Genomic DNA, 54,458 nt, shown 5'->3' with positions numbered 1-54,458 from the left:
TCAGTATTATTTTCATGGTGCGTAGCATGATCCTGATTTCATTGAAAATCAAGCATCTTCAATGATCACGGGTATAAGTGCATATTTATAGGCTGGACCTTAAGCATCAAGTTTTTTCATAGATGCCATCTAAGGTCCTGTCTTTCTTCGATTTTCTCTGTGGTGATTTTCGAGCGTTCCTTGGTATATACCTCAGCGCCCAAACCAGCTTCTCATCTATTTCCAACCAAGATTGATGCAGATAAGCCTCCAGTATCGGTAGCAACCAGACATCAACATTCTTCTCGGCTTTATACAATGAGACTTATGGCAAGCATTGGCATGCCAAGCTTCGACCGACTCGCCAAATTTCGTCGTATGTCGGAACTTTTTGTCCGAGTCGGATTCTGTTCTCCCAAAATAGATCCCAAACTTCAGCGCAGTCGAACCCTGAATACTGACTCATGGTTTAGTCTTTACTTCAACACTGCACAAAATGACGATGTGCCCGTTCCTATCACATAATCATCCAGTTCTAACGAAGTAGCTGACTCGATGGGGAATTTCTCCAACAAAAATCCTCGCGAACTGACAGCCCGATCTTCGTATCTAGTATCAAATTCCAACTCAAACTTCTGAATATCATCAGTTTAATATACATCAGATTACTTATTTTGGAATTTGGATTGTCTATGCGAAAGTACAGCCCATAGTCAGTGCAAGCGATGAGCTCAATTACTGACCAACAGTGATCTTTCCATTTGACAGCTCATCTAATGGCTCGTAGGGCTCGAGTTCGAACTCCGCTCTTAATAAGACGATTTTATCGTAATAGGCTTTTACCAGTTCCTGATCCACCTGAAGCTTTTCAAACTCTATCGTTTTTTCCCTGTAGTCAGGCGATGTTTTCTCAGGCAAATATTCAAGGTAGTAACGGTCACAGTCTTTCATGTCGCTATAACTTTCTAAGTCCACCGCTGACATACAAGCAGCAAAAACATTTTGTGCTTCGCGGTCGGCTACACCTTGAATTGCTGATGTACCCGTTTTTTTCAGATAGCTTTGGTATAGCTTAGCTCCAAAGAATCCCCCAGTAGGAATGGTAATTGCTCCAATTAGTACCCACGTAATTTTCTCTTTAAAAATGTCTAACACTCATTTTCCCTTTTTGATTTTTGATTTTTGATTTTTGATTTTTGATAAAATGTCATTACTTGCAGTAATTCTCATAAATTCAATTTAAAGATGGGGTCAATATTTGAATATTCAATAACTCATTCTAAATATAGGGTTTTCGTGCTTTCTAAAGATAGGCCACGTTGCTCTGTATCCATTTCTTGAACAATCATCTGAGACACTATGTCAGCTTCCTGTGTTAAGATTTCTTGTTCAGTGACACATAATTACGCTCTAACACTTGCAGTAGGAAACACTCAGTGTGGCTCGGTAAGCCATCATTCTCACCATTTCAAAGCTACTTCTAACTCATTTGCGCTCTTCAATATTCATGTACGTTTTTCCTTCACATTACTAAGTTAAAAAATGACTGGTTTATGAACAGAGAGTAATTGCAGTGTTTTCTGTCTGGTTAATTTTTTGCGAAAAGTCTCTCGACCTGATAAATCGTGGCCGACAAGATGAAAAACATGTTTTGCTAAGTCGATACCGATAATATGTGTGTTAAGCATGATGGTCACCTTTTCCCTTTCCTCAATACTATCGAGTTTAGTGGATAGGAGGGGCGTACCATCCAATTAATGAGTCAGAAGAGATGCCACTGACTTGTGATTACTGTTGCGCGACTTATTAGGAGGAAGATTGCCCTTTGGTTATGTTTACAAATTGTAAACTGGTACGCATACATATACTATATTCTGTATGTGCTCATCTAAAGGGTGAATGGATTGTGGATATTAAGTCGCTTAAAGAATTATCTATTGAGATTAACTCGAAAATGCCGTGGTTGGCTGGGATTAGATCTGAACAACAATATCATGAATTGATAGAGTTAATGGATGAACTGGTAACGGATTACGATGCCAACAAAACGCTGATTGATTTATTGTTTCCTGTTATTGAACGCTACGAAGATAAGTCGGCGTTATTTCAAAAATTTAATGACCACATAGACTCGCTAGATAAAGGCAGAGCTATGTTGTCAGTAATAATTGATCAATATGGTTTAAAACTGAGCGATTTGCCGGAGATTGGCGGTAAATCCTTAGTGTCGCTAATTTTAAAAGGTGAAAGAAAATTGACAGTTAGTCATATACAAGCATTGTCTAGGCGTTTTGACATCCCCAAGTACATGTTTATCTAATGTTCTTGTTCTAGAGCAGTTTTACTGTAGCTAAACACATTTCGAGAAAAAAGTGTTTTCAGTACATTTATGCAAGAGACCCTTGTACAAGTTTGTCCCAATAGCTTGTTACACACTTTGCTAAATTAGAAAATAGAGGATTACCATAGGGGCTCTTAGGCAAAGTGGTGACCGGAGGTATTTGACCACTAAGAATTCTATGAATAATCCCCATCTTTAATTTTATTCAGTGTCATTAAAACTAATTTCAAATCGCCTTTTTGAACAACTTCTACTGGGGTTAAGCCTCCTAAAGCAGGAATGTGTGATGCTAACCACTTAATCCCCAACTCTTCTGAGCAAAAAACATCTCTGAGTTCAGATTTTAGATAGAAAAATTTCGTAAGAACTTTTTCTATCTCATCAGCTTGCATATCATCAACCAACAATTCTATTGGAAACTGTTTTTACTCACAATCCACTTCTCGCTAAAAGTGGTACTAGATATTTATAGCACAACACGTTGCTCAACTATACATCTGGTTTACTCTGAAGTCAGCGATGGGGCTGCTGAGGAAGAAGCTTCACAGAACAACGCTTCATACGACTTCAGGTCGCACGGGTATAAACGCTTTTGAAAAGGCAGTTTACCGATGAGATCTCAGCCATTTTAGTATGAGACTTTATTACTCTCCCACAGTAACGTTACCAATTCGACAACTTTCTTGAAAAATAGCCGGAATGGGTGTCCAGGGATTCCCGGAATCGGTGGCTGATTGCTCCGAAATACGTAGCAGTGGATTCACATTGTTGCTCCATCGTTTTATTAATATTTGCGGCAAAAATTAAACTTTATGCTTTTCTAACCATGACAAAAGTAAAAAATAAAATATATACAAGTAGATGTGATGAATATTTACTCAGCTCGTTGTTAGCGGTCATTGTTTCTTCATCAGGACTAATAAGCTCAAGCCTGACCGAACCATGGCCTGTTCGCCCCGTTGTTGTCCCCGCTTCTCCCACGATGGTCTTTATTCCTGCGTAGGCTGCTTTCCATTCTTTCTGTAATCGACTAGATCGCATGTACAGAGTCACCACCCGCCAATGCGCTTTGGGGATCGCAAAGGAAAACGCATCAATAAAACTCGAAAGTAGTTCAGGTTGATTAAAGGTCACACCCGATTGACTGGCGGTACAATGAGTTAAGAAGTATTGCATCTGTTCGGTGAACTGTTGTTGATGATGCTTGTAGTGATTACGCAGCTTAGCATTGAATTTACGCACATACTCTTTTTCTTTGTTGGTTTTCAATCTCCCAGGTACCAGACTATGTTGCCGAATAGTAGAGAACAGACGGCTTTGCCCCACGTTATTCCCCGTGGGGTTGGCTGATAGGGATTTTAGGTATTCCGCGTTATCAACCCACTGCTCAACAATGCTTGATGAGATACGATATTCAAGCGCCAATCTATCAACCGATTGACCACTGGCAATAGCATCAAGTACTTGATAGCACAACTCAATTGAAAAACTCTCCGCTTTGTGATCCAAGAGACTTGGATAGCATTGCTCATTTTGGTCAGGTGACGCTGATACCAGCTGAACATTGAGCTTTTTGTATAGCGGGGCTGCCGCGTGAGCCAACAACACTTGTTCATTGTTACGCTTGCGCATTTTCCAGTAGCGGTCGTGAGATAGCAAACCGCACTGGGTTGCTTCGTGCAGCGATAGTGATCGTAGATAATCGGCTTTATGGGGTGAAGCGAGTAAATCACTGAAATGAAAATAATGGCTGAACGTCATCTCCGGATCTTCGTGGCCAGCAAAGGCTGCAATTTCCCAATATCCCTTTAATGAGGTTCCTTTAAATAGCAACTGTTGGATATCGGCACTTTGCTTTTGATCATATGGGTATGCATAGGGCAAAATTTCATATGCATTTTCAAGCTCTAACATCAGTTGTAAGCGGCTTAAACATGAGTGTCTCAAGTGGTGGAACACCCAATGCTCCTGCCCCGATGCGATCTTCAGAAAGCTTCCCACGTAATTCGACACCGCTTTAAGATTAAAGGGGGCATTGGGATCCTCTCCAAGAGTGAAAAGTGGGGAAGACTGAGATTTTGATAAGGTTCTTTTTTGTCGTAAGTATTGATTAAAAATTTCTTTCTCTTGCTCCAGTAAAAGAGGAAGCACAGGCACTCTACGCAAACTGCTCGCGGTTTTGTTATTGGCGAATTGGTTCGGACGCACTTCTACCCAAATCTGATCACAATGGCTAATATTGCCCATTTGCAATTTGTATAACTCAGCAATTCTTAACCCACACCGATAGGACATAATGCAGATACACTGCAACGCTAATCGATCGAGCACATTGATATCGTCAAGTGTTTGAATATGCTTGATCAGCGCACCAAAAACGTGTTCATCAATAAAACCTGCACGTGTGTGCTTTTGAGTACTGTCGCAGTGAAAGAAATCGTCACTGAGTCTTGGAAGGTTTAGGAATGAAAAGGTGTAACGATGAAAATCTTTTAACCGAGCCGCAAAGTTCTTGCGTGACTTTGGACTCTTATGCCGATTAATTTGTTCTTCATAGATTTCTTCTAAAGCTCCCTCGTTCAACGTATTGTCTATGGTGAATTCAGTATTCATAAACACCCAATCTTTGATAAGCGTTGTCCGGTAACTATTGACGGTTGAGGACGTGCAAGTCTCAAGCTTGAACCTAAGCCAATTGACAAAGCAGGCTTGCCAATCAGACATAGAATAGGAGTCAACCAGTACAGACAAGTCTTCAGCAAGTTTTTGCGCGCTGATTTTCTGTCCTTGCGTTGTCTTAAACGGTATCGACACCAATTCATAGAATTCCGAATCTTTAATACGGGGAGCGTTTGTTATTTTTGTTGATGTTTCCCTGCCTTTCGGTAAGGAAATAGGATCATTAAAATCATAGAATGAAGATGACTGAGGCATATTGAGAGTAGGCGACAGTACTTGCTTTAAGTTGGACAGTGGAAGTGAATAAGATCGCGTTCGCCCCATTCGGAACTCAATAAGTGCTTGGCTGATTGTGACATTGTAATGACGTTCATACCAACTCGCCGCCGCTCGACAAAATGTTGCCAAATTTGATGGTAACTTATCTACCTGACTGAAATGGCTAGTGAGTATTGCGTATATTCCTCGCGCTGTTTCTGGCGCAGACCATTCCGAAAGATCCGTCGTTTGCCAAAGGTTGAGTTGGGCCAGTGTATGTAGTGACAGGTAGCAGTGATATTGAGTGACACGTTCACCATCAATTTCTGCGTTGGTATTAAGGTTCTCATTGTCCAGAAGCAGAGTTAGGTAGGTGTAACAACTGACCCTTTGCAGAGACAGAGGCTGCTGGCTGATAATTGCATGATGAAAAGCATTGACCACATCAATACTCATTTGACCTGACTCAAAGATCAACGAGAGCATCAAGCTTTGGTAGCGAAGTGAAGCATCCTGTAGATCGACATTAAGGTGCGTATCCCTCCATGTCGCATATTGGTCATATATAGCCCAGGAAGATACTAACCATTTTTTATCACGTGTTTGGGTTGGTGGACGATTGGTGATAATCGTTGATGGTGGAGAGTATGGCCAGCCATGCTTTTTTTTGTTGGCATTAACACGATACTCACCATATTTAAATCCTTGTCGGAAGTCTTTCTGCGGGCCGAACACGTTTAATAGTGACTGTTCAAACTGCTCCCAACCTTGAATAAACACCTCTTCACTGATTATGCTTTCTGGAGAAGGAAACGCCTCGTCAAATAGCTTGTCCGCTTTTTGCTTTACCTTTTCGATATGCTCAAGGCGACTTTTTTCTCTCCGTAATTCACCGGTCAGGAATGTCATACTTCCTCCTCGCCTAACAGCATACAAAGGTGCGATTGCAAGTCGTTGGAGATGGTTGTGAGCTGGTGCCGATTGAGTTGGCTGAACTGGCTAAAAGGCAGTATTTCTGCGTATTGATGCCCCAGCCATGCGGCGATCAGTTCATCATGAACACCGATTGAATACAGATATGATCGTAGGTAGTGTCGTGTCCAGTTGGGAGGAAGCGGAAGAATACTGTCGATGTGCTCCGCATAAGACGACGGGGTGGTTTCTTCTACCCCATTTCTGCCAATATAAAAACAAAACGCTCGCTCACCACCACGGGCTTCCATATAAGCCTGAGCGAGTTTAGGTTTAAAACGACTGTGATACAGCTCGGCTTCTTCACAAAACTGGAGATATTGCTTTAACTTTGTAAGCGCAATGGGCGGCAGAATAACCACTCGACCACCAGAACTTTTTCCACGCTCTTTGTCCGCTATTCGATATTCACCTGTAGATATATGAATATCGTTCAATGATCCGAACCAATCGTTCACGGGGCGGTATCCACTGGCAAGACCTAAAATGATCTGAAGCTCTAAAACGCGCATATTGTGGTAAGTGGCACTAAAGCAGTCTTCTTTATCATTGTCCATTGAGCTGAAAAAATCGGTTAGTTTTTCGAACAACCACTGCAGATATTCAGTTTGCAGAAAAAACGGGGAACCAAGCACACCTTGTGACGTGAACTTCTCCAAATCAACTAAATAGTTTGACTGGCTGAGCTCTGACAGGTAATCACAATACTGATAGTAACACTTCAAAAATTCGTTAGTGTTAATGGCGGTATAATACCGGGCGGGTTCATTTTGCGGATCGTGCGCACTGATGAGCTCCGCAATACAAACATCAGTTTTTTGCGCAATCATGGTTTGCTTCATAAAGTTCGCTAACGATGATGAAGTAACCGATAAGTGATACTTTTTCTTTATATTCGATAATACCGTTTTGACGTCCAAACCAGTAGAGGCATAAAAATTGAAATTATTGAGTGAAGAGACGAGGTTAAATGGCAGTGGGAGCACATAACTGACTTCAAAGTCCTTGGCTAGAAACCTTAATTGTTTGTCCAGCTTCTTAGCGGAAGGCAAATTGAAGCGGCGCTTAATACCAATGATATGGCGAGAACCATCAGAACGAGCACTTTTCCATTGGTTTATCTCATCCAAAGTGTTGCCAGTATAAATCATCAGCAACATGACCGTTGCTGCCGCCACCTGCTTGTAATCACTATTGTCACGTAAAATAGAGATACACTCACTCATGACACAGCGAATATCATATTCACTTACTTGGTTAATACTACACGTCAGCGACATCTTATTTTTTACAATCCGGCTATTAATCGCTCGGGCTCGCATCGCATTTTGATACTTATCCCGCTGCACAAAGTTTTTCGATGAAATTAGTGATAAAGAACGCTCTGGCTGCCCTTGATCCTCACTTTGCCAACCGGAGCCATTTATTTTTGAAGACAGTTCAATCACGGTTGCGTGATGCTCGTTTTCACTCTCATCAAATGGTTGCGCTTTTGAGATTGTCAGATTACGGCCTTGTTTGAATTCACGCGCACCGATCTTACGGTTAATCCCTACTCTGTTATTGTAACTATCTCGAAAGGGATTACGATAATAGCCAAGTCGCCTAACTTGCTGTTTATCAATGTTGGTATCTGATTCGATTTGCTGATCAAAATACTCAATCAATGATTGAAAATCATGCTGTTCCGGTGCTGGTAAAAGAGGAACCAGTCGTTGACGATTTCCGGTCGCATACTGTCTGATCTCATTGCATAACCTCTTTATTTTATCACGGTGGTCGCCAGGTACAGCTATGCTTAACTTCATAACGACAATCAATGTTAGAGCTTTATAGAAATCAAACTTGTTTTGATCATACGAGAGAAGCGTGAGGGTTGACGAAATAAATGCTGCGATATCAAGTTTGCTGATTAGCTTGCGATTATGCAGAGTTTGATGAATGGTTGAGAGTGATACTGTGCTATGCACTTTTCGAAAGTGTTTGGCTTGGGAAATTAACCACTGGATTTCAATAAATTCTTCTCGGAAAGAGTGTGGTAATATATCAATCAACCTTAGCACTTCGGTCGCAATGGTACTCTGATTTTCAGGTGACCCATAAAATAATTCGTCGATTAAACTGCGACGATTTTGTTCACTTTTTTCGCCGTTGTTATTCATTCCCAAAACGCTCCTTCATTTGTTCAAATAACGCAGGTTTAGCTTGAAATTTTTGCGGCGGTTTGGGGTTGTACTTCGATTGTTTTTTTAATCCAGACACGCTCATATTGGTTAACTCAGCGAATTGTTTTTGAGTAAGGTGATCAGTCCCAAAGTAATCACTTAACAAATGAGATGGCGTGTGAATATTGATATGTTGTCGCATGATTTCGAGCGACTGATTTTCTACAGATGAGAGTAAAACTCGTAGCACACTTCTCCAAGCTAAATCCGAAATCTGCCTGGATTGAAGATCACTTTCAATCAAGATCACGGCATCATCAAGATTAAAATGTTGCAACGAAAAACTGAAAAATTCGAAGCCAGAAATCAGTTCAAGTTGGTCTGGTTTTGATAAAACAGCGCGGTAAATTTGATCACATTGAATCGCATTAATTGCTTCCAAACCTACCTGAACTTTATCGAACTTAAACACCATTGAATGAAAAAAATTGAAGGCATCGAGAGCCTCTGGGTGAACTCGAGTGGATAAGTTTTTCTTCTTAGATTTTGCTAATAACGTTGCCACTTCATACCTAATATCTAAAATAAAGGTACCAAAAGTGTCTTGTTCACAACTATGAATTGGTACCATAGTTAACTTTAATATGGCATTAAATGGTGTAAATGTAAATTGAAAAATCCGACTCAAGACATTATTTAATAAGGCTTTTATTGTTAAACCACGATATATTTTTCACTAGTGTTACATCCTTCCAAGCTGATGATGCGGGTTCGATTCCCGCTGCCCGCTCCAATCTCTTTATCTCAATTTACTCATAAAAATCCGATGGCGGAGCGAACAAACGGCGGCAGCGTTGTTTCCATGATAAGTTTGGTCGAGTTACGTCATAAAACATGTCTTTCCATTCTGCAAACGTCACGCGGATGGGATTAAAGCTGTTTACAGGTTTAGAAACCCCATACCGAACCGTTTCCACCTCTGGTTCAAACGTTCCGAACATTCGATCCCAAATAATTAATACACCCGCATAATTTTTGTCGATGTACTGACGGTTCACACCATGATGAACGCGATGGTGAGACGGCGTGTTAAATACCCACTCTAGTGGCCCGAGCGAACGAATTGATTGGGTGTGAACAAAAAACTGTAAGCCCAGATTAAACAACACAACGAAGACAACCCATTTTGGCTCAAAACCAATAATCACCAAGGGCAACCAAAAAATCCACATCCCCGCTAGCGGATACATTAAACTTTGACGAAAGGCGGTACTGAAGTTCATTCTTTCCGAACTGTGATGAACAACGTGCGCGGCCCACATCCAACGAATACGATGGCTAGCCCGATGAAACCAGTAATAGAAAAAATCTTGCAGGACAACAAGTAAAAGAAAAGCTGAGACGCTCATTTCGATATCAAACAAACGCCAATCAAACCACCACAAATACAACTGAGCAATCAGTAAACCCGTGAGTATGTCTGTCGCTTGGTGTAAGCCCGCAAGAACAAAATTACACGCTACTTCAGGGAAGTAATACGTCGCGCTTTCAGGCAAGCGTCCTCTTCTTTGTCCGAACCAATATTCGGCAAGCATGCAGAAAAAGAAAACTGGAGCCAGAATCATCAGAAGTAATTCTGGGCGGTCCATCAACTGCGTCCAATCCATTGTGTTTCTACCATTTTGCATAGTGATCTTCAGTAAGACCCATAACTTCTTCTAACTGATGTTTGATGCCATTTCCATCGATAATATAGCCAGAGAAATAACCGATGTACTGACGAAAGTTACTTTTGAGAAGCCAAAAATTTTTCTTCTCTGAGCGTCGATTCAAAGGCGTGAACTGTAAGTTAACTCGTTTATCTTCAGACGTAATATGCCACTTTTGCCCTTCATCACTTCGTGAAAACTGAAACTGCACAGGTTGCAAAAAGTGACGCTGACCATTAATCCACAATACATTTTCGCAATAGCCAGTTTCATTAACGCCAGCTGCCAAGTTCAACCCCAGACGCCTGTCATCCTCAAAGCAATTGATACTCGCCCAGCGCCAACTTGTTTCTCGCCGCATGTACCCAGCGGAAAAATCGTAACCAGCAGCCACCTCTGAAAGATCTTGCTCTTTTCCTAATATGAACAAGTTACCGTCTACTGCTAACGCATTGTGCTTCTGAGTATATGTCCAACCCGCATATCCTGTTGGCGTACACAACATTAATGGCAAACTCATATTTTCTGGACGTAAATAGAGATCCGCATTGACTGACTCTGTCACAAAGTGGACGTGCCAAATACCATCCTTAATAGAAAACTGAACTCTTTTGTTAGCAAGATGGGCAAGACTGCACCAACTGGAAGGCTGAGTTTGATAACCTATATTAAAAGGTTTCAACCATTGTTGCTCAATCAACTTATTCTTTTTAATATCAAACAGGTAGCAAAAGCCGGATGCTAAATACCGTATATCAGCAATCGCTACTCCAATGACGTAATTAGGTGTGACCAAATTGACGAACTGAAACTGCTTATAATCGCGGTAACGGCGCCACTTAGATACCGGCTTATCCATCTCATCGAGGTAGGTAAATTTATCTAGCTGTAACGATGTTGGAATTCCATCAAGGTGGCCAAACGCTGGTAGGCCATTCTGCTGAATAAACGAGTTCAGAACCTTAAGCTCATCCATATAGTTGTCTTTTCACAAGTTATCACACACACAAACTTTAACATGACGTTAACATAAACAATTTGCGTAACTGCACAACAACATCGACTAAAGTGATTTCTGCTTGTTATATGTGAAACTGATCACTCAACCACCCGCTTACTTAGCTAGCCCTACCTATCTCAACCAACACAGCCTGGGTTAGAAGCTGCACATTCTCATCCGCAGGAAAGACCACTACAACCATTGAATCTTGGTCAAAATCACTATTTAATGGAAATACATTCATATAGACTGATTGCTTATTCACATCAAGGAAGAAATCTATGTCATACATACACGATACTATTGTTGCGTTGCAACACAGTAGCCCTGCGCAAAAAGAATTTTACCAAGCGGTAGAAGAAGTATTAACTTCTCTCGCGCCGGTAATAGAAGGCAATAATAAATATAAGGAACAAGCGATTATCCAGAGGATCGTCGAGCCAGAACGTCAAATCATGTTTCGAGTTCCTTGGGTTGATGATGCTGGAAATGTACAAGTAAACAAAGGTTATCGAGTTGAATTCAACTCTGCTTTGGGGCCGTACAAAGGAGGATTGAGATTCCATCACTCAGTCAATGCGAGCATCATAAAATTTCTCGGCTTTGAGCAAATTTTTAAAAACGCACTGACTGGCCTTCCTATCGGTGGCGGCAAAGGCGGTTCAAACTTCGATCCTAAAGGAAAATCCGACGGCGAGATCATGCGATTTTGCCAATCATTTATGAACGAGTTGTACCGTCACATCGGTCCTACCACCGATGTGCCCGCAGGCGATATCGGTGTCGGGGCGCGCGAAATTGGCTATATGTTTGGTCAATACAAACGATTGACGGGCCGCTACGAAGGTGTGCTTACAGGCAAGAGTCTGCTTTGGGGTGGCTCACTCGCCAGAAAAGAAGCGACAGGATATGGCGCCGTCTATTTTGCAGAGTGCATGCTCAACGACCGCAACGATTCATTGAAAGGGAAAACTTGTCTCGTTTCTGGTGCTGGCAACGTGGCTATCTACGCCATTGAAAAACTGTACCATATGGGAGCAACGCCAGTTACATGCAGCGACTCTCGAGGTACGATCTATCATGAGCACGGTATTGATCTTAAGCTCCTAAAACAACTGAAAGAAGTGAAAAGAGCAAGCTTAGAAGAATATTTAGAAACTTACCCTGAAGCAGAATACACACCAGAGGGCGACTATCCTAATGAAGGACATGCTGTTTGGCGATATCAGGCTGATGCTGCCTTCCCTTGTGCGACTCAAAATGAATTAACGTCAGACGACGCACTGGCTCTTATCGAAAACGGATGTATTTTGATTAGTGAAGGGGCGAACATGCCAACCACCCGTGATGCTGCCAATATTATCGTGGACTCGGACATAGCTTATGGGCCTGCAAAAGCAGCCAATGCAGGCGGCGTTGCAACCAGTCAACTTGAAATGGCGCAAAACGCCAGCATGCAAAACTGGACGTTTGAACAAGTGGATAGTCAGTTGCAAACCATCATGAAAAATATTTTCATCAATGCAAACGAAACCAGTAAAGAGTTTGGCCAACCTGGAAATTTAGTTTTAGGCGCCAACATTGCAGGCTTTAGAAAAGTCGCTGATGCAATGATTGAGCAAGGTGTCGTCTAGATGAACGAGCCAGCAGGATGACTGCTGGCTTAATATAACTCCGCAATAGGCCGCGCTTTTTGATAAAGAGCTCCACTTAATTCGCAATAAGCGTTGTCACTTCTGTTTTAACGGAGTTGGCGATAAAGCAATTCTCATGGGCCATGTGGTGCAGTTTTTCTAATTGAGATGGTGTCGGTTGTTTTTCACCTGAAAATGTTATCTTAGGGTTTAACGTTACCTTTGATACCCACTCTTTTCCGTTTTCGCCTTTTTCAAGCTCCCCTACCGCTTCATCGAAGTAACTGTCCACAACATAACGTCGCTTTGCTGCAATAGACAGGAAAACGAGCATATGACAACTAGAAAGTGCCGCGACAAACGCTTCTTCTGGATCAACATTTTCTTCTACGGATAGTGGTAATGGTACTACGTGGGGAGATGGAGATGCTGGGACTTGCAACCCTCCATCAAATTGCCAAATGTGTGCCCTACTATACTTATTATCACTAAACTCTTCGCCAGCTTTACGATGCCATTTGATTAAAGCGGAATGCTTACTCATTCTAACTCCCTGATTTTCCGACGACGAATCAACACTATCCGTCCTTGCCACAGTAAACCACAACAAAATGAGTTAAGGAAAGCATCGCACTCACAGGGACTATAAAATCTGTTGAGGATCGGCATTGTTCTTCTGGATATCATCCAAAAGTCTATGAGACTGATGGATGTTGACCTGTAACCGATTGATCAGCATCTGCAACTGCTCAATCTCGGGACTTTGGTTGGCTTTAAGTTGAGTTTCCAGGGCCTCCGTTTGGCTCGCCAAAATAGGTAAACTTAGGTTCAGTGCCATCCCTTTCGTTTTGTGCAACGTCAGCTCTAATGAAGCAAAGTCTTCAGCCATAAAGTATTCAATAAGCTCATCAACAGATGTCTCAAAATCGACAATAATGCTTTTTAGCAGCTCGTCGAGCGCTTCTGGCTCATCTCGTAAAGAAGCAAACATGCCTGAGTGGGAGAGTTCTTCCTCTGTTAACCTTAAGTTCTCAATTGGCTTACGTTGCAACTGAAGCACATTGCTGTCATTCGTTAGTGGCGGATTCCGTTTCGGTTCGAGTCTGGCTGCAAACTGTTTGAGAGCGTCTGAAAAGCTCTCATGCTGTAGCGGTTTTGTAAGCACATGGTCTGCTCCTGCTTCAATAAAGCTATCGTGAGCTTCACGAAATACGTCTGCCGTGTACGCAAAGAGTAATGTCTTGATACCTAACTCTTGTCGGATAACGCGTGTCGCCTCAACACCATTCATCTCGGGCATGTGGTTGTCCATCAAGATCAGGTCGTACTCGTTCTCTTTCGCCTTTTTAACCGCGATTAATCCATTTTCTGCAACATCCACTTCATGCCCAAGCTTTTCGCAAAACCCTTTTGCCACAATGGCATTCACACGGTTATCATCAGCAAGTAGTATCTTTAAATGGTGTGATTTTGCGCGAGGTTTCGGTGCTTCTTGCTGCTTTTTCGGAGCAGATTCTACCCAAGGAATCGGCAACTCAACGATAAATTGACTTCCAACGCCTTCTATACTCTTCAGAGTAATATGGCCACCCATCAAATCGGTTAGTTTTTTGACGATGGCTAACCCAAGCCCTGTTCCGCCGAACCTTCGAGTCGTTGATGAGTCTGCTTGCTCAAACGAGTTAAAAATATGCTCGTGCTTGTCTGGCGCAATACCAATACCGGTGTCGCTCACGCACATGACCAACAACTGATTCGATTCATCTAACTCGGTTCTAACCAGCACATGCCCTTCATTGGTAAACTTCACCGCGTTACCGGCGAGATTAAATAAGATCTGTCGTAAACGCGCACAATCCCCAGTAAATTCAGTATATTCAGAAACCTCGTTTTCCAAGATTAGCTCGATATTTTTTTCATCAACAAGTGGTTTTATTGCGCTACACACCGGAGAAAGCACTTGATCGAGCTTAAACTTAGCTTGCTCAAATTCCAGTTTGTTTTCTTCAACTTTAGAAAAATCCAAAATATCGTTGAGGATAGTCATCAGATGCTGGCCAGAGTCAAGAATAACCCTAATGTGCTCTTTCGTCGTCGGCTCTTTGGTCTCTTCTGCAATCATTTGAGAAAGCCCTAGTACGCCATTCATCGGCGTTCTTAGTTCGTGACTCATTGCAGCAAGAAAATTTGATTTCGCTTTTGCCGCTCGCTCGGCTTTGTTTCTCGCCTCTTCAATTTCAAGATTCAACTGTTTTAAGTTATGCATTCGGTGATGTGACTGATAAACAAACGCGCTAACTAGAAACATCACCGCGATAAATACAAACAACCACGTAAAACGCGCCTCACTTTGAGCAATATTGAGTAACCGATGCTCTGAGCTTTCGACAAACTCAATATAAGTGTGATCAAGCAGTTCATTCGTCAGCAATTCAATTCTTTTATCACTCGTTTGAAGCCGTTTAAGGAAGTTCGCTTCTTTTTCACTCTCAACTTCAGTTTGTGTTAGAAGCAACTGGTTGAGAAATTCAAAATAACGACTGCCACCCAATGATTGACCGCTCTCGGTAGAAACCTCTTGCTGATATAAATTGAACAACATGAGTAATGCATACCGATTTTCTACCTGAACACCAATTAACATATCAAGCTTCAACGTTGTTTGAAGCACTCGCTCCTTAAACTGTTCAAGCGTATCCCTAACTTTTATACGATTGGGTGTCACGGGAAACCAAACTGATGCCTTTGATGATTCCAACAGTGCCTGTGCTGCGATTTCTATCTCTACTAAAGATGTTGTTAACTCATAGTTTTTCCTATCTTCAACGGCATATCGGTTCACGATAACATCACGCTCTTCAATCAACTCATGTCCGATATTCATTAGCCCTGCATGAAATTCTTGAGCGTTTTTTGAATTCATATACGACATATACGCCAGTGTGCAGCACGTCAGTATCCCAATAAAAAAGCAAAAGTTGATCAGTTTGAATTTATTCATTTTCCAACACCTCTAAAATTATGGGTCTAGGTGCTGTCAACGACTGCAAGAATGCTTCAATGTCCGCGACATTCTCATCGTTCATCGTTATACCGAGCTGGGTTTTAGCCATGATTTGTATCGCGTCGGATAACTTATCGACTTGCCCATTATGAAAATAAGGACTCGTTAGCGCGACATTGCGTAAACTGGCTACTCTAAAATAGAATCGCTCTTCATCTTCTATCGTAACGAGTTGCCTGCCCGAGTCCTCTACTACTGGCTTATCCTTGAAATAGGCGAACCTTTGGATCATCGCTCCGCCGATATTTTTGCCCTGATGACACTGCACACAACCTGAAGTCTGAAATGTTTTCCAACCTCTGATTTGCTGTTCACTCAGTACATGCGTGTAACCCAATAAGTAAGCATCGAATGGTGCGCCAGGCGTCTGCAGCCCTTCAACAAACTCCACAATAGCGGACTTGATATTATGAACGTTAATCGGCAATTCACCGTCACGATTAAATAGAGCTTGATAATGTTCACTCTCTTTTACATATTGCTCTATTGTTTGCCAGTTTGAGTCCATTTCCATTGGATTATGGATTGGACCATCAATCTGAGCCATCAAGGTGTTTTCCGTACCATCCCATAAAAAACGATAATTTAACGCTGCATTAAACACTGTTATAGAATTTCTAATTCCATCACCTTTCACCCCCGTAGAGACAGGTGTATTTTCAGCGCCATTGGTTTGCAGATTGTGGCATGTCGCACAGCTGACATTACCATTTGACGATAATTGAGGATCGCGGAAGAGATGCCAGCCAATTCTCGCTAGCTTAATATCCACATTAGGATCACCCTGTATGGGCTGAACTAGGGAGATATCACCTAACATCTTCGCGTTTCTTGCGGTTGTTGTTTGGCTCAAAATGAGTGTTACAACAGCTAGTGCGATTGCGCTGAATTGCCTCATCAACTACATACCTTAAACTTGTCATTGATATGAATTTAGTTGCATTTTGGCGTTTTTTCCACCGACAGGAAGTTGAAAAAACGAGTTAAGTATTGCTTTGTTTAAGGCTTTGGTTGAAGAGGGAGTAATAAGGCGAATAGGAAGAAACCTATCGCCTTATGAGTAGCTAACGTATTGAAATCTGAGTTTAGTGTAGAAAAGCCAAAAACCGTTGAAACCAAGTCACCTCTCCATAGGAGATCAGATCGAAAATAGTAAAGAAAACGGCACAGATAACGGCCAACTTAATCAAACGCTGAACAATAAACATAAACATCACAATTACCAATAATTTGCTTTAGTTTACTATCTCACACAGCGTTTATATATAAAAAAGTAGTCTCCTAATTAGCCTCGGCAACTTATTCATTAGAACCTATACTCAAGCATCTCTAAGTTATTTGGATATACTTGAATTAGGATTTCAAAAAGTCCCTGTGACCACACAAGGAGGACTGCATGAAACGACTATGGATATGGTTCTTACCTTTACTCTTGATTGCCAGTCAAGCACTGGCGAATACCGTTTGGATTGTTCCTGTCAAAGGCGCTATAGGGCCTGCTACTAGCGACTATTTATCTCGTGAAATAGAAGAAGCTCAACTAAACGGTGTCAGTTTAGTGATCTTAGAGATGGACACACCAGGCGGCTTAGATAGCGCAATGCGAGATATTATTCACGCGATTACCACCTCCTCGACTCCCATTGCGACTTGGGTCGGCCCATCTGGTTCTAGAGCCGCCAGTGCCGGAACATACATCTTGCTCGCTAGTCACGTAGCCGCCATGGCTGAAGCGACAAACCTCGGAGCTGCAACGCCCGTCGCGTTAGGTGGTGCGCCTCAACCTCCTTCATCGGATGATGGCAAAGATCAAAACGCGGAAGAAACGCCAGAAGGAACCAACGAAAGCTCAGAAAAAGTTCCCGCTAAAACCGCAATGGAGAAAAAGGTAATTAACGACGCCAAAGCCTACATTAAAGGCTTAGCAAAACTTCATGGACGAAATGCAGAATGGGCAGAGAAAGCAGTAAGCGAGGCGGCGAGCTTGGATGCAACAGAAGCATTAGAATTAAACGTGATCGATTACATCGCCAATTCGCCAGAGGACTTAGTCAAAGCCATAGATGGGCAAACTGTTAAAGTAAACAATCGCACTGTGACATTGTCACTTGAAAATCCAACATGGGTTGAAAGAACGCCAGATTGGCGAGCAGAAATGTTAGCCGTTATCACCAATCCAAACGTTGCCTACATTCTAATGCTCATCGGCATCTACGGTTTACTTCTTGAATTTTACAACCCAGGAATTGGCTTACCCGGTGTGCTAGGTGGGATTTGTCTGCTTCTTGCCATGTACGCACTACAAATGATGCCTGTCAACTACGCAGGTCTTGGTCTGCTGTTACTCGGTATTGCACTAATGATAGCGGAAGCATTCAGTCCGAGCTTTGGTATTTTGGGGTTAGGCGGCGTTGTCGCCTTTGTACTCGGTTCGATATTTCTCATGGACAGTGAGTTACCAGGGTTCCAGATCGCCCTTCCTTTGATTTTTGGTATTGCCATATTTTCCGTAGCTCTAATCGTGCTGACCGTCGGCCTGCTGCTCAAAATTCGCCGCCGGCGTGTAACGACGGGTTTAGAGACTTACCCTGGGAAGGTCGCTGTGGTAAGCGATGACTTTATCGATGGCGAAGGACGCGTTCAACTCAACGGTGCGTTATGGCGAGCTAAAGCCAAAGACCATCAACAATTCAAACAAGGTGATCACGTCACCATTGTTAATGTTAAAGGGCTGACCTTAACTGTGATGCCTGATGACCGCCAAAATAAATAGGAGGCGCTTTATGATGCTCTATACCGTTGCGGTGATCGTGGTGCTGCTGTTCGCACTAGCGACCCAAATGTTCAAGGTTTTGAGAGAATACGAACGTGGGGTTGTGTTCTTTCTTGGTCGATTTCAAGAAGTCAAAGGACCTGGTTTGATCATCCTTATCCCATTTATTCAGCAAATGGTGAGGGTTGATTTACGTACTGTCGTTTTGGATGTGCCGACACAAGATTTAATTACCAAAGATAACGTTTCTGTGCGCGTCAACGCGGTCGTTTATTTTCGCGTAGTCGATCCTCAAATGGCGATTAACAATATTGAAAGCTACAGCGATGCTACCAGCCAGCTAGCACAAACCACGCTGCGCTCGGTATTGGGTCAGCATGAACTCGATGAATTGCTATCAGAGCGAGAACGCCTCAATAAGGATTTACAATCCATTCTCGATCAACAGACTGATGACTGGGGAATCAAGATTGCTACGGTTGAAGTCAAACATGTTGATTTAAATGACAGCATGGTCAGAGCCCTAGCCCGTCAGGCAGAAGCAGAACGTAACCGTAGGGCGAAGATCATTCACGCTACTGGTGAGTTAGAGGCTTCAAATAAATTAAAAGAAGCAGCGCAAATGCTCAACGAAGCACCGAATGCACTGCAATTACGTTACATGCAGACACTCACTGAAATCACTACAGACAAAACATCCACTATTATTTTTCCAATGCCGATCAATCTTGTCGAAGCTGTCAGTGATATCGCCGAAGCGGTGAAAAAGAATAAAGAGACACAAGATAAGTAAGATTTTGCCCCTAGGAAGTAACGACCGCTCACGTTACTTCCTTATTTGGTACTCGCTTTAAGGATGTGCCCATCTTCTTTATCACATTCTTGTTTCATTACTTCTAAGCCCGTTTTAAAGCATGTTCGCCAAGCGGTTTCAACATCGGCATCGTACCCAGAATCACACTGTCGAACCGTTTCTAACAAACTCTCAAGCCAAACATCAAAATCCTGCGGCTCTATACCAATTTCGGCACTTGCATGCTTTTTCCCATACTTTTCCACCATTTTGTGCGCTTCGGTCGAGGTATCTGCCATCATAAAAAACACGATAGACCCTCTAAGCATTCTCACTTGTTGGTGCATGTCTATACCGTCAAACTTCTGTCTAAAGTTGGCGCTTTTCGACCATAAATTTTTGTAGAACAAGTCGAAAAACTCCTGATCTGAAGTACAACGTTCATAGCTATCATTAAAAACTTCAATCACGTTCATGTTGCTTTCCCCTACGCCTCAATATGAGTTTAATTTAATATCAAATAAAAGCTTCCAAATAAGGACTTTTAAGTTTCAAATCGATCAACTCACATCGATTTTCAACAAAAAGTAAAAAGTGATTTAAATAAACACCCTCTTATCAATGAAAAAATATCCATTATCATGAACCCATATTCGAGGTACGCATGGTTGTCGATGCTAGTGCATCCTCATCTGTCATCACATAAAGAGGATATAAACGTGTCCCATCAAATCATTACCGATCTAAATAACCGTTACACTGCAAAAAAATATGATGAAACCAAGCGCGTTTCTCAAGAAGACATGGCGATAATCAAAGAAGCACTGCGTTTGTCGGCGTCTTCTATCAACTCACAACCATGGAAATTCATCGTTATTGAAAGTGATGAAGCGAAGCAACGTTTCCACAATACGTTTGCAAATATGCACCAGTTTAACCAACCACACGCGAAAGCCGCATCACATACGATTCTGTTTGCTTACGATCCTAAATTTACTAAAGAGAAATTTGCGAAACGTGTGGATGCAGAAGTAACATCTGGCCACTTGCCAGCGGAGATGTACAACAACTTTATGGGTGCTTACGCTTTTGCAGATGCAAATACGGACGAAAATGGCTTCAACGGAAACTGGACAAAAGCACAAGTCTATTTGGCACTAGGCAACCTACTACACACATTGGCACGACTAGGCATTGATTCAACACCGATGGAAGGTGTCGATCCGGCTCTGATTGGAGAAGAGTTTAAAGAAGAGCTCGAGGGCCATATTTGTGAAGTTGCACTGGCGATTGGCTACCATAAAGATGGGGAAGATTATAATCATGGTCTTCCAAAAGCGCGCCTTGCAATGGATGATGTAATTACGACTCTATAGTCGACCATTGTCTTAGCTTAGCGACTTAAATCATTGTTTAAACAAAAAAAGCCGCATTAATGTGCGGCTCTTTTTTACTTGGTTCTGCGTCAACTTTACGCAACTTGCTCTGACTTAAAATTACCAAGCAATGCATCGTAAAGCTCATTGTCGCTTAACACACCAACCAGCTTATTATCTTCAACCATAAGCAGAGGCTGATTGCTACGCTGTTTAAGTTCAATCGCTTCTCGCATACTGATTTCTGGGCTAACCTGAACCAGAGAGTTTTCATTAACTTCGTCAAGGTTCGAAGAGTCGCTCTTCCATTGAATCAACGATTTATCTTTATCCGCTAAACTTAACCCCTTGCTCTCTTGTATCACCCAAATATCTTTATCAGGGCAAATCAGAACACGCGTATCTTCGCGAACCAAATCGTCACGCATTAAGGAACGTCCCTTCAGCACATTTAATGGATTAGTGTGAGCAACAAAGTCCGCCACATAATCGTTTTCTGGAGCAAGAATGATCTGTTCTGGCTTGCCATGTTGAATCAGCTTTCCTGATTCCATAATGGCGATGTTGTTGCCGATTTTAAGCGCCTCATCCAAGTCGTGACTCACAAAAAGAATGGTTTTGTTTAGCTTTTCTTGAAGCAGAATCAATTCATCTTGAAGCTGAGCACGAATCAATGGGTCAAGCGCTGAAAACGGCTCATCCATTAACAAGATATCTGTGTCCATCGCGAACGCTCGCGCTAAGCCAACACGCTGCTGCATACCACCAGAGAGCTCGTGCGGGAATTTCGTTTCCCACTCAGACAAACCGACCATTTCGAGCTGTTCACGCGCTTTTTTACGGCGCTCAGCTTTACCAATGCCTTGCATCTCTAGACCAAACGCTACATTGTCTAACACCGTTAACCATGGCATCAATGCAAACTTCTGAAACACCATGGACACGCGGTGCGTACGAAGGTGGCGCAGCTTCTGTTCGTCACAGTTAGAGAGCTCAACCATATCGTCGCCATCTTTGATTTTCAGAGAGCCACGAGAAATATCGTTCAATCCGTTAACCGTTCGCAGCAAACTTGATTTACCCGAGCCCGAAAGCCCCATCAAGACACAGATCTCACCCTGTTTCACGTTCAGCGAAACATTATCAACCCCAACCACTTGGCCAGTTTCATCAATGATTTCTTGTCGAGACTTCCCTTGATCTAGTAGTGCTAGCGCCTGTGCTTGTTGCTGACCAAAAACGACATCAAGATTTTTAATAGTAATAGCGTCCATGATTATGCCTCCTTCTGGTTTGGTGCTTTACACAAGCGATCAAGAATGATGGCAACGAGTACAATCGCTAAACCCGCTTCAAAACCTTGTGAAATGTTTACCGTATTCAGTGCACGTACGACTGGCTTACCAAGCCCATCAGCACCAACAAGCGCCGCAATGACAACCATAGACAAAGACAACATAATACATTGCGTAACGCCAGCCATAATACTTGGCAATGCCGCAGGTAACTCCACCTTAAACAGTAGCTTCATGCGGCTGGCACCAAATGCTTTACCCGCTTCAAGTAGCTCCTCCGGCACTTTAATAATGCCGAGGTACGTCAATCGAATTGGCGCAGCGATAGCGAAAATGATGGTCGAGATTAGACCAGGGACAATACCTAAGCCAAACAGAACCAAGGTTGGAATTAGGTAAACGAATGTCGGTACGGTCTGCATCAAATCGAGTATTGGCCGCAACAAGGTGTATAACCAAGGACGGTGCGCCGCCATAATGCCCAACGGCACGCCAATTAATACGGAAATCGTTGTCGCTGCAAACACAAGGACAAAGGTTTCCAGCATTTCTTGCCAGTAACCAAGGTTGAGAATTGCGAGTAAGGCCAACACGATAAATACGACAAGAGGAATGCTGCGATGTAAGAACCAAGCAATTGCCGCCGTCATAATGATTGGCGCTGCAGGTGGCATCCATTTAAAAATGTCCACCACGAAAAGAATGATCGTTTCAAGTGTAATAGAGATTGCATCGAAAAAACCCGATGCATTGATGGTTAACCAATCGACGCCAGTTTCCATCCATTGGCCCAACGGTAGTTTGTTGTCCGTAATAAAATTCAAAATAAAACCTTTGTGTTAATGAAGCGGGCAAAACTCTGCCCACTTTCTTTTAAAAAAACGAGCTCAAATACTGCTTATTAAGCGTTTGTTTTTAAGTAGTTTGTAATAGCTGTTAGCGCATCTTGGCCATCTACCGTTTTCACGCCCTCTAGCCACGCTTCAATTTGCTCTTGGTTTGCATTCAACCATGCTTGCGCTGCTTTTGATGGCTTCTGTTTCTGGTTAAGAATCGCTTCCATCAGTTCATTTTCCATTTCTAGGTTAAACTCTAGATTTTTCACTAGCTGACCTACATTTGGACACTCAGCGAGGTAATTTTTACGTACGTTTGTGTAGACGTTCGCGCCGCCGTAGTTAGGACCGAAGAAGTCATCGCCACCCGCTAGATATTCCATTTCAACGTTACTATTCATTGGGTGCGGCGCCCAACCTAGGTACACAATCCATTGATTGCGGCGTGCGGCACGTGATACTTGAGACACCATGCCAGCTTCACTGGATTCAACTAGGCTGAAATCTTTTAGGCCGAATGCGTTGCTATCAATCATTGACTGAATTAAGCGGTTGCCATCGTTTCCTGGTTCAATGCCGTAAATGCGGTCTTTAAATTTGTCGGCATGTTTTACTAGGTCAGCGAAGTTGGTTACGCCTGCGTCATAAACGTATTTTGGAACCGCTAGCGTGTACTTTGCGCCAACGAGGTTCGCGCGTACGGTTTCAACAGTACCTGCATCACGGTATTTCGCGATATCACCTTCCATCGTTGGCATCCAGTTACCTAGGAAAATGTCGATATCGCCATTAGCCATAGAGGAGTAAGTTACAGGCACAGACAGAAGATCGGTCTTCGTTTTGTACCCCAACCCTTTAAGTAACTCTGATGTAACGGCAGTGGTCGCTGTGATGTCAGTCCAACCTACATCTGCGAAACGAACCGTTTCACATTGGTTGGCGTAAGCGCCTGTTGCTAAAGTACTTAGTGCAATTGTTGAGAAGATTTTTGTCATCTTAGACATGTTGAATTCCTTGTAATGATTACTGACTTTTTCATTTTATGAGATCGAATCGAGATCTCTTTTTGGCGGATGCATTCGTTGCATCTCTTGCCAGTCCGGTGCAATCCAAACTGGTACGTTGTTCGACGTTTCTAGGGCGTTATCCAAAATCATATCCGCGGCGCGTTCTGCCACCATAATCGTTGGCGCATTTAAATTACCGTTCGGAATGGTTGGGAAAATAGAAGAGTCCACCACACGCAAGCCTTGAATACCGCGTACTTGGCATCGCTCATTTAAGACGGCTAATGGGTCATTATCTGCGCCCATTTTGCAGGTACAAGATGGATGGTAAGCACTCTCGACGTTTTGCTTCACCCATTCATCAATCTGTTCATCCGTTGTGATGTTCAGACCGGGTTGGATCTCATCCCCACGAAACTCATCCATGGCTGGCTGATTGAGGATCTCGCGAGTAAGGCGAATACAATCACGCCAATCCTGCTTATCTTGTTCAGTGGAAATGTAGTTAAACTCAATCTTCGGCTTATCATTCGGATTCGCAGAGACAACTTCAACCGACCCGCGACTTTCTGGCTTGTTAGGTCCAACGTGCACTTGGAAACCATGACCATCAAAAGCAGCTTGCCCGTCATAGCGCATTGCCGCTGGCAAGAAGTGATATTGAATATTTGGCCACTTTAGTCCTTCACGAGAGCGGATAAACGCACACGATTCAAAGTGGTTAGTAGCCCCTAGGCCTTTGCGAGTTAATATCCACTCAGTGCCAATCAAGCCCTTGCTCACCAAGCCTAATTTGCTGTTGAGCGTGATAGGTTGCTTACAATGATATTGGAAGTACACTTCTAAGTGATCTTGCAGGTTTTTACCTACCCCTTCCAACGAGTGTTTCACCTCAATGCCCGCTTTTTCTAATACTGCCTTAGGGCCAATGCCTGAAAGCTGCAACAGCTGAACGGAGCCAACCGAACCCGCACTCGAAATCACTTCATTATTCGCAAAACATTGCTGAATTGAACCTGACTTTTCAAATTCAACGCCTACCGCTTTCTTACCTTCTGCACCAGTTTCTTCTAATAAAACTCGATGAACCGTCACCCTCTTCATTAGGGTGAAGTTTTTGCGTTTTTTAGCGCGGCTTAAGTATGCATTAGAGGTCGAAGCGCGTACGCCTTTGTCGACGGTCATATGCATTGGGCCAAAGCCCTCTTGCTGATAACCGTTGTAATCTTTTGTTTCTGGGTAGCCAGCTTCTTTGCCTGCATCAATAAAAGCTTGGTACAGTGGATTGAGCTTCATATCGTTGCCGTTACATGTGCCGACTGGACCGTGATCGCCCCGATATTCATCAGCACCACCAATCCAAGACTCTGCTTTACGGAAATAAGGCAAACACGACTGATAATTCCAGCCTTTCGCGCCTTCCTCTTCCCACTGGTCAAAGTCACAAGCGTGTCCGCGAACGTAAACCATGCCGTTGATAGATGAGCTACCGCCCAGAACTTTTCCGCGAGGACAATGAAGTTGGCGACCATCCAACCCTTGCTCTTCAACCGTCTCAAACTGCCACGCGTATTTTTCAGTGTTCATCGGGTAAGAAAGCGCTGTTGGCATTTGGATAAAAATACTTTTATCCGACCCACCCGCTTCGAGTAATAGGACCGAATTTTGACCACTTTCACTTAAGCGATCCGCTAACACACAGCCGGCCGAACCCGCACCGACGATGATGTAATCGTAGTGTTGTTGCATTTTTAATCTCCTAGGAGTTAATACTAATCACCCTAGATAAGTGAACGAAATTAGCGTAGGAAAAATGCTTGAGAACAAGGCGGAAATTTTGATAAGTAGTTAACCTACAATCAAAATTGACAACATAGTTATCGAGCATTTTAACAAGCTAAAGTGGTCAGTTATCTACTATGAGTAGTATCATTTGTAAGGGCTTTCGAAGTCGCTTAGCTGAACCAGAACACTCTTCGTTTGTGTGTAATGTTTAAGGGTTTCGACTCCGTTTTCACGGCCAACACCTGATTGCTTGTAGCCGCCAACTGGCATTTCCGCAGGTGAGTCACCCCATGTGTTCACCCAACAAATACCCGCTTGAATTTGATGGATCACACGGTGCGCACGAGATAGGTTTTGAGTAAATACACCTGCCGCTAAGCCATAATCGGTGCCATTTGCACGCGCAATCACTTCCGACTCATCGCGGAATTTCAGAACTGACATTACCGGGCCAAAGATTTCTTGTTGAACGTGGCTCATGTCATCATCGCAATCGACAAATACGGTTGGAGCAACAAAGTTACCATTGGCTAGGCCATTGTCTGTTACTTTGTAGCCGCCAGTCAGTAACGTCGCGCCACTCGCTTTCGCGGCTTCAATCGCTCCTAAAACTTTCGATTCATGATCTTTAGAGATTAGCGCGCCAATCTGCGTGTTCTCATCAAGCGGATCGCCGACGACTAACAGCTCGGTTCGGGCTTTAAGTTGTGTGATAAAGTCGTCATAAATACCTTCATGGACAAATACGCGTGTACCGTGCGTACAAACTTCACCTTGGGTGTAGAAGTTCGCCACCATGGCCGCAGAAACGGCATCGTTTAACTTCGCATCATCAAAAATAATCAGTGGAGACTTACCACCAAGCTCCATCGTTACTTGTTTTAGTGTCTTAGCGCTGTCACTCATTACGACTTTACCGGTGCCTGACTCACCCGTGAATGACACTTTTGCGATATCAGGATGCGCCGTTAGCATCTGTCCTACTCGGTAATCCCCTTGCACGACATTAAATACGCCATCTGGCATGCCCGCTTCTGAATAAATTTCGGCGAGCTTAAGCGCCGTTAATGGTGTTTCTTCTGATGGCTTGAAGATCATTGCGTTGCCCGCAGCCAGTGCTGGCGCCGATTTCCACATCGCAATTTGAATTGGATAATTCCAAGCGCCAATACCCGCGCAAATGCCCAATGGCTCACGACGTGTATAGAAAAACTGATCGTCGCTGAGTGGCTGCTGTTCACCTTGTAGACTTGGAGCAAGGCCAGCGTAGTACTCAAGAACATCGGCACCTGTTGTGACATCAACCGCGATAGCTTCTTGAGTGGGCTTACCAGTATCTGCCACTTCCAATGCAGCCAGCTCGTCATTACGCTCACGTAAAATGGCAACGGCTTTGTGTAAAATACGGCTGCGCTCAATCGCAGTCATCGCCGACCATGCAGCAAAACCTTTTTTTGCCGATTCAATCGCTGCTTGAAGATCGTCTTGGTTCGCTTGTTTAATGTTGGCCAATGGCTCACCATTCGCCGGATTGTAAGTGGTGAAGTGTTCATCTGAACACCCGTCGTACATCGCACCATTGATATAGTGTGCTTTCATTTCCATTTTGAAGACCTGTAACTTTTATATTTTTTCAGAATAAAACGTAAGTTGTTTTTCGAGATAATCGTTGATGATGATTCTCGCTCTTTCTGCATCAATGCCTTGCGGGTTGAGCGTTCCGCGCAGCCAAATTCCATCAATAAGTGATGCAATACCATGAGCAACCAATTCAGCCTGCTCTGCATTTAATAATGCTTTGAGTTCTTTTCTTAGGTGGGACAATAGACGTCGTTCGTTGACACGCTGTAAACGCTTGAGCTGCTCGTCATGCATTGAGTACGACCAAAACGCCAGCCAAGTCTTAGCAACTTGGTTTTCTGCCTGATAGCCGACAAAGTTACCGTCAATGATTGCATTAATTCTTTGGTGATGAGCATCACTTGGCAGCTCACGTAACTTCTGTGTGATAGTGGACGAAAGCTGACGCAAGATTTCTCGCATCGTTTCCTCCAGCAATCCGTGCTTACCACCGAAATAGTGGTTGATAATCCCCGTTGATACACCGGCTTCTTTGCTGATTAACGAAATACTCGCCGCGTGTAAACCGACTCTATCAATCACTGACATTGTCGCTTTCACAAGCTGCGGTTTTCTGATTTCAGGCATCCCCACCTTTGGCATTTTGCGTCCCTGTTATTTTTAATTGAACGGTTAGTTAAATATAAAATGCCTGAAAATTAATTCGAACTCAAATTATTTTTAAAGAAAAATGTTAGTAAAAAAGGATGAAAAGTTGAGGGTGTACGAAAAATTGCTCGGCAAGAACTTGTCGGGATAACTAGATTTCAGTTTAAGAACAAACAAATAAGGTAAATAAAATCAAATAATTAACTATTAATCTATTTTTAAAGCGATTATGGACGAGTTGATTTTTGAACAACAAAAATCTGTGCCACAAAAAATTTATATCGACCACTAATCATTTCACCTGTACACGGTTTATTTGTACAAAGATTAGACACACTAGTTTGTTATAGTTTTGTAGACACAAGTGGCATTCGCACTTTGAAGGTGAAGAAGGCAAAGAGAGAGGTTATATTGAACGCCATGAATATGCGATTCGATATCCTTAAGCCATTTTTAAGTAATATCGCCAAGTGACTTTAAGATGTTAGATTCAGCGTTTTATATTCGAAGCAAGGATCTCAAAGTCACTTGGCTATCAAAGTAAATGGGAGGGATAAGTTCAGATTCATCGTGCGATGAGCCTGAACTCTTGATTTCTGTTACGCTAGCGAGCGACCTTTCACGCAGTTGCGTCCGTTCGCTTTCGCTTGATAAAGCAATTTATCGGCCTGATCGCAAAGTGATTTAAAACTCATCTCATTATCTTCAGTGGTAACGACTCCAAAACTACAGGTCACTCTCACTTCTCCTTTCTGTTCCGTAACAAAGCCATGTAGGGATAAAGCGCTACGTAAACGTTCTGCAGTAATAAGGGCGTTTTCATGGTCTGTATTGGGCATAACAACAACAAACTCTTCACCACCAAAACGAGCAACAATGTCGTTCTCACGTACAGTTTCCTCCAACACTTTGGCAACGCCCGTTAGTACGGTATCTCCAAACACATGCCCATAGGTATCATTTACCTGCTTGAAATAATCCACATCGATTAACGCTAAAGTTACTGGCCCCGATTGTGGTTTATTTGGCACCATTTTCTGTTTATCGAGTTTGCTATCTACCCATTTATTTAAAGCTAGATAACCGTACTTAACTTGCTCGACTTGCTCAAAAACAAAGTGTTGTATCTTTTCTTGCTTAGATTGAGGTACCGGTTTCTCTTTTCGCTCACGCCTCACTTCTACTGGCTTAGTGAACCAGTCCTCTAAAAAACGGCGATTGAACAACCCTGTCAATGTGTCTGTCTTTGCGAGGCGACGCATTCTCAAACGCGAGCGATTGACGACGAGAAATACTACCGCCATCAAAAATAGAACACCGATGAGCTCAAGTAGCGCTTCACCCAATAAGTAAAAAGTACGACGGTTATTTTCTAGCTCCATACGCTGCAAAACATTGTTCCAGTTGAGATCTTCGTTCTCATATTCAAGTCGTTCCAACTCAAATAACGTCTGCTGGCGCTCAAGATTTTCAACTTCTCTTTGATTGCTAAATTGGATAAATTTATCGTGATAGTTACCGTAAGTTTCGAATGCTAGTTTAAAGTCATTGCTTCCCGCATAGGCCATAGCGGCGACTTTTAGTAGCTCCATTTGCTGTTGCTTGACGTATCGACTCTCTATAATCTCCGGCAGCATTGGCGCGATCATCGCTAAAAGTATTTCAAATTGCTGCTGCTCTAACATATATTCGGCTTGTAACAACTTAAATGTTGCCAAATACGCGCTAGACGTTTCTCTGTACTGTAAATTCTCCGCCAGCTTCAAGTGGTTAACCATCTTCTTTTCTTGATTCGTCTCACGATATAAAGCTGCAAGTTCAAGGTTAACTCGAAATCTAAAGCGTCCATCACCGATAATTTGAGCCAGCTTTAACGCTCGCTGATATGACGCTATCGCCTCTTCGTATTGGAACTGTGCTTTATGAAGTTTCGCTATCGTCAAAACGCTCAACAACTCATTGAACGACATACGCCTATCCCTAAAATAGCGATATGCTTGTTCCAAAAGCGCCTCAGATCGGTCGTAACCCTGAATTTTGACAAGTACGTCACCTAGCTCTAGTGCTGCACGTTCGACCAGCCCGTGAACACCTGAAGATTCAGCCGCATCCATGGACGACATAAGTGCAGCATAAGATTTTTTAAACTCACCTTGCTCATCGTAATAGCGTCCTTTTAGCAACAGGATTTCTGATTCAAGTTGCTTATCACCATTCTCACGCGATGTTTCCAACAAGCTATCCAACGCAGAAAGCGCGGTATCGATATCGCTCTTTCCAACCATAGTTCGCATCTGAATCAACTTAAACAGGAGATACTCATGGCTCTGTGGACGCACAAGCTCCAATCCTTTTTGAACGACACTCTGACTCTCTTCTACGCGCCCTAGCAGCTCTAAAACCGTGGCCTTGGCAAGCCAGTAACGCACCAACAGCGCTGTTGGTTGGTTTTGTAGCAAAGACTCTTCTTCTAACGCTTCAATCAAAGCTAAAGAACTCTGAGGTAATGCGTAAATTTGATTTTCGATGCCTTCTAACGACTGTAAAAACTTACCTTCCTGTTCCACCTTTTCTGTGGAGGCCTGAACAGAAAAACACAGACACCCCAATAATAGCGGCATCGTCCTAAGCGAATGAAATAGTGACATTATTGCTCTTCCCTAATGGGTAGTTACTTCAGTGTAATTGAGAATTCTGATTATTTATTATTAAGACAACTGAAGGTTATTCAGTCAGCCTCATATTCCCATGTATTTTGCGCTGAATAATAAATCACCATCTTTAGATGCCGAAATAGTTTTCGGTCACAATACAACCAATGAGAGTGTTTTTTACACACCAAGAATAATGATCTCGTTAGTGAGACAAAAGATCGTCTTAGTTGTGAGTTGATACATTTACATGACAAGCAATATAGAACTAACCATTCACATTAGAAATAGAATCAATTTTTATACCGTTCGATGAGATAGCAGTCGACCATGCATCCAATACATTTTTCAGATAGAAGCAATAAAAGAAAGAAGAAAGTGGAAGGAAGCGGACAATCAAACTCGCTCCCCTTTTTTTATGTTGCAGAGGGGGTTACATTCGCATTCCGCCATCGACTTCGAACACTCGTCCGGTCACGAATTCGTTGGTTAACACGTATTTTATGGTCGATGCAATTTCATCCGCCAAACCTAAACGTCCAACCGGAATCATTCCGATTAAACGTTCCATCGCTTCAGGTTTTATTTGGTCTGTCATGGCAGTTTTGATGACACCCGGAGCAATGGCCACTGAGCGAATTCCGAAACGCCCTAACTCTTTCGCCCACACCGTTGCCATGGTGGCTACCGCCGCTTTAGATGCTGAATAGTTGGTTTGACCAATATTCCCGGCACGCGCAACGCTGGATATGTTGATCAGAACCCCTTTGCTATCGGTGTTCAGCATTACCTTGCTCGCTTCACGGCCACACAGGAAAGTGCCTGTTACATTCACATCTAGAACAGACTGAAATTGTTCCAGCGACATCGTGTTAACCTGACCATCTTTGACTTTAATGAACATACCATCACGCATAATACCTGCGTTATTGATAACGCCATTGAGCTGCTTGAAATCTGCCTCAATTTGCTCAAAAGCAGTGCACACCTGCTGTTCGTCAGTCACGTTCGTCACATAAAAACGAGCGGTAACGCCGAGAGATTCACATTCCGCTTTCGTTTCAGCCAGTTGCTCTGAATTGAGGTCGATAAGCGCAAGATGAACGCCATTTTCCGCCAGTGACAGTGCCATTTGTTTACCCAGCCCCTGCCCTGCCCCCGTGATCGCAATGACCTTATTTGCTAACTCCATAAGCGCTCCTTAGGCCTGATTTTGCTTTTGGTAGAACTCAAACAAGCTTGAAAAATCTTTTTGCCCGTTGCCCTGACCGTTGTGAAAATTAAACAGATTACGAGCCAAGCTGCCCATTGGCGTTGATGTTTGACAGGCAACCGCCGCTTCCATCGCAAGACCCAGATCTTTAGCCATTAACTGGCTCATAAAGCCGCCTTGATAACCATTGCTTGCAGGCGTATTTTCCATCACTCCTGGACAAGGGTTATAAAGCTCTAGCGCCCAGTTACGTCCTGAACTTTGCAACATGATGTCGGAAAGCACTTTGGGATCGAGTCCGTTTTCCATCCCTAAATTGAGTGCTTCACAGGTGCCGCTCATCAAAATGCCCAACATCATGTTATTGCAGATCTTCGCCACCTGACCAGCTCCAGCATCGCCTGCATGGAAGATGTTTTTACCCATGTGGCTAAGCACCGCTTTGGCTTGAACAAAGTTCTCTTGTGAGCCGCCAACAATGAAAGTTAACGTACCTGCTGCTGCGCCCGCAACGCCACCAGATACTGGTGCATCAACAAAACTGATACCAAGTTGCGATGCTTTTTCGCCAACCAAACGAGCAATCGCCGGATCGATGGTGGAAGAATCAATCAGCAAGGTACCTGATTCGACGCTATCTAAGATGCCATCTTGACCAAGATAAACGCTTTGAACGTGTTGGCTCGCTGGCAGCATAGTGACAACCACGTCAACACCTTGTACTGCCTGCTGAACGGAATCGGCACTTGAAGCGCCCAATGCGGTCAACTCCTCAACTGCGTTTGGGTTCAAATCAAATACTTCGACGTTCAAGCCCGCTTTGAGTAGATTCTTAGCCATAGGCGCACCCATGTTACCAAGGCCAATAAATGCAATTTTGTCCATATCGTATTTCTTCCTTGTACTAAAGTGCCGCTATAGCTACCGACGATGCGGTCAGTGGGTATTCTGCTGAGTCAATTGGCGAGAAGAAGCGCTCCAAAACTTGTGGCGTTACGTCAGAAACCGTGCGATGTTGCCAAGTCGGTTGATTGGTTTTATCAATAATCAGCGCACGAACCCCTTCTCTAAAATCACCTTCTAAGCCACAACGTAGTGTTAGGTTAAATTCCATATCAAAACACGCTTTCAAAGAGAGGTTTTGATACTGCGTTAACTGCTGATAAGTGATACTGAGCGACAGCGGACTGCCATAGTTCAGTGACTTCTGCGCATTGACGAACCACTTGTTATCAACGTTAGCACGGCTGATTGCATCAACAATTGACGCTAAGTCACCCGAACATAACTGCTCAATCAATTCCGCATAGGGCATCAACATCCCTTCGGTTGGCTCATCAACTTGTACCGAACGCAGCATAGTGGCGATTTTTTCATTAATGTTTGCTTCATCTTGCCAACTTACCGATGCCAGCAGATCCAGCAGCACTTGCTTGTTTTCTGGCTGTGTAATCCATTGGCTTAACCCCAACGCTTTCATATCTGTTGCGTTAATTTGACAAGCCGTCAAACTTAAGAACAGTGCCAAATGTTTTGACAACTGGTTTAGGAAGTACGTCGCGCCTACATCTGGGTAAAGTCCAATTTTAATCTCTGGCATTGCAAAGCGGGTGGTGGTTTCTGCTACGCGATGACTTGCGCCCATAAACAGGCCAACTCCCCCGCCCATCAAATAACCATGTCCCCACGCGATGATCGGTTTTGGATAAGTATGAATAAGATGATCACAGCGATATTCGAGGTCAAAGAAGGTTTCCATCGCTGAAAACGCAGAATCAAAATCTTGCTCTTTGTTTTCAAGTGCACGGTAGATCGCTTGAATATCGCCACCAGCACAAAACGCTTTTTCACCTTGAGCATGCAAGAATACCGCGACGACGCTGTCGTCCGTTTGCCATTCACTAAGCTGTTTGTACAACTTCTCAATCATCACGTAACTCAACGCGTTGAGAGCAGCTGGATTATCAAGCTCCAGCACACCAATAACAGAGCCATCAGCGCACTTAAGTTTTGAAACATTTACTGTACCTGTCATTTGGCCTCCGCTAGCTGTTTGTCCATTGTGGCTTGCGCTTTTGCAAAAACGCATTCACACCCTCAGTCTGATCTTGTGTATTGAACAGCTGTAAAAACAGTTCACGCTCCAAAACCAATCCAGCCGCATGAGTTTGGCTGCGTCGACCTTGAATGAGCGTTTTGCACGCAGACACAGATTTCGGTGATTGACCTGCAACACGCTGTGCTAGCTCCATAGCCGCTTCGAGTGCTTGACCTTTCGCCACCACCTCTTCGACTAACCCAATTTTTTCCGCTCGCTCGGCCGTCACACGCTCGCCACACAGGATCATACGCTTCGCCCAACCTTCACCTACCAACGCGGTCAGGTTTTGCGTCCCACCCGCACACGGCAACAAACCTACTGATGCTTCAGGAAGTGCCATTTGTACTTGTTCTTCTGCGATACGAATGTCACACGCCATCGCCACTTCCAGACCGCCGCCCATCGCATAGCCATTAATCGCTGCGATAGAAACCCCATCGAATGCAGAAAGCGCTTCAAACGCTTCACCAAATGCGAACGCCATGTCTGCTGCTTGTGATTTATCACCCGATGCAAAGTTATTAAGATCTGCTCCAGCAGAAAAGAATTTCTCGCCTTCGCCTGTTAAAACCAACGCATAAATAGAGCGATCATTGCTAAGTTCAATCGCCAACTCTTTTAGCTGATTCAAAGACTCAAGCGTCCAAGTGTTCGCTGGCGGATTACTAATCGTGAGCTTGGCAATATGCGCTTCGCGCTCTAGTTTGATTTGTGCCGTCATAATCTTTCAGTCCTTTTTAATTTCTTTAGGTAAGGCTGTGTCTCGCTGACTAAAGCAGCTCAACGCCTTCCGTTAGTAATCGTCTTGCGACGATCAGACGCATGATTTCGTTGGTACCTTCAAGGATTTGGTGAACACGAACGTCTCGGAAATGGCGCTCGACTGGATATTCTTTGATGTAGCCATAGCCACCGTGAATTTGCAGTGCCTGGTCACAGACCTTAAAGCCCACATCAGTAGCAAAGCGTTTTGCCATGGCACAGTACGCACTTTTTTCTGCGTGCTGGGCATCGAGTTTAGCGGCAGCGAGTCGCACCATTTGACGCGCAGCGACCAGCTCAGTCGCCATATCAGCAAGCTTGAACTGCAACGCTTGAAATTGCGCCAGTGAACGGCCGAACTGTTTGCGTTCGTTCATGTATTGCTTGGCTTCGTTCAGTGCTTGTTGCGCAGTACCGACGGAACACGTGGCGATATTGATTCGACCGCCATCCAGACCAAGCATGGCGAACTTAAAGCCTTCTCCCTCTTCACCCAACAGATAGTCAGCCGGAATGCGGACATTTTCGAAGGTAATCATGCGAGTTGGCTGGCAGTTCCAACCCATTTTGGCTTCTTTTTTACCGTAGCTAATGCCTTCGCAATCAGCAGGAACAACGAATGCAGAAACGCCACTCGCTCCTTCACCACAGGAACGCGCCATCACGACGAGAACATCTGTATCACCCGCACCCGAGATAAACACTTTTGCGCCATTGAGGACAAACTCATCACCATCACGCACTGCGCTAGTCGTTAGAGAAGCGGCGTCAGAGCCGGCATTAGGTTCGGTTAAACAGTAGGAAGCGAGCTTTTCACCCGAAATTAGATCCGCGCTAAACTGCTGCGCCACTTCGGCTTTGGCAAAGCTGGTGATCATCCACGTCGCCATGTTGTGAATGGTCATAAACGCAGTAGTCGCGGTACAACCCATAGCCAACTGCTCGAAAATGATCGCCGCATCCAAACGAGATAACCCCAAGCCACCGTGCTCTGGTGGCGTGTAGATACTCAAAAAGCCCAGCTCACCCGCCTGACGCAGTACATCTTTAGGGAAGTGATGGTTTTCATCCCACTCGGCCGCGTGCGGCGCTAACATTTGGTCTGCAAACTGCTTTGCTACTTCGGCAAACGCGAGTTGATCTTCGTTTAATTCAAAATCCATCTTGAAGTCCTAAGGTCTAATTCGTTGCATTTGTATCCGAGCCAAGCCCTCTAAAAGGATGAAGGGCTTGGCTAGAGGTGTCGCTAATCCAGTAATTAGCTAAGTTGAATAGTCATGTTTGGACCGCTTGGAATGTCATCTTCAAACCAACGCGCGGTGACAGTTTTCGTCTCGGTGTAGAAGCGAACCGCTTGTTTACCGTAAGCATGCAGGTCGCCGTAGAAGCTGCCTTTCCACCCAGTAAACGAAAAGAACGGCAATGGCACCGGAATCGGTACGTTGATTCCTACGTTACCTACTTCGATATTGTGTTGATACTTTCTCGCGGCAGCGCCGTTCGCCGTGAAAATAGACGTACCATTACCAAAGCGGTTTGCATTTACCAGTTCAATCGCTTCATCTAGGTCATCCACTTCCATAGTTAACAGTACAGGCCCGAAAATTTCTTCCTGATAAATCGACATGTCTGTGGTCACGTTGGTAAACAGTGTTGGCCCCACCCAGTTACCGTTCGGGAAGCCAGGTACTTGGCAGTCTGTCCCGTCCAGAACACAATTCGCGCCTGACGCTTTGCCTTCATTAATCAGATTCACCACTCGCTGCTTCGCTTGAGGGCTAATCAGTGGACCATAACCGGCGGTTTCATCATCCCACGCGCCAGGCTGAACCTGAGCTAACGCCTCTTTAAGCTCTGGAATCCATTCTTTGGTTTCGCCGACAAATACGGCAACCGAAATCGCCATACAGCGTTGGCCTGCAGCACCAACTGACGCGCCAACTAGGTTATTGATGACTTGCTGTTTGTTTGCATCCGGCATGATGACCATGTGGTTCTTAGCACCTGCAAATGACTGCACGCGTTTCAGGTTGTCTGTACCTGTTTTGTAGATGTACTCACCAACGGGCACAGAGCCAACAAAAGAGATCGCACGAACAACTGGATCAGTCAGAATGCGGTCGACTTGCTCTTTGGTACCGTGAACAACTTGCAATACGCCTTTTGGTGCGCCAGCTTGTTCAAACAGCTCCGCCAGTTTCATTGCCGTTAGTGGCACTTGCTCTGACGGCTTCAAAATAAAGGTGTTGCCACAAGCGATCGCCATCGGGAACATCCACAATGGGATCATCGCAGGGAAGTTAAACGGTGTGATGCCAGCACAAACACCGAGCGGTTGAATGTAAGAGTAACCATCAATATTGGTCGCGACGTTTTCCACCGTTTCGCCCATCATTGAGCTACAAATGTTTGCAGCTTGCTCTACCACTTCAATTCCGCGCCAAATGTCACCCTTTGCATCCGCGAGGGTTTTGCCTGTCTCACTTGAAAGCAGTATCGCCAACTCATCGTGTTGCTCTTTTAACAGATGTTGGTAGCGCAACATCAATCTAGCACGCTCCGGCGCTGCAACTTCTTTCCAGCGTTTGAACGTTTCTGTTGCGCTGGCAATCGCCGCATTCATTTCCGATTCCGTGGCACAAGGTACTTGTGCAATCACTTCGTTGGTTGCCGGGTTGGTTACATCTAGCCATTGTTTTGAATCGGAGATGGCAAATTCACCACCGATATACTGCTTTACTTGTTCTGTCATGATGACATCCTTGTATTTTTCAGCTTGTTACTGACTACTGTTATGTAAGTGAAACTTTGTTGAGAGTGATTTAGCAGATTTCAATCGCGATAGCGGTAGCTTCGCCGCCGCCAATACAAAGCGATGCAACGCCACGCTTACCACCAGTTTGTTTTAGCGCATGAATCAAAGTGACAAGGATTCGATTGCCACTTGCGCCTATTGGATGCCCCAGCGCACAAGCCCCTCCGCGAGGGTTCATTTTGCTCTCGTCCAGTTCGAGTGCTTTCACCGCGTATTGAGTCACGACAGCAAAAGCTTCATTGATTTCCCAAAGGTCCACGTCTGATTTGTCCCAGCCCGTTTTTTCCAGCAGCGATTCAATCGCGAAGACTGGTGCGATGGTGAACTCATCAGGCTGTCTTGCATGCGTGCTGTACGCGACAATTTTGGCTAGAGGCTGAAGGTTTTCCTGACGACCAAACTCACTATCGACTAAGATCATTGCCGACGCACCATCCGAAATGGAACTAGAGTTTGCTGCGGTTACGCCGCCATCTTTGGCAAACGCAGGGCGTAAGGTAGGAATTTTAGTGACGTCGAGTTTGCTCGGTTGCTCATCATCTACAACCAAGGTTTCGCCGCGCCGACTTTTTACGTTAACAGGCACGATCTCTTCTTTGAACAAACCTTGCTCGATTGCTTGCTGCGCACGAGTCACCGACTGCTGCGCCCAGGCATCCATACTTTCACGGCTGAACTGATACTTTTGCGCCGTCTGTTCTGCAAAGACACCCATCAGCTCGCCTTGGTAGGCATCCTGCAACCCGTCATAAAACATGTGATCAAGCACTTGCTCGTGACCTAAACGGAAACCATCACGCGCTTTCTTTAATAGATAAGGAGAAGACGACATGTTTTCCATGCCACCAGCGATGACAGCATGCGCATTACCAGATTGAATAAGGTCATATGCCAGCATCACGGTTTTCATACCCGATCCACAAACTTTGTTCAGTGTCGTACAACCAATCGATTGTGGCATTTCAGCTTTAAGGCTTGCTTGTCTTGCCGGCGCTTGCCCCACACCGGCGGGTAAAACGCACCCCATCAACACTTCGTCTATTTTGTGCACATCGAGTTGGCTTTCGGCTAGCGCCCCTTGAATGGCTTTCGCACCGAGTTCCGTGACATCTGTTGAAGCTAATGCACCTTGAAAAGAGCCGATAGGCGTTCGCTTAGCGGCAACAATCCATGTTTCATTTTTCATTCCATTAACCTTTTGTTGACGTTTACGTCATAACTATACTAACATTTACGTTAACGTCAAGTTTGAGGTTATTGTTTGTTCGAGTGATTCTTTGATTTCGAGTAAATGCGAGTGATATCAAGGCTCAAGAGTGAATGTTGTTTGTTTACTTTAACGTTAACGAATTGTATATTCATGTAAATGTTATACGAAAGTCGTAAGGTTAAGGAATGAACACATTTAAGATCAGCGAGCTCGCGAAAGAGTTCGACATTACTACTCGAAGCATTCGCTTCTACGAAGATTTAGGTCTCCTAACTCCAGAACGTAAAGGCAACACTCGAATCTACAATGGTCGTGATCGAATTAGACTAAAACTGATTTTGCGAGGTAAGCGATTGGGCTTTTCTCTTGCAGATATCAAAGAGTTATTTGAACTCTACGATACCGATCAAAGTACTGAGCAGTTGAACTATATGATTCGGTTGATCGAAGAGAAGAAGGCAGCATTGCAACAGCAAGCAAACGACATTCAAGCGGTAATGATGGAGTTAAATGCTGCGCAGTTGCGATGCCAAAACACACTGAGATCCATGAAAGGCGAAAAAGTCACCTAACACCTCAACTCTGGGATGTAGGTGACGTAAAGGCAAGGACACGCAATGAAATCTACCTACTCTTCCCTGAACTTTGTTTATGACGAAAATACCGATTTGCTTCGCGAGCAAATCAATAGTTTTGCTGCAAGAGAAATTGCGCCGCTAGCGCAATCTATCGACCAAACTAACGACTTTCCAAACCATCTTTGGTCCAAATTAGGTGACATGGGTCTTTTAGGTGTGACCACCAGCGAACAGTTTGGTGGTGCAGGCATGGGCTATCTCGCCCACGTTATCGCTATGGAAGAAATCAGCCGAGCATCCGCTTCGGTTGCGTTAAGTTACGGCGCTCACTCCAACCTTTGCGTCAACCAAATCCACCGTAACGGCACACAAGCGCAAAAAGAGAAATACCTACCTAAGCTCATCTCCGGTGAACATATCGGCGCCCTTGCAATGAGTGAACCCGGCGCCGGCTCTGATGTGGTCTCTATGCAGCTTAAAGCCGAACGTAAAGGCGATATTTTCCTGCTAAACGGCAACAAAATGTGGATCACAAACGGCCCTGATGCACACACCTATGTTGTCTACGCAAAAACCGACCCAAGCCAGCACTCCAAAGGCATCACGGCATTTATTGTGGAACGCGGATTCCCTGGATTTACTCAAGCACAAAAACTCGACAAGTTGGGTATGCGCGGCTCGAATACGTGTGAGCTGGTCTTCCAAAACTGCGAAGTCCCTGCGGAAAATATTCTCGGCGAAGAAAACCAAGGCGTGAAAGTATTGATGAGCGGCCTCGACTACGAACGTGTGGTGCTTGCAGGCGGCCCACTTGGCATCATGCAGGCGTGTATGGATATCGTTGTGCCTTACATTCACGACCGTAAACAGTTCGGTAAATCCATCGGTGAATTCCAGCTAGTTCAAGCAAAAATCGCGGATATGTACACACAAATGAATGCCGCTAAAGCGTATGTTTACGCCGTCGCTGCCGCTTGTGATCGCGGTGAAACCACACGTAAAGATTCTGCTGGCGCGATCCTCTACAGCGCAGAGCTGGCAACCAAGATGGCACTGGATGCGATTCAACTACTTGGCGGTAACGGCTACATCAACGAGTTTGATACGGGCCGTTTGTTGCGAGATGCCAAGCTGTATGAAATCGGTGCGGGCACTTCAGAAATTCGCCGCATGCTTATTGGTCGCGAATTGTTTAACGAAAGCGCCTAATCATCATACCTAGGCGGTTCGAACTCGAAACAACTTCCTTATTCAATCTAAATCTTATTCAACCTAAATAAAGACGGGTGGTGACACCCGTCTACCGAATGGAGATCGGCTATTTATGGCTTGTTTGACGACCAATATTAATACCCATTCAGAGCAGTATCAGGAAAACTACCGCTCTATGGCGTCACTTGTAGATCAACTTTATACCGTGACTGCCCAAATAGAAGATGGTGGCGGTGAGAAAGCCCGCGAGCATCAGCAGAAGAAAGGCAAACTTCCGGTACGTGAGCGCATTCTTGCCCTACTCGACCCTGGTTCGTCCTTTCTAGAAATTGGTCAATTTGCTGGCTGGGATGTGTATCCAGATTACGTTCCATGTGCTGGAGTGGTTGCCGGTGTGGGTGTAATTGACGGCACCGAGTGTATGATCGTTGCCAACGACGTGACGGTAAAAGGCGGCAGTTACTACCCACTCACCGTGAAAAAGCACTTAAGAGCACAAGAAATTGCAGAAAAATGCCAACTGCCGTGTGTTTACTTAGTCGACTCTGGCGGCGCTAACCTACCCCGCCAAGATGAGGTATTCCCAGATAAAGACCATTTTGGCCGTATTTTCTACAACCAAGCCCGTATGTCGGCCAAAGGCATTCCACAAATTGCGGTGGTCATGGGGCTATGTACCGCTGGCGGCGCTTATGTTCCTGCCATGTGCGACGTATCCATCATAGTCAAAGAACAAGGCACGATTTTTTTGGCAGGTCCACCTCTTGTAAAAGCAGCGACAGGTGAAGAAGTCAGCGCGGAAGATCTTGGTGGCGCAGACGTTCACTGTCGCACCTCTGGCGTGGCGGACTATTACGCAGAAAATGATCACCACGCGTTAGAGTTGGCAAGACAAGCGGTTTCTCAAATTAACCACTTGAAACCCGTCCAACTCAAGCAAAAAACGCCACTGGAGCCGCGTTTTCCTGCCCAAGAGCTGTACGGCATCGTCGGAACCGATCTCAAAAAGCCGTTTGATGTTAAAGAGGTCATTGCCCGAATTGTTGATGATTCCCAGTTCGATGAATTTAAAGCCTTGTTCGGCGAAACCTTGGTCTGTGGCTTTGCCCATATTCACGGTATGCCGATTGGCATTGTCGCTAACAACGGCATTCTATTTTCGGAATCAGCACAAAAAGGCGCGCATTTTATTGAGCTATGCGCACAACGCAAAATTCCTCTGCTCTTCTTACAGAACATCACGGGCTTTATGGTCGGTCAGAAGTACGAAGCCGAAGGCATCGCCAAACATGGTGCGAAAATGGTAACTGCTGTTGCGTGTGCAGACGTGCCGAAGTTTACCGTGGTTATTGGTGGCTCGTATGGCGCAGGGAACTACGGCATGTGTGGCCGCGCTTATGATCCAACCATGATGTGGATGTGGCCAAACGCGCGCATCTCCGTCATGGGTGGAGAGCAAGCGGCTGGCGTGATGGCGCAAGTGACCCGCGATATCAAAACTCGCAAAGGTGAAAGCTGGAGCGTAGAGGAAGAAGAAGCGTTCAAACGTCCAATTGCGGAGCAATATCAGACTCAAAGCCATGCATACTACGCCAGTGCACGCCTGTGGGACGACGGCATTATTGACCCGGCGAAAACCCGTGATGTTGTCGGCATTGCTCTGTCTGCTGCGCTTAATGCGCCCATACCAGACAGTAAATTTGGCATCTTCCGTATGTAGTCGGATGCAAGGCAAACCTTAACTCCTCGCGAATACCGATGTTTAACAAGTAATGGTTAGCGAGCATTGAAATACAGACTGAAATGTCAGACAAAGGAAGTCACATGACCGGACTACTGCTTGAAAAAGACAGCAATGGCGTTGCCTGGTTGAGCCTGAATCGACCAGAAAAACACAACGCGTTTAATGATGAATTAATTGCTTCACTTATCGAAACCTTGGAACGACTTGAGCGAGACGACTCTCTACGCGCGTTAGTATTAACGGCACAAGGGAAACACTTTTCTGCGGGTGCAGACCTTGGCTGGATGCAGTCAATGGCCACCAAAACCGAGAGTGAAAACCTGCAAGACGCACAGCAATTGGCGATGCTCCTGCATAAACTGGATACCTTTAGCAAACCAACCATTGCTATGGTGCACGGCGCAGCATTTGGTGGCGCACTTGGGCTTATCTGCTGCTGCGATATCGCTATCGGCACACCTGAAAGCCGCTTCTGTTTGAGTGAAGTGAAACTCGGCTTATTGCCCGCGACCATCGGACCCTACGTAATTCGAGCGATTGGACAACGCCAAAGCCGACGCTACTTTTTGACTGCGGAAATGATCGATGCCGAAACCGCTCTATCGATGAGTATTCTTCATCAGATAGACGCTCAACCACGTGAAGCCGTCAATCGCACCATTGATCACCTGCTCAACAACGGTCCACAAGCCATGCAGGCAGCAAAAACGCTCTGCTTACGTTGTGACAATCAACCTATCGAGCATTCATTAATTGAATACACCAGCCAAGCTATTGCAACCGCCCGCGTGTCCGCAGAAGGACAAGAAGGACTAGCTGCATTTTTTGAAAAGCGCGCCGCCAATTGGAGGAATCATGTTTAAAAGAATACTGATCGCAAACCGCGGTGAAATTGCCTGCCGAATCATTAAAACCGCAAAAGCCATGGCTATCGAGACGGTTGCCGTCTATTCCGAAGCGGATCGCAGCAGCTTACATGTTAAACAAGCGGATTTCGCTGAATTCATTGGCCCCGCTCCGGCGAGTGAATCGTATCTCGATATCGATGCGATTATCGGTGCTGCGAAAAAATGGCAAGCCGATGCTATCCACCCTGGGTATGGTTTTCTTTCCGAGAACCCGAAACTGGCGAAAACGTGCAGCGAAAATGGCATCGCCTTTATTGGCCCTTCCACCAGCGCAATTGAGGCAATGGGTTCTAAATCTCAAGCCAAGGCAATCATGTCAGAGGCGAACGTGCCCTTGGTTCCCGGCTATCACGGCACAGACAACAGCGTAGAGCACTTATTAGCGGAAGCTGAAAAAATCGGTTACCCAGTGATGCTTAAAGCAACCCAAGGGGGCGGCGGTAAAGGCATGCGAGTGGTCAATAGCGCAGCCGAAATGCCTCTGGCCATCGACGGTGCGCAGCGTGAAGCACTTTCAAGCTTTGGCGATAAGCAGCTTCTAATCGAAAAATGTATATTGCAGCCTCGCCACGTTGAAGTTCAGGTATTTGCTGACCAACATGGCAACTGTGTCTATCTTTCTGATCGCGATTGCTCCATTCAACGCCGTCACCAAAAAGTAGTCGAAGAAGCACCAGCTCCCGGTCTTAGTGATGAACTGCGTAAACAAATGGGTGAAGCTGCGGTTCAGGCCGCTCAAGCGATCGACTATGTTGGCGCGGGCACGGTGGAGTTCTTGCTCGATAGCCGCGGTGAGTTTTACTTCATGGAAATGAATACTCGTCTGCAAGTTGAACACCCTGTTACTGAATTGATCACCGGCGTTGATTTGGTGGAGTGGCAATTAAAAGTCGCAGCTGGCGAGCATTTACCTATTTCGCAATCTGAAATCACCCACAACGGTCATTCAATTGAGCTGCGAATTTACGCAGAAGATACAGACAATGACTTTATGCCGTCGACTGGCCGCATTGATTACTTAAAAGAACCCGTATCAGACAGTAGTGTGCGCCTAGCGTGCGTACGCGTTGATAGTGGTGTTACCCAAGGCGATAGCATCAGCGAATATTACGATCCAATGATCAGCAAACTGATCGTCTGGGGGCAAACTCGTGATATCGCTCTAAAGCAGATTAAGCAGGCGTTAACTCAATATCACGTACGTGGAGTAACGACAAACATTGGTTATCTGCACAGTATTATTTCGCAGCCAGCCTTTGCCGAGATTGAGCTCGATACAGGTTTCATCGTCACACATCAACAAGGCATAAATGAGCAGCAAGACGTGTCGGATTCAATCTGGCTTACATTGGCGGCGGTTGCTCGCTGGAATGATCTCATTTCAAAATCAGACAGCTCAACGTTACCCGCGCCAACCAGACGAGGTTTTAGACTGTCAGTTGACAACGTTTACCGATTTAACTTCACGGATGCCAATGCCAACCATCAGGTACGTTTGCAACAATCATCGCAAGATACAGGAACTCACTTCACTGTCCGATGTGGTGAGGAGCTGCATCAGGTCATCCTGCTTGAAAGTGACAACCAGTTTATCGTCGATATTGATAATGTGCGTTACACCTTTAATGCACTTAGCAACGAACAAAAGACAACACTATTTTATCTTGGTCAGCAGCGCACGTTCGCTCATCAACCTAACTTTGACTCTGCAAAAGATGTAGATGATGAACTAAGTCCAACCGCACCACTCAACGGCATAATTTCAGCAGTTATGGTGGCTAAAGGTGACGAAGTGGCGGCGGGCGATCCGCTTTTGGTACTCGAAGCAATGAAAATGGAATACACCATCACGGCTCCGGTAGCAGCAAAAGTCGACGAATTGTTTTATCAGCACGGGGACCAAGTACAGCACGGTTCCATCCTGCTGAATTTGTCTTTGATATCGGATAACGTCAGTGAAGATAAGGAGCGCGAATATGCTACCAGCGAAGGTTAATATCGTCGAAGTCGGCGCTCGTGATGGTCTGCAAAATGAAACGGCAGTGACGCTGGTTGATAAAATCCGTTTGATTAACCAACTAAGCAGCAGTGGCTTAAAGCATATTGAGGCTGGATCTTTCGTCTCTCCAAGGTGGGTGCCTCAAATGGCCGATTCCGATCAGGTGTTTGCTGGTATCTCAAAAAAGCCTGAAGTGGTTTATAGCGCGCTCACACCAAATCTCGCAGGGTTAGAACGTGCGCTGGAAAGCGGTGTAAAGCGAATTGCGGTGTTTGGCTCCGCTTCAGAAACGTTCAGCCAGAAGAACATCAACTGCAGCATTACCGAAAGTCTCGCTCGATTTGAACCCGTTATCGAATTGGCGAACCAGCACAACATTCCTGTACGCGGGTACTTGTCTTGTACCATGGTGTGTCCATATGAGGGAGTAATCAAGCCAGAGCAAACTACCAAGGTCGCCAATACGTTGTTTGATATGGGATGTTATGAGATTTCGCTCGGTGATACTGTCGGTAAAGCAACGCCTAATCGCGTTATCGCCATGCTGGATTCGTTGTTAACGCTACTGCCAAAAGACGCGCTCGCAGTACATTTTCATGACACTTATGGACAAGCATTAGCCAATATCTACCAAGCCTTGTTAATGGGCATCAACACCATTGATAGCGCAGTAGCGGGGCTCGGCGGCTGCCCTTACGCGAAAGGAGCCAGTGGCAATGTTGCAACGGAAGATGTACTTTATCTGTGTGAGCAACTTGGGATTGAAACAGGCGTTGACCTTGGCGTCATCAATGAAGCGGGTTGGCAAATTTGCCGTGCGTTAGGAAAGTCTCCTGCTTCTAGGGTCGCATTAGCTCTGGGCGATCCGTATAGCTTGTAAATCATCAACAACCAATCAGGTAATGTATTTCAACGGGCATGCAGACGTACGTGCCCGTTTTTTGTTGTTACTCATAAAAACCTTAACGCTCAACGGTCTTCATCACATTAATTAGTATCTGATTTCAGCTACAATTTAGTTTCAAACCGAACATATAAAACAGGATCAGGTAAATGCTCATAACATTTCGTTGTCGAAGCCACTCAAACGTCACAATGTTTGGTGATATTGCATTAGATATGCTCAAAATGATGGGTCACAGCGGCACGGTGTCGGGATCAATTTCCGCTCAAGATGTTCCTGACGCGCTATCAAGATTAACTTCTGCTCTATCTGCGAAAAATGCAGCTGAAGAAAACCTCCCTACTGATGTAGACGAAGAGGAAGAACAAGCAGAGCCCGCGGTAAGCCTAGGACGCAGAGCGTTTCCACTGATTGAGTTGCTAAAATCAGCAATCAAAGAAGAATGCGAAGTCATGTGGGACAACCAATAACGCCTTCAAACTGGTTTCTAGCGAGGTGAATCCGTGTTGTGACCGCCTCGCTATGGTTACTCGACACCAAGATAAGAACACCAATACCGCTTATCGCCCTATCCGTTTCTCTCCCTAGACAACTTGATTTGCCCATCAATGTGCACATCTCGTTGTGGAAACGCGATTTCAATGCCGTGCTTTTCGAAAGCTTCGTAGATTTCAAAACGCATGGCACTTGCGACCGAGCGAATACCGCCCTCAACCGTTGAGTTAATCCAAAAATAAGATTCGAAGATCAAAGCATTGTCACCAAAGTCTTGAAAAAACACATCTGGCGCTGGCGAACTCAGAACTTGCGCTTGCTGCGAAGTCACTTCCGCCATTAAGGCAGCAACCTGTTTGACATCGCTCCCATACGCGACGCCGACGACGACCGAGCCACGAACTAATCTGTCGCATAACGTCCAGTTGATCACCACGTTCTCAATCAACTGACTGTTGGGTATGAGCATATGAACACCATCGGTTCGTCTGATTCTCGTTGAACGTGTATTTATTTGCTCGACAGTGCCTTTGGCGCCCTCAACCTCTAAAAAGTCCCCAATTCGAATTGGCTTTTCACCAATCAAAATCCAGCCACTTATGAAGTTGTTAATGATGTTTTGCGCACCAAAACCGAAGCCGATAGCGATGGCACCAGACAGAAAGGCAAACGCGGTAATTGGCACATTGATCATCGAAAGTGTGGTCATAAAAATAATGGCGAGAGCGATGACAAATAATATCCGTTTAACCAAATGAATCACGTTTGGGTCTTTCCCCGATGAGGACATTCTTGACGTAACGGTTTTGATCAAAATTTTTGATAACCATAAAGCGACAATCACCCATGTCGGCACCATCAATATCGCCCATAACGTGATAGGTTGTTCGTTAAAGGTAAACAGCGTTGTTTCTAAAAATGAAATGACCCGTTCGAACATAAAGTGCTCACTCTTGATTCATCGTTGCCAGCAAGCCAGAGCGCATAAGTCTTAAATTTTTAGGTCAATCGATAGCGCAAGCGGCTCAACTAAGTTCTTCTTATTAACTATATTGTAATCTACGTAAAACGCTTCGAGTGGTTTCCCACTTTGGCTTCAACCGATTAAGCCATTTAGGGAGCACGTCTTTGTGAACTAAACGAGCCAATCAACCAACTGGATACGCAAGGCAAATCAGTGATAACTTTCTGATTTTTAAGCGTCAAATTTTCACTTCGAATCACTCTCACTTATTATTATGCACCTTATTGCAATCTATATTGATGGAATGATTGTTATGTCAGAACTGACTCGGATGCGCTCTGGAGAAACCTATAATTGTCTGGATGAAGAACTAAAGCTAATGCGCGCCAAAACTGCGCAGCTTGTCTTCCAGTTTAACCACGAACCAAACCCAGATATCCGTAGACAGCTATTGGCGGAAATGGGCGTCCAATTAAAAAATAGCGCCTGTATAGAGCCACCGCTACAACTTACCTACGGTTGTCACTTGTCCATCGGAGAAAACACCTACATCAACTGGGATGCCATTATTCTGGACAATGGACAGGTTGAGGTTGGCGCGAACGTCATGATTGGGCCTAGAGTGCAAATTTACACAGCCGCTCATTCACTCGATACGCAAAGACGCTTAGCCGGAGATGAGATCGCCAAACCGGTAAAAATCGGCAATAACGTTTGGATTGGTGGGGGCGCTATCATACTGCCAGGCGTGACTATTGGTGATGAGGCCGTCGTCGGCGCTGGCTCTGTCGTAACCAAAGACGTTGCGCCGGGCGATCGAGTTGTTGGAAATCCGGCGCGCTCCATTAAACCAAAAAACTGAAGAAAGTCGCTATTTCGCCAAATGATCGCGAATAATATTAGCGAGCAGATTGAGAGCATGAACATATTTGTCATTGAGCTCAAAAGAAGCGTTAAGACGAATACAGTGATCGTATTGTTCTGTCAGGCTGAACATCTTTCCCGGTGCGATGCTGATATTACCCTTTAGTGCTTCTCGATATATCGGCAAGGCATCAATATGCTTGGGGAGCTCTAACCAAATAAAGTACCCACCGCTTTGGCTTAACACTTTGACTGCTTCAGGTAACAGCTCACTAAGCAGAACCGTCATCTTACTTTTACGTTCAAACAGCTTTTTCCGTAACTGCTTCAAATGCGATTCATAATTGCGGCTTGTTAAATAGTGCACCAATGTCATTTGCACTGGTGCACTCGTCGCTAATGTACTCATTAACTGTAACTTTTGTACCTCTAGCGCCCGCTTTCCCGCCGCAACCCAACCAATACGTAGCCCTGCGATTAATGATTTTGAAAACGAGGAGCACAACATGGTATTACCCGTGTCATCAAACATTCTTAGTGGGTAAACCGAGTCATTCTCGGCATGCAGTTCGCTGTACACATCATCTTCAATTACTGGCACGTTATATCGCTGTGTCAGTTCAATCAGCTTTTGTTTTTTCTCGTTGGAGAGCGTAAAACCCAGAGGATTCTGGAAGTTCGACATCAGCCAGCACGCTTTCACATCATGCGTTTGCAGCGCTCGTTCCAATGAGTCTAGGTCAATGCCCGTGACTGGGTCTGTTCTTACTGAGAGCGCTTTCAAACCTAACCGCTCTAAGGATTGCAAAGCGCCATAGAATGCAGGCGACTCCACAACCACCCAATCTCCCGGTCTTGTACAAGCTTGCAAACTGAGCGTTAACGCCTCCAGCGCGCCTGCCGTAATGACAATTTCATCGGGTGAAATTTCAATGCCTTTCGCAGCATAACGCTTCGCGATGATGGTGCGTAATTGCTCGTTTCCCGGCGGTAAGTTATCAAAGGTGGTGGAAATCGGCATATTGCGAGCGGCTGCGCTCATCGCCCGATTCACGTGATAGCGTGGATACAAACTTGGGTCTGGATAGGCAAAGCCAAAATTGATCATGGATGGATTTTTGCTCGCCTGCAGAACATCAAAGATAAACTCATTGATGTCTACCTGCTCTGTCCACGAAACTGCTGCTGGCGCTTGGGGTTCATTTGAACTCTTAATATTGGGCGCGACTCGATAACCAGAGCGCGGCTGTGACGTCACCCAGCCTTGAGATTCCAGAATTTGATACGCGTGCAACACCGTCATCAAGCTCAAACCCGAGTGTTCAGATTGGCGACGCAGCGAAGGCAGCTTGTCACCCGGATGCCATATCCCCGATTTTATCTGCCTTTTAAGCTGTTCCACTAACTCTTGATACTTTGCCAAACGCAAATCCCCTTCCATAAAGCCGAATTCAAAATAATAACACTTTAATATTTAATCTGTTATAGGTTTATAGTCACTGTCTGTACCTACTTCCCTCATTCCGCTCCTTTTAAAATAGCTCTCTCATAAAACTTAAAAGATCAAAGGAAGTTTAATGTTTGGCCTCGACGCATTTATGCTTGCACGGATACAGTTCGCCTTTACGGTATCCTTTCATATTATTTTCCCCGCTATCACCATAGGTTTGGCCACCTATCTCGCCGTGCTGGAAGGCTTATGGCTAAAAACACGTAATCCCGATTACCAAAAGCTCTATCACTTCTGGTCGAAAATTTTTGCGGTTAACTTTGGAATGGGTGTTGTATCTGGTCTTGTCATGGCCTATCAATTCGGCACCAACTGGAGTGGTTTCTCCGACTTCGCTGGTTCTATCACAGGCCCATTACTGACTTATGAAGTGTTAACGGCTTTCTTTCTCGAAGCCGGATTTCTTGGCGTAATGCTGTTTGGGTGGCGTCGCGTCGGCGAAAAGCTGCACTTTTTTGCAACCTCGATGGTGGCGTTAGGAACGATCATTTCGACGTTCTGGATTCTCGCCTCCAACAGTTGGATGCAAACGCCACAAGGCTATGAAATTGTCGACGGACGTGTGGTGCCAACCGACTGGTTTGCTATCGTTTTCAATCCTTCATTTCCTTATCGTTTGGCGCACATGAGCGTCGCGGCTTTCGTCAGTTCAGCACTCTTTGTAGGCGCGTCAGCCGCTTGGCATTTATTGAGAGGCAATCAATCGACTGCGGTAAAAACCATGTTTTCGATGTCGCTCGGGATCTTAGTGTTCCTTGCGCCACTCCAAGCCGTGATTGGCGATGTGCACGGGCTAAACACTCTGGAACACCAGCCCGCCAAAATCGCTGCCATCGAAGGACATTGGGATAACAGCGATGGCAAACCAACCCCATTGATATTGTTCGGCATGCCAAACATGGAACAAGAACGCACAGACTATGCCTTAGAAATTCCTGTTTTAGGAAGTTTGATCCTACGCCACAGTTTAACTGAGCCAATCCCGGCGCTGAAAGACTTCCCGAAAGAGGAACGACCGAACTCACCTATCGTCTTTTGGTCATTTCGAATCATGGTCGGGCTAGGACTTCTGATGATTTTTCAGAGCTTCTACAGCATATGGTTACGAAAAAAGAACACGCTTTATACTTCGCGTTGGTTCCTCAAGTTTTCATTGTTTATGGGGCCATCTGGTCTTATCGCAATACTCGCTGGCTGGTTTACGACAGAGGTTGGTCGGCAACCTTGGGTCGTGTATGGCGTACAAAAAACGCGTGATGCGGTTTCTGCACACGGAGACCTACAAATGAGCATCAGCCTGCTGTGTTTCCTTGTTGTATACAGCTTGGTATTTGGTTTTGGTTATTACTACATGATCCACCAAATCAAGAAAGGCCCCGATGCAATCGAACACGATGAGCACGACATGACGACCGTTTCAGGTCGCATTTAGAATTTGTCACAAAGTGAAGGTAGAAAATATGCATTTTGATTTATCCGTGATTTGGTTCGCGATCATCGTTTTTGCCACTTTGATGTACATCATCATGGACGGCTTCGATTTGGGTATTGGAGTACTGATGCCCTTCATCAAGGATGAAAAGCAAAAAGACGTCATGGTCAACAGTGTCGCACCTGTTTGGGACGGTAACGAAACTTGGATTGTACTTGGAGGCGCATCTCTATTTGGCGCTTTTCCGATGGCTTACGCTGTGATTATTGAAGCGCTAACCATCCCTTTAACGTTGATGTTGATTGCTTTGATCTTTCGTGGCGTCGCGTTTGAGTTTCGCTTTAAAGCATTGGAAAGCCACTTAAAGTTCTGGGATCGCTCTTTTATGGTCGGCTCGATTTTAACCACGTTTTTCCAAGGCATCGTTGTTGGCGCGGTAATTCAAGGCTTTGCGGTGGAAAACCGCGTCTTCGTAGGTAGCCAACTCGACTGGCTCAGCCCTTTTCCCATCTTTTGTGGTTTGGGTTTAGTCGCAACGTACGCGCTGCTTGGTAGCACATGGCTCATCATGAAGACGGAAGGTGAACTGCAAAACACGATGTACCGCTTCACTAACAAAACACTACTGGCAATGATCTCCGCATTAGTCATTGTGAGCGCTTGGACTCCACTTGCTTACCCTGCCATTGCGGAAAGATGGTTTTCTCTGCCTAATTTGTTCTACTTACTGCCCGTACCTGTCATTACTGGGCTGGTATGTTTGAAGATTGCCGACTCCGTTAAAAAGCGTAAAGAGCGCAGCCCTTTCGTGATGGCATTGGTGATCGTGATTCTCGGGTTCGCTGGGCTTGGCATCAGTATCTGGCCAAATATCATTCCTCCTAGCATATCAATATGGGAAGCAGCGGCTCCTGCAAGCAGTCAGCGCTTTATGCTCGTTGGAGCAGTGATCATCATCCCGATCATTCTGGCTTACACCTTTTGGAGTTACTACGTCTTCTCCGGAAAAGTAAAAGAAGGCGAAGCGTACCATTAACGAGTTGATAAGGAGTGAGTATGAAAATCAAAAATTGGTGCCGCCAATGGGCTTGGATGGTTGGAATTTGGGTCGTTAGCGTCGCTGCATTAGGGTTAGTGTCTATGTTATTTCGCGTCATGATGACCGCTGCCGGGTTAAAATCTTAGCTCGGCACTTTTAAGTCAATAAAAAATGGATGCCTCTAGATCTTGTGTAAGAGCTAGAGGCGTTTGCATTCAAGTCCGACTTTTCACGTGTGCAGACAATACGATCGTAGATTCTAAACCGCGAGCCACTTCAAAATAACCACCAGCACGAGATAGCTGACGAGCCGTCAATTTTTCTTTGCCTAGCTTTTCAAACCAATAAGGCGCCAATGAGCACTGAGCCGAACCTGTGGCAAGATCTTCTGAAATACCGATTTTAGGTGCAAAGTAACGCAGCACATAGCCACTATCAGAACTTTGAGCCGTCACGATGACCGCATGAAACTCATCAATTTTAATCAGCTCATCAAAGTTAGGTTGATAGAGAACAACATCATCTTCGGACTCGAGAACAACAACCAAATCACGCGTTGTAAAAGCATCTACGGGGCGATTGGAAAAACCTGAAATATCCAAGGGGATGGCATGAGGCTTGGCTTGCCAACTTGGCATCACGATCCTGTACATTCCAAAAAGTTCAGTAACGGTAATATGGCCATACTGGCTTTTTAGAATGATCTCATTCTGATGATAGTTGGAAATGATTGCAGCGCCTGCGCCCAAACTTCCGTGTCCGCATAGGTTGATCTCTCCTTCTAGGCTAAACCAGCGAATGTGGTAGTCAGTGCCAGACCGAACCACAAATGATGTGACAGGTTGAGCGACCTGATGAGTGATTTGAAGTAATTCAGAATCACTCAGCCAGTGATTTAGTTCGACAACGCCACATGGGTTACCTTGAGCTAACTCATCACAAAATACATCATATATTTGTGCTTTAATCATCCATCATCCTTACTGTTTGGCGTCTTGTTGACGGGTGAGCGACTCAATACTGATACCACTGCATACCGCCTTAATCACTAAAACCAACGCACAGTAAAAATGCTATGCGTTGCGAACCCCTCTTGAACAATTTGTTCGCTTAAATTCTGTAGCACCAAGCCACACTCGCCCAAAACATAATGTTCAAAGCCCAGATCATCACACTTTGAACAGGAAGCATGTGGAAAACTAACTGTGGACATGCCCTAAGCTCTCTCAGAGAGAACAGCATTTGAGGCTGAAAGTCCCAACTGGTTGCTAAACGCAGACCTCTTTTAAACCAAGGGTGATTCGCCAAATATTCAGCGTAAGATGAATAAATTGTCCACAAACCCAAAAGACCAAACAGCTCAATTATTGAGATTACTTCCAAACTAAAGGGCAATAATGAAGGTCCTCCAATAAGCAAAATAGCCGCAAATATCCATTTTCTATTTCTCATTACACATCCTTGTTAATGATTTAATCTAACTGCGTATATAAAAGATTCGAGAAAAGCTTGTCAGTTCCTAAGCTTTGAGGCATCAGGCCTGACAAGCATATGTATTAGCTATTTCTGATCGTCAAATTCATTAACGGTTTTTAGCCAAATAGCAAATTGGTTCAAGGATGTCTCATGACGTCTCTTAATATTTAACTCATCGCAAATAACATCTATTGGCGCTTCTGAGTTCTTCTGAATCGCAAACTTAGCAAGCCCCAAAGCCTCCTCATACGACAGCTCATTCCACTTTCGTTCATAACCGAATGCCTCTACACCCCGCCACTCAATCAAATCGACCATATTACTCGGCGAAACCCAGAGTGTTGGAGAGTACCCATCGCTCTCTTTGATACCAGCGAAAGTATCAAGTATTTTTCTCATATACTCGAGTTGCTTTTTGCTTGTACGTGTTAAGCCATGTAGGTTGGCTATTTCGAGGGTAAGTGCATGCAGTGTAATACCAGGGCGTTCGATAAGGATATCTGTAGCAAGTTGAGTGAGCCTATCAACGTATTCAGGTTTAAAATAATTTGCGGCATCCAATGTAATCGATGAAGCGTTCTCGATTTCATCAAATTCTTTACCAGAGCTCCCCGTTTGTTCAAGACAAAAACCTGTGCCTGAGTTTAAAGTTGAAGGACCTTTCGCTAACACTACTTTTCCCTCTG

The 54,458-nt window shown here is 44.8% G+C and carries 48 protein-coding genes and 1 pseudogene; 17 read left to right on the top strand and 32 right to left on the bottom strand.

The annotated features are described in order from the left end of the window. Nucleotides 1–106 precede the first annotated feature (106 nt). Nucleotides 107–340: pseudogene (locus tag R7Q39_RS15005) on the bottom strand (IS4 family transposase); the annotation flags it as partial. Between R7Q39_RS15005 and R7Q39_RS15000 the strand changes: the two are divergent. Further along, complete coding sequence (locus tag R7Q39_RS15000) at nucleotides 298–504, top strand: hypothetical protein (RefSeq protein WP_318076416.1); 207 nt, start codon at nucleotides 298–300, stop codon at nucleotides 502–504. The pseudogene R7Q39_RS15005 and the gene R7Q39_RS15000 overlap by 43 nt on opposite strands. Before the next feature lie 210 nt (nucleotides 505–714). Here R7Q39_RS15000 and R7Q39_RS14995 read toward each other — a convergent pair whose 3' ends face one another. Further along, complete coding sequence (locus tag R7Q39_RS14995) at nucleotides 715–1,134, bottom strand: hypothetical protein (protein ID WP_225477426.1); 420 nt, start codon at nucleotides 1,132–1,134, stop codon at nucleotides 715–717. A gap of 380 nt (nucleotides 1,135–1,514) precedes the next feature. Further along, entirely contained in the window at nucleotides 1,515–1,667 is a 153-nt protein-coding gene (locus R7Q39_RS14990) for a hypothetical protein (protein WP_405522539.1), read from the bottom strand. A gap of 218 nt (nucleotides 1,668–1,885) precedes the next feature. Here R7Q39_RS14990 and R7Q39_RS14985 point away from each other — a divergent pair, with 218 nt between their 5' ends. Beyond that, on the top strand, nucleotides 1,886–2,299 hold the full coding sequence (locus R7Q39_RS14985; RefSeq protein WP_225477428.1) for a type II toxin-antitoxin system HigA family antitoxin: 414 nt from the start codon (nucleotides 1,886–1,888) through the stop codon (nucleotides 2,297–2,299). A 197-nt stretch (nucleotides 2,300–2,496) separates the two neighbouring features. On the opposite strand, the gene R7Q39_RS14980 is transcribed toward R7Q39_RS14985, so the two are convergent. From R7Q39_RS14980 to R7Q39_RS14955, 6 genes are all read right to left on the bottom strand, one after another. Beyond that, nucleotides 2,497–2,712 carry an MbcA/ParS/Xre antitoxin family protein gene (locus R7Q39_RS14980; protein WP_318076413.1) on the bottom strand — a complete coding sequence of 72 codons (216 nt, stop codon included), beginning with the start codon at nucleotides 2,710–2,712 and terminating at the stop codon, nucleotides 2,497–2,499. Nucleotides 2,713–3,130: 418 nt separating this feature from the next. Beyond that, on the bottom strand, nucleotides 3,131–6,166 hold the full coding sequence (locus R7Q39_RS14975; protein ID WP_225477432.1) for a tyrosine-type recombinase/integrase: 3,036 nt from the start codon (nucleotides 6,164–6,166) through the stop codon (nucleotides 3,131–3,133). Continuing rightward, nucleotides 6,163–8,391 (bottom strand): hypothetical protein, encoded by a 2,229-nt coding sequence (locus tag R7Q39_RS14970; RefSeq protein ID WP_225481789.1) that lies wholly within the window; start codon nucleotides 8,389–8,391, stop codon nucleotides 6,163–6,165. Before R7Q39_RS14970 ends, R7Q39_RS14975 begins: the two co-directional genes overlap by 4 nt. Then, entirely contained in the window at nucleotides 8,384–9,082 is a 699-nt protein-coding gene (locus tag R7Q39_RS14965) for a hypothetical protein (protein ID WP_318076412.1), read from the bottom strand. The genes R7Q39_RS14970 and R7Q39_RS14965 overlap by 8 nt, the downstream gene beginning before the upstream one ends. 121 nt (nucleotides 9,083–9,203) lie before the next feature. Then, nucleotides 9,204–10,061, bottom strand: a complete 858-nt coding sequence (locus tag R7Q39_RS14960) for a sterol desaturase family protein (protein WP_005373167.1) — start codon at nucleotides 10,059–10,061, stop codon at nucleotides 9,204–9,206. Between the two features lie 7 nt (nucleotides 10,062–10,068). Further along, a complete protein-coding gene (locus R7Q39_RS14955; protein WP_033906458.1) occupies nucleotides 10,069–11,079 on the bottom strand; it encodes a DUF2804 domain-containing protein in 1,011 nt (336 codons plus the stop codon). A 305-nt stretch (nucleotides 11,080–11,384) separates the two neighbouring features. Here R7Q39_RS14955 and gdhA point away from each other — a divergent pair, with 305 nt between their 5' ends. After that, nucleotides 11,385–12,737 carry an NADP-specific glutamate dehydrogenase gene (gdhA, locus tag R7Q39_RS14950; RefSeq protein ID WP_005373174.1) on the top strand — a complete coding sequence of 451 codons (1,353 nt, stop codon included), beginning with the start codon at nucleotides 11,385–11,387 and terminating at the stop codon, nucleotides 12,735–12,737. Nucleotides 12,738–12,813: 76 nt separating this feature from the next. Here the strand turns inward: gdhA and R7Q39_RS14945 are convergent, their stop codons facing one another. The 3 genes from R7Q39_RS14945 to R7Q39_RS14935 form a co-directional block, all read right to left on the bottom strand. Continuing rightward, nucleotides 12,814–13,281, bottom strand: a complete 468-nt coding sequence (locus R7Q39_RS14945; protein WP_017820322.1) for an OsmC family protein — start codon at nucleotides 13,279–13,281, stop codon at nucleotides 12,814–12,816. Between the two features lie 99 nt (nucleotides 13,282–13,380). Continuing rightward, nucleotides 13,381–15,738 carry an ATP-binding protein gene (locus R7Q39_RS14940; protein ID WP_047101373.1) on the bottom strand — a complete coding sequence of 786 codons (2,358 nt, stop codon included), beginning with the start codon at nucleotides 15,736–15,738 and terminating at the stop codon, nucleotides 13,381–13,383. Beyond that, entirely contained in the window at nucleotides 15,731–16,699 is a 969-nt protein-coding gene (locus R7Q39_RS14935) for a cytochrome-c peroxidase (protein ID WP_017820324.1), read from the bottom strand. The genes R7Q39_RS14940 and R7Q39_RS14935 overlap by 8 nt, the downstream gene beginning before the upstream one ends. Before the next feature lie 498 nt (nucleotides 16,700–17,197). Here R7Q39_RS14935 and R7Q39_RS14930 point away from each other — a divergent pair, with 498 nt between their 5' ends. Next, nucleotides 17,198–18,574, top strand: a complete 1,377-nt coding sequence (locus tag R7Q39_RS14930; protein WP_042523608.1) for an NfeD family protein — start codon at nucleotides 17,198–17,200, stop codon at nucleotides 18,572–18,574. Nucleotides 18,575–18,584: 10 nt separating this feature from the next. Beyond that, nucleotides 18,585–19,367 carry a slipin family protein gene (locus tag R7Q39_RS14925; protein WP_005373196.1) on the top strand — a complete coding sequence of 261 codons (783 nt, stop codon included), beginning with the start codon at nucleotides 18,585–18,587 and terminating at the stop codon, nucleotides 19,365–19,367. A gap of 41 nt (nucleotides 19,368–19,408) precedes the next feature. On the opposite strand, the gene R7Q39_RS14920 is transcribed toward R7Q39_RS14925, so the two are convergent. Beyond that, nucleotides 19,409–19,843: a globin gene (locus R7Q39_RS14920; protein ID WP_031780773.1), complete on the bottom strand. Its 435-nt coding sequence runs from the start codon at nucleotides 19,841–19,843 to the stop codon at nucleotides 19,409–19,411. A gap of 243 nt (nucleotides 19,844–20,086) precedes the next feature. Between R7Q39_RS14920 and R7Q39_RS14915 the strand changes: the two genes are divergently transcribed. After that, the gene (locus R7Q39_RS14915) at nucleotides 20,087–20,743 is read left to right on the top strand and encodes an NAD(P)H-dependent oxidoreductase (RefSeq protein ID WP_042523604.1); all 657 of its coding nucleotides are present in this window, start codon (nucleotides 20,087–20,089) and stop codon (nucleotides 20,741–20,743) included. 95 nt (nucleotides 20,744–20,838) lie between these two features. On the opposite strand, the gene choV is transcribed toward R7Q39_RS14915, so the two are convergent. From choV to R7Q39_RS14845, 14 genes are all read right to left on the bottom strand, one after another. Next, a complete protein-coding gene (choV, locus tag R7Q39_RS14910; protein ID WP_042523602.1) occupies nucleotides 20,839–22,017 on the bottom strand; it encodes a choline ABC transporter ATP-binding protein in 1,179 nt (392 codons plus the stop codon). Between the two features lie 2 nt (nucleotides 22,018–22,019). Then, a complete protein-coding gene (choW, locus tag R7Q39_RS14905; protein ID WP_005392552.1) occupies nucleotides 22,020–22,862 on the bottom strand; it encodes a choline ABC transporter permease subunit in 843 nt (280 codons plus the stop codon). A 77-nt stretch (nucleotides 22,863–22,939) separates the two neighbouring features. Beyond that, nucleotides 22,940–23,878 carry a choline ABC transporter substrate-binding protein gene (locus R7Q39_RS14900; protein ID WP_005382646.1) on the bottom strand — a complete coding sequence of 313 codons (939 nt, stop codon included), beginning with the start codon at nucleotides 23,876–23,878 and terminating at the stop codon, nucleotides 22,940–22,942. A 36-nt stretch (nucleotides 23,879–23,914) separates the two neighbouring features. Further along, complete coding sequence (gene betA, locus R7Q39_RS14895) at nucleotides 23,915–25,630, bottom strand: choline dehydrogenase (protein WP_005373209.1); 1,716 nt, start codon at nucleotides 25,628–25,630, stop codon at nucleotides 23,915–23,917. A 180-nt stretch (nucleotides 25,631–25,810) separates the two neighbouring features. Beyond that, the gene (betB, locus tag R7Q39_RS14890; RefSeq protein WP_258509930.1) at nucleotides 25,811–27,271 is read right to left on the bottom strand and encodes a betaine-aldehyde dehydrogenase; all 1,461 of its coding nucleotides are present in this window, start codon (nucleotides 27,269–27,271) and stop codon (nucleotides 25,811–25,813) included. 18 nt (nucleotides 27,272–27,289) lie between these two features. Then, entirely contained in the window at nucleotides 27,290–27,889 is a 600-nt protein-coding gene (betI, locus tag R7Q39_RS14885) for a transcriptional regulator BetI (protein ID WP_017820329.1), read from the bottom strand. Nucleotides 27,890–28,494: 605 nt separating this feature from the next. Next, nucleotides 28,495–30,516, bottom strand: coding sequence for a diguanylate cyclase (locus R7Q39_RS14880; protein ID WP_411978861.1), 2,022 nt, complete (start codon nucleotides 30,514–30,516; stop codon nucleotides 28,495–28,497). A 463-nt stretch (nucleotides 30,517–30,979) separates the two neighbouring features. Then, complete coding sequence (locus R7Q39_RS14875) at nucleotides 30,980–31,738, bottom strand: SDR family oxidoreductase (RefSeq protein ID WP_136977188.1); 759 nt, start codon at nucleotides 31,736–31,738, stop codon at nucleotides 30,980–30,982. Nucleotides 31,739–31,747: 9 nt separating this feature from the next. Continuing rightward, on the bottom strand, nucleotides 31,748–32,644 hold the full coding sequence (mmsB, locus tag R7Q39_RS14870) for a 3-hydroxyisobutyrate dehydrogenase (RefSeq protein ID WP_213971763.1): 897 nt from the start codon (nucleotides 32,642–32,644) through the stop codon (nucleotides 31,748–31,750). A 19-nt stretch (nucleotides 32,645–32,663) separates the two neighbouring features. Beyond that, entirely contained in the window at nucleotides 32,664–33,794 is a 1,131-nt protein-coding gene (locus R7Q39_RS14865) for an enoyl-CoA hydratase/isomerase family protein (protein WP_318076410.1), read from the bottom strand. A gap of 10 nt (nucleotides 33,795–33,804) precedes the next feature. Further along, complete coding sequence (locus tag R7Q39_RS14860) at nucleotides 33,805–34,581, bottom strand: enoyl-CoA hydratase (RefSeq protein WP_005382662.1); 777 nt, start codon at nucleotides 34,579–34,581, stop codon at nucleotides 33,805–33,807. Nucleotides 34,582–34,630: 49 nt separating this feature from the next. Then, the gene (locus R7Q39_RS14855) at nucleotides 34,631–35,785 is read right to left on the bottom strand and encodes an acyl-CoA dehydrogenase family protein (RefSeq protein WP_006741037.1); all 1,155 of its coding nucleotides are present in this window, start codon (nucleotides 35,783–35,785) and stop codon (nucleotides 34,631–34,633) included. Between the two features lie 95 nt (nucleotides 35,786–35,880). Beyond that, the gene (locus R7Q39_RS14850; RefSeq protein ID WP_238762588.1) at nucleotides 35,881–37,374 is read right to left on the bottom strand and encodes a CoA-acylating methylmalonate-semialdehyde dehydrogenase; all 1,494 of its coding nucleotides are present in this window, start codon (nucleotides 37,372–37,374) and stop codon (nucleotides 35,881–35,883) included. A 70-nt stretch (nucleotides 37,375–37,444) separates the two neighbouring features. Next, nucleotides 37,445–38,623 carry a thiolase family protein gene (locus R7Q39_RS14845; RefSeq protein ID WP_318076409.1) on the bottom strand — a complete coding sequence of 393 codons (1,179 nt, stop codon included), beginning with the start codon at nucleotides 38,621–38,623 and terminating at the stop codon, nucleotides 37,445–37,447. Between the two features lie 209 nt (nucleotides 38,624–38,832). On the opposite strand from R7Q39_RS14845, the gene R7Q39_RS14840 reads away from it, so the two are divergent. From R7Q39_RS14840 to R7Q39_RS14810, 7 genes are all read left to right on the top strand, one after another. Continuing rightward, nucleotides 38,833–39,219, top strand: a complete 387-nt coding sequence (locus R7Q39_RS14840) for a MerR family transcriptional regulator (RefSeq protein WP_005373242.1) — start codon at nucleotides 38,833–38,835, stop codon at nucleotides 39,217–39,219. Nucleotides 39,220–39,264: 45 nt separating this feature from the next. Beyond that, nucleotides 39,265–40,434 (top strand): isovaleryl-CoA dehydrogenase, encoded by a 1,170-nt coding sequence (locus R7Q39_RS14835; RefSeq protein ID WP_033906445.1) that lies wholly within the window; start codon nucleotides 39,265–39,267, stop codon nucleotides 40,432–40,434. Nucleotides 40,435–40,549: 115 nt separating this feature from the next. Continuing rightward, nucleotides 40,550–42,157, top strand: a complete 1,608-nt coding sequence (locus R7Q39_RS14830; protein WP_053304724.1) for a carboxyl transferase domain-containing protein — start codon at nucleotides 40,550–40,552, stop codon at nucleotides 42,155–42,157. Between the two features lie 104 nt (nucleotides 42,158–42,261). After that, a complete protein-coding gene (locus R7Q39_RS14825; RefSeq protein WP_170893169.1) occupies nucleotides 42,262–43,044 on the top strand; it encodes an enoyl-CoA hydratase-related protein in 783 nt (260 codons plus the stop codon). Continuing rightward, nucleotides 43,037–45,085, top strand: coding sequence for an acetyl/propionyl/methylcrotonyl-CoA carboxylase subunit alpha (locus tag R7Q39_RS14820; protein WP_170893168.1), 2,049 nt, complete (start codon nucleotides 43,037–43,039; stop codon nucleotides 45,083–45,085). The genes R7Q39_RS14825 and R7Q39_RS14820 overlap by 8 nt, the downstream gene beginning before the upstream one ends. Beyond that, on the top strand, nucleotides 45,066–45,968 hold the full coding sequence (locus tag R7Q39_RS14815; protein WP_062731026.1) for a hydroxymethylglutaryl-CoA lyase: 903 nt from the start codon (nucleotides 45,066–45,068) through the stop codon (nucleotides 45,966–45,968). Before R7Q39_RS14820 ends, R7Q39_RS14815 begins: the two co-directional genes overlap by 20 nt. Before the next feature lie 173 nt (nucleotides 45,969–46,141). Continuing rightward, a complete protein-coding gene (locus R7Q39_RS14810; RefSeq protein ID WP_318076408.1) occupies nucleotides 46,142–46,462 on the top strand; it encodes a DUF1840 domain-containing protein in 321 nt (106 codons plus the stop codon). A 98-nt stretch (nucleotides 46,463–46,560) separates the two neighbouring features. Here the strand turns inward: R7Q39_RS14810 and R7Q39_RS14805 are convergent, their stop codons facing one another. Beyond that, nucleotides 46,561–47,427 (bottom strand): mechanosensitive ion channel family protein, encoded by an 867-nt coding sequence (locus R7Q39_RS14805; protein WP_005373258.1) that lies wholly within the window; start codon nucleotides 47,425–47,427, stop codon nucleotides 46,561–46,563. A gap of 337 nt (nucleotides 47,428–47,764) precedes the next feature. On the opposite strand from R7Q39_RS14805, the gene R7Q39_RS14800 reads away from it, so the two are divergent. Further along, entirely contained in the window at nucleotides 47,765–48,313 is a 549-nt protein-coding gene (locus tag R7Q39_RS14800) for a sugar O-acetyltransferase (protein WP_005373259.1), read from the top strand. A 9-nt stretch (nucleotides 48,314–48,322) separates the two neighbouring features. On the opposite strand, the gene R7Q39_RS14795 is transcribed toward R7Q39_RS14800, so the two are convergent. After that, on the bottom strand, nucleotides 48,323–49,756 hold the full coding sequence (locus R7Q39_RS14795; protein ID WP_005373261.1) for a PLP-dependent aminotransferase family protein: 1,434 nt from the start codon (nucleotides 49,754–49,756) through the stop codon (nucleotides 48,323–48,325). A 136-nt stretch (nucleotides 49,757–49,892) separates the two neighbouring features. Here R7Q39_RS14795 and R7Q39_RS14790 point away from each other — a divergent pair, with 136 nt between their 5' ends. The 3 genes from R7Q39_RS14790 to R7Q39_RS14780 are packed head-to-tail and all read left to right on the top strand — an operon-like array spanning nucleotide 49,893 to nucleotide 52,442. Beyond that, the gene (locus tag R7Q39_RS14790; protein WP_005373264.1) at nucleotides 49,893–51,257 is read left to right on the top strand and encodes a cytochrome ubiquinol oxidase subunit I; all 1,365 of its coding nucleotides are present in this window, start codon (nucleotides 49,893–49,895) and stop codon (nucleotides 51,255–51,257) included. Nucleotides 51,258–51,285: 28 nt separating this feature from the next. Beyond that, complete coding sequence (gene cydB / locus R7Q39_RS14785) at nucleotides 51,286–52,293, top strand: cytochrome d ubiquinol oxidase subunit II (RefSeq protein ID WP_005373265.1); 1,008 nt, start codon at nucleotides 51,286–51,288, stop codon at nucleotides 52,291–52,293. Nucleotides 52,294–52,313: 20 nt separating this feature from the next. Continuing rightward, the gene (locus R7Q39_RS14780) at nucleotides 52,314–52,442 is read left to right on the top strand and encodes a DUF2474 domain-containing protein (RefSeq protein WP_005373267.1); all 129 of its coding nucleotides are present in this window, start codon (nucleotides 52,314–52,316) and stop codon (nucleotides 52,440–52,442) included. 69 nt (nucleotides 52,443–52,511) lie between these two features. On the opposite strand, the gene R7Q39_RS14775 is transcribed toward R7Q39_RS14780, so the two are convergent. The 3 genes from R7Q39_RS14775 to R7Q39_RS14765 all read right to left on the bottom strand — a co-directional run. Further along, the gene (locus tag R7Q39_RS14775; RefSeq protein WP_170893166.1) at nucleotides 52,512–53,267 is read right to left on the bottom strand and encodes a PhzF family phenazine biosynthesis protein; all 756 of its coding nucleotides are present in this window, start codon (nucleotides 53,265–53,267) and stop codon (nucleotides 52,512–52,514) included. A gap of 139 nt (nucleotides 53,268–53,406) precedes the next feature. Then, nucleotides 53,407–53,748, bottom strand: coding sequence for a hypothetical protein (locus R7Q39_RS14770; protein WP_054577804.1), 342 nt, complete (start codon nucleotides 53,746–53,748; stop codon nucleotides 53,407–53,409). Nucleotides 53,749–53,856: 108 nt separating this feature from the next. Next, nucleotides 53,857–54,458: hypothetical protein (locus tag R7Q39_RS14765; protein ID WP_318074054.1), on the bottom strand; the 602-nt coding region annotated here is incomplete at its 5' end.

This window comes from Vibrio sp. 947 (assembly GCF_033339115.1).
Lineage (GTDB): Bacteria > Pseudomonadota > Gammaproteobacteria > Enterobacterales > Vibrionaceae > Vibrio > Vibrio alginolyticus.
This window is presented reverse-complemented; position numbering and strand designations above follow the sequence as displayed.

Bases quoted from the DNA above. Each gene is read 5' to 3' on its own strand.
- R7Q39_RS14820 (WP_170893168.1), top strand. From the start codon at position 43,037: ATGTTTAAAAGAATACTGATCGCAAACCGCGGTGAAATTGCCTGCCGA.
- R7Q39_RS14960 (WP_005373167.1), bottom strand. From the start codon at position 10,061: ATGGATTGGACGCAGTTGATGGACCGCCCAGAATTACTTCTGATGATT.
- R7Q39_RS14940 (WP_047101373.1), bottom strand. From the start codon at position 15,738: ATGAATAAATTCAAACTGATCAACTTTTGCTTTTTTATTGGGATACTG.
- R7Q39_RS14980 (WP_318076413.1), bottom strand. From the start codon at position 2,712: ATGCAAGCTGATGAGATAGAAAAAGTTCTTACGAAATTTTTCTATCTA.
- R7Q39_RS14780 (WP_005373267.1), top strand. From the start codon at position 52,314: ATGAAAATCAAAAATTGGTGCCGCCAATGGGCTTGGATGGTTGGAATT.
- R7Q39_RS14955 (WP_033906458.1), bottom strand. From the start codon at position 11,079: ATGGATGAGCTTAAGGTTCTGAACTCGTTTATTCAGCAGAATGGCCTA.
- R7Q39_RS14830 (WP_053304724.1), top strand. From the start codon at position 40,550: ATGGCTTGTTTGACGACCAATATTAATACCCATTCAGAGCAGTATCAG.
- betB (WP_258509930.1), bottom strand. From the start codon at position 27,271: ATGGAAATGAAAGCACACTATATCAATGGTGCGATGTACGACGGGTGT.
- betI (WP_017820329.1), bottom strand. From the start codon at position 27,889: ATGCCAAAGGTGGGGATGCCTGAAATCAGAAAACCGCAGCTTGTGAAA.
- R7Q39_RS14770 (WP_054577804.1), bottom strand. From the start codon at position 53,748: ATGAGAAATAGAAAATGGATATTTGCGGCTATTTTGCTTATTGGAGGA.
- R7Q39_RS14850 (WP_238762588.1), bottom strand. From the start codon at position 37,374: ATGACAGAACAAGTAAAGCAGTATATCGGTGGTGAATTTGCCATCTCC.
- R7Q39_RS14935 (WP_017820324.1), bottom strand. From the start codon at position 16,699: ATGAGGCAATTCAGCGCAATCGCACTAGCTGTTGTAACACTCATTTTG.
- R7Q39_RS14945 (WP_017820322.1), bottom strand. From the start codon at position 13,281: ATGAGTAAGCATTCCGCTTTAATCAAATGGCATCGTAAAGCTGGCGAA.
- choV (WP_042523602.1), bottom strand. From the start codon at position 22,017: ATGGACGCTATTACTATTAAAAATCTTGATGTCGTTTTTGGTCAGCAA.
- R7Q39_RS14970 (WP_225481789.1), bottom strand. From the start codon at position 8,391: ATGAATAACAACGGCGAAAAAAGTGAACAAAATCGTCGCAGTTTAATC.
- gdhA (WP_005373174.1), top strand. From the start codon at position 11,385: ATGTCATACATACACGATACTATTGTTGCGTTGCAACACAGTAGCCCT.
- R7Q39_RS14795 (WP_005373261.1), bottom strand. From the start codon at position 49,756: ATGGAAGGGGATTTGCGTTTGGCAAAGTATCAAGAGTTAGTGGAACAG.
- mmsB (WP_213971763.1), bottom strand. From the start codon at position 32,644: ATGGACAAAATTGCATTTATTGGCCTTGGTAACATGGGTGCGCCTATG.
- R7Q39_RS14920 (WP_031780773.1), bottom strand. From the start codon at position 19,843: ATGAACGTGATTGAAGTTTTTAATGATAGCTATGAACGTTGTACTTCA.
- R7Q39_RS14930 (WP_042523608.1), top strand. From the start codon at position 17,198: ATGAAACGACTATGGATATGGTTCTTACCTTTACTCTTGATTGCCAGT.
- R7Q39_RS14815 (WP_062731026.1), top strand. From the start codon at position 45,066: ATGCTACCAGCGAAGGTTAATATCGTCGAAGTCGGCGCTCGTGATGGT.
- R7Q39_RS14900 (WP_005382646.1), bottom strand. From the start codon at position 23,878: ATGTCTAAGATGACAAAAATCTTCTCAACAATTGCACTAAGTACTTTA.
- R7Q39_RS14975 (WP_225477432.1), bottom strand. From the start codon at position 6,166: ATGACATTCCTGACCGGTGAATTACGGAGAGAAAAAAGTCGCCTTGAG.
- R7Q39_RS14835 (WP_033906445.1), top strand. From the start codon at position 39,265: ATGAAATCTACCTACTCTTCCCTGAACTTTGTTTATGACGAAAATACC.
- R7Q39_RS14775 (WP_170893166.1), bottom strand. From the start codon at position 53,267: ATGATTAAAGCACAAATATATGATGTATTTTGTGATGAGTTAGCTCAA.
- R7Q39_RS14875 (WP_136977188.1), bottom strand. From the start codon at position 31,738: ATGGAGTTAGCAAATAAGGTCATTGCGATCACGGGGGCAGGGCAGGGG.
- R7Q39_RS14865 (WP_318076410.1), bottom strand. From the start codon at position 33,794: ATGACAGGTACAGTAAATGTTTCAAAACTTAAGTGCGCTGATGGCTCT.
- R7Q39_RS14825 (WP_170893169.1), top strand. From the start codon at position 42,262: ATGACCGGACTACTGCTTGAAAAAGACAGCAATGGCGTTGCCTGGTTG.
- R7Q39_RS14855 (WP_006741037.1), bottom strand. From the start codon at position 35,785: ATGGATTTTGAATTAAACGAAGATCAACTCGCGTTTGCCGAAGTAGCA.
- R7Q39_RS14790 (WP_005373264.1), top strand. From the start codon at position 49,893: ATGTTTGGCCTCGACGCATTTATGCTTGCACGGATACAGTTCGCCTTT.
- R7Q39_RS14860 (WP_005382662.1), bottom strand. From the start codon at position 34,581: ATGACGGCACAAATCAAACTAGAGCGCGAAGCGCATATTGCCAAGCTC.
- R7Q39_RS14880 (WP_411978861.1), bottom strand. From the start codon at position 30,516: ATGCCGCTATTATTGGGGTGTCTGTGTTTTTCTGTTCAGGCCTCCACA.
- R7Q39_RS14805 (WP_005373258.1), bottom strand. From the start codon at position 47,427: ATGTTCGAACGGGTCATTTCATTTTTAGAAACAACGCTGTTTACCTTT.
- R7Q39_RS14925 (WP_005373196.1), top strand. From the start codon at position 18,585: ATGATGCTCTATACCGTTGCGGTGATCGTGGTGCTGCTGTTCGCACTA.
- betA (WP_005373209.1), bottom strand. From the start codon at position 25,630: ATGCAACAACACTACGATTACATCATCGTCGGTGCGGGTTCGGCCGGC.
- R7Q39_RS14840 (WP_005373242.1), top strand. From the start codon at position 38,833: ATGAACACATTTAAGATCAGCGAGCTCGCGAAAGAGTTCGACATTACT.
- R7Q39_RS14800 (WP_005373259.1), top strand. From the start codon at position 47,765: ATGTCAGAACTGACTCGGATGCGCTCTGGAGAAACCTATAATTGTCTG.
- cydB (WP_005373265.1), top strand. From the start codon at position 51,286: ATGCATTTTGATTTATCCGTGATTTGGTTCGCGATCATCGTTTTTGCC.
- R7Q39_RS15000 (WP_318076416.1), top strand. From the start codon at position 298: ATGAGACTTATGGCAAGCATTGGCATGCCAAGCTTCGACCGACTCGCC.
- R7Q39_RS14845 (WP_318076409.1), bottom strand. From the start codon at position 38,623: ATGAAAAATGAAACATGGATTGTTGCCGCTAAGCGAACGCCTATCGGC.
- R7Q39_RS14990 (WP_405522539.1), bottom strand. From the start codon at position 1,667: ATGCTTAACACACATATTATCGGTATCGACTTAGCAAAACATGTTTTT.
- R7Q39_RS14810 (WP_318076408.1), top strand. From the start codon at position 46,142: ATGCTCATAACATTTCGTTGTCGAAGCCACTCAAACGTCACAATGTTT.